Source organism: Pseudonocardia xishanensis (genome assembly GCF_039541715.1).
In the GTDB taxonomy this organism is placed as follows: domain Bacteria; phylum Actinomycetota; class Actinomycetes; order Mycobacteriales; family Pseudonocardiaceae; genus Pseudonocardia; species Pseudonocardia xishanensis.
Window position 1 is genome coordinate 1 of sequence record NZ_BAABGT010000094.1, and the last position, 57,213, is coordinate 57,213.

53 protein-coding genes (1 of these 53 only partly in view) are annotated in these 57,213 nt (G+C 73.9%); 30 read left to right on the plus strand and 23 right to left on the minus strand.

Features of this window, described 5'->3' with window-relative positions; genetic code table 11:
* Positions 1 to 57: 57 nt before the first annotated feature.
* From ABD993_RS28245 to ABD993_RS28255, 3 genes are read right to left on the minus strand one after another with little or no spacing between them, the layout of a single operon-like run.
* Positions 58 to 453 (minus strand): PaaI family thioesterase, encoded by a 396-nt coding sequence (locus ABD993_RS28245; protein ID WP_345425435.1) that lies wholly within the window; start codon positions 451 to 453, stop codon positions 58 to 60.
* 30 nt (positions 454 to 483) lie between these two features.
* Positions 484 to 723, minus strand: a complete 240-nt coding sequence (locus ABD993_RS28250) for a hypothetical protein (RefSeq protein WP_345425056.1) — start codon at positions 721 to 723, stop codon at positions 484 to 486.
* A gap of 25 nt (positions 724 to 748) precedes the next feature.
* Complete coding sequence (locus ABD993_RS28255) at positions 749 to 1,240, minus strand: DNA glycosylase AlkZ-like family protein (RefSeq protein WP_345425059.1); 492 nt, start codon at positions 1,238 to 1,240, stop codon at positions 749 to 751.
* A gap of 50 nt (positions 1,241 to 1,290) precedes the next feature.
* Between ABD993_RS28255 and ABD993_RS28260 the strand changes: the two genes are divergently transcribed.
* Complete coding sequence (locus ABD993_RS28260) at positions 1,291 to 1,980, plus strand: carbonic anhydrase (protein ID WP_345425062.1); 690 nt, start codon at positions 1,291 to 1,293, stop codon at positions 1,978 to 1,980.
* Here ABD993_RS28260 and ABD993_RS28265 read toward each other — a convergent pair.
* Positions 1,967 to 2,797, minus strand: coding sequence for a class I SAM-dependent methyltransferase (locus tag ABD993_RS28265; RefSeq protein ID WP_345425065.1), 831 nt, complete (start codon positions 2,795 to 2,797; stop codon positions 1,967 to 1,969). The genes ABD993_RS28260 and ABD993_RS28265 overlap by 14 nt on opposite strands.
* A 261-nt stretch (positions 2,798 to 3,058) precedes the next feature.
* On the opposite strand from ABD993_RS28265, the gene rpsA reads away from it, so the two are divergent.
* From rpsA to ABD993_RS28290, 5 genes are all read left to right on the plus strand, one after another.
* On the plus strand, positions 3,059 to 4,546 hold the full coding sequence (gene rpsA / locus ABD993_RS28270) for a 30S ribosomal protein S1 (protein WP_345425068.1): 1,488 nt from the start codon (positions 3,059 to 3,061) through the stop codon (positions 4,544 to 4,546).
* A 158-nt stretch (positions 4,547 to 4,704) separates the two neighbouring features.
* Entirely contained in the window at positions 4,705 to 5,394 is a 690-nt protein-coding gene (locus ABD993_RS28275; RefSeq protein ID WP_345425071.1) for a hypothetical protein, read from the plus strand.
* A gap of 167 nt (positions 5,395 to 5,561) precedes the next feature.
* Positions 5,562 to 6,758: a dephospho-CoA kinase gene (gene coaE, locus ABD993_RS28280; RefSeq protein ID WP_345425074.1), complete on the plus strand. Its 1,197-nt coding sequence runs from the start codon at positions 5,562 to 5,564 to the stop codon at positions 6,756 to 6,758.
* Positions 6,759 to 6,875: 117 nt separating this feature from the next.
* Entirely contained in the window at positions 6,876 to 7,532 is a 657-nt protein-coding gene (locus ABD993_RS28285) for an RNA polymerase sigma factor (protein WP_345425077.1), read from the plus strand.
* On the plus strand, positions 7,529 to 8,164 hold the full coding sequence (locus ABD993_RS28290; protein ID WP_345425080.1) for a hypothetical protein: 636 nt from the start codon (positions 7,529 to 7,531) through the stop codon (positions 8,162 to 8,164). Before ABD993_RS28285 ends, ABD993_RS28290 begins: the two co-directional genes overlap by 4 nt.
* A gap of 9 nt (positions 8,165 to 8,173) precedes the next feature.
* Here the strand turns inward: ABD993_RS28290 and ABD993_RS28295 are convergent, their stop codons facing one another.
* Positions 8,174 to 8,698, minus strand: a complete 525-nt coding sequence (locus tag ABD993_RS28295) for a ribonuclease FAU-1 family protein (protein ID WP_345425083.1) — start codon at positions 8,696 to 8,698, stop codon at positions 8,174 to 8,176.
* Positions 8,699 to 8,762: 64 nt separating this feature from the next.
* Between ABD993_RS28295 and uvrB the strand changes: the two genes are divergently transcribed.
* From uvrB to ABD993_RS28310, 3 genes are all read left to right on the plus strand, one after another.
* Complete coding sequence (gene uvrB / locus ABD993_RS28300; RefSeq protein ID WP_345425086.1) at positions 8,763 to 10,949, plus strand: excinuclease ABC subunit UvrB; 2,187 nt, start codon at positions 8,763 to 8,765, stop codon at positions 10,947 to 10,949.
* A 329-nt stretch (positions 10,950 to 11,278) separates the two neighbouring features.
* Positions 11,279 to 12,478: a glycosyltransferase 87 family protein gene (locus ABD993_RS28305; protein ID WP_345425089.1), complete on the plus strand. Its 1,200-nt coding sequence runs from the start codon at positions 11,279 to 11,281 to the stop codon at positions 12,476 to 12,478.
* A 10-nt stretch (positions 12,479 to 12,488) separates the two neighbouring features.
* Complete coding sequence (locus ABD993_RS28310; RefSeq protein WP_345425092.1) at positions 12,489 to 12,824, plus strand: MmcQ/YjbR family DNA-binding protein; 336 nt, start codon at positions 12,489 to 12,491, stop codon at positions 12,822 to 12,824.
* On the opposite strand, the gene ABD993_RS28315 is transcribed toward ABD993_RS28310, so the two are convergent.
* Complete coding sequence (locus tag ABD993_RS28315) at positions 12,821 to 13,723, minus strand: LysR family transcriptional regulator (protein ID WP_345425095.1); 903 nt, start codon at positions 13,721 to 13,723, stop codon at positions 12,821 to 12,823. The genes ABD993_RS28310 and ABD993_RS28315 overlap by 4 nt on opposite strands.
* A gap of 71 nt (positions 13,724 to 13,794) precedes the next feature.
* Between ABD993_RS28315 and ABD993_RS28320 the strand changes: the two genes are divergently transcribed.
* A complete protein-coding gene (locus tag ABD993_RS28320) occupies positions 13,795 to 14,712 on the plus strand; it encodes an EamA family transporter (RefSeq protein ID WP_345425098.1) in 918 nt (305 codons plus the stop codon).
* Here ABD993_RS28320 and ABD993_RS28325 read toward each other — a convergent pair.
* A complete protein-coding gene (locus ABD993_RS28325; protein WP_425569166.1) occupies positions 14,702 to 15,607 on the minus strand; it encodes an ABC transporter permease in 906 nt (301 codons plus the stop codon). The two genes, ABD993_RS28320 and ABD993_RS28325, sit on opposite strands and share 11 nt — an antisense overlap.
* Complete coding sequence (locus tag ABD993_RS28330) at positions 15,604 to 18,504, minus strand: alpha/beta fold hydrolase (RefSeq protein WP_345425101.1); 2,901 nt, start codon at positions 18,502 to 18,504, stop codon at positions 15,604 to 15,606. The genes ABD993_RS28325 and ABD993_RS28330 overlap by 4 nt, the downstream gene beginning before the upstream one ends.
* A 227-nt stretch (positions 18,505 to 18,731) precedes the next feature.
* Between ABD993_RS28330 and ABD993_RS28335 the strand changes: the two genes are divergently transcribed.
* Both ABD993_RS28335 and ABD993_RS28340 read left to right on the plus strand, forming a co-directional pair.
* Positions 18,732 to 20,309, plus strand: coding sequence for a purple acid phosphatase family protein (locus tag ABD993_RS28335; protein WP_345425104.1), 1,578 nt, complete (start codon positions 18,732 to 18,734; stop codon positions 20,307 to 20,309).
* 244 nt (positions 20,310 to 20,553) lie between these two features.
* Entirely contained in the window at positions 20,554 to 21,654 is a 1,101-nt protein-coding gene (locus ABD993_RS28340) for a TerC family protein (protein ID WP_345425107.1), read from the plus strand.
* A 134-nt stretch (positions 21,655 to 21,788) separates the two neighbouring features.
* Here the strand turns inward: ABD993_RS28340 and ABD993_RS28345 are convergent, their stop codons facing one another.
* Positions 21,789 to 22,286, minus strand: a complete 498-nt coding sequence (locus ABD993_RS28345) for a metallophosphoesterase family protein (protein ID WP_345425110.1) — start codon at positions 22,284 to 22,286, stop codon at positions 21,789 to 21,791.
* On the minus strand, positions 22,286 to 22,660 hold the full coding sequence (locus tag ABD993_RS28350; RefSeq protein WP_345425113.1) for an FKBP-type peptidyl-prolyl cis-trans isomerase: 375 nt from the start codon (positions 22,658 to 22,660) through the stop codon (positions 22,286 to 22,288). The genes ABD993_RS28345 and ABD993_RS28350 overlap by 1 nt, the downstream gene beginning before the upstream one ends.
* Before the next feature lie 92 nt (positions 22,661 to 22,752).
* Between ABD993_RS28350 and ABD993_RS28355 the strand changes: the two genes are divergently transcribed.
* Both ABD993_RS28355 and ABD993_RS28360 read left to right on the plus strand, forming a co-directional pair.
* Positions 22,753 to 23,637 (plus strand): MOSC domain-containing protein, encoded by an 885-nt coding sequence (locus tag ABD993_RS28355; RefSeq protein ID WP_345425116.1) that lies wholly within the window; start codon positions 22,753 to 22,755, stop codon positions 23,635 to 23,637.
* Between the two features lie 22 nt (positions 23,638 to 23,659).
* Positions 23,660 to 25,132: an MFS transporter gene (locus ABD993_RS28360; protein WP_345425119.1), complete on the plus strand. Its 1,473-nt coding sequence runs from the start codon at positions 23,660 to 23,662 to the stop codon at positions 25,130 to 25,132.
* A 23-nt stretch (positions 25,133 to 25,155) separates the two neighbouring features.
* Here ABD993_RS28360 and ABD993_RS28365 read toward each other — a convergent pair whose 3' ends face one another.
* Positions 25,156 to 27,249 (minus strand): S9 family peptidase, encoded by a 2,094-nt coding sequence (locus ABD993_RS28365; protein WP_345425122.1) that lies wholly within the window; start codon positions 27,247 to 27,249, stop codon positions 25,156 to 25,158.
* 248 nt (positions 27,250 to 27,497) lie between these two features.
* Here ABD993_RS28365 and ABD993_RS28370 point away from each other — a divergent pair, with 248 nt between their 5' ends.
* Positions 27,498 to 27,683: a hypothetical protein gene (locus tag ABD993_RS28370; RefSeq protein ID WP_345425124.1), complete on the plus strand. Its 186-nt coding sequence runs from the start codon at positions 27,498 to 27,500 to the stop codon at positions 27,681 to 27,683.
* Here ABD993_RS28370 and ABD993_RS28375 read toward each other — a convergent pair whose 3' ends face one another.
* On the minus strand, positions 27,684 to 28,934 hold the full coding sequence (locus ABD993_RS28375) for an LCP family protein (protein ID WP_345425127.1): 1,251 nt from the start codon (positions 28,932 to 28,934) through the stop codon (positions 27,684 to 27,686).
* A gap of 322 nt (positions 28,935 to 29,256) precedes the next feature.
* On the opposite strand from ABD993_RS28375, the gene ABD993_RS28380 reads away from it, so the two are divergent.
* Together ABD993_RS28380 and ABD993_RS28385 are read left to right on the plus strand one after the other, a co-directional pair.
* Complete coding sequence (locus tag ABD993_RS28380) at positions 29,257 to 29,589, plus strand: hypothetical protein (protein WP_345425130.1); 333 nt, start codon at positions 29,257 to 29,259, stop codon at positions 29,587 to 29,589.
* Positions 29,590 to 29,673: 84 nt separating this feature from the next.
* Positions 29,674 to 29,946, plus strand: coding sequence for a hypothetical protein (locus ABD993_RS28385; protein WP_345425133.1), 273 nt, complete (start codon positions 29,674 to 29,676; stop codon positions 29,944 to 29,946).
* A 4-nt stretch (positions 29,947 to 29,950) separates the two neighbouring features.
* On the opposite strand, the gene ABD993_RS28390 is transcribed toward ABD993_RS28385, so the two are convergent.
* Positions 29,951 to 30,625, minus strand: coding sequence for an MBL fold metallo-hydrolase (locus tag ABD993_RS28390; protein ID WP_345425136.1), 675 nt, complete (start codon positions 30,623 to 30,625; stop codon positions 29,951 to 29,953).
* A gap of 299 nt (positions 30,626 to 30,924) precedes the next feature.
* Between ABD993_RS28390 and uvrA the strand changes: the two genes are divergently transcribed.
* From uvrA to ABD993_RS28415, 5 genes are all read left to right on the plus strand, one after another.
* Positions 30,925 to 33,843, plus strand: a complete 2,919-nt coding sequence (uvrA, locus tag ABD993_RS28395) for an excinuclease ABC subunit UvrA (protein ID WP_345425139.1) — start codon at positions 30,925 to 30,927, stop codon at positions 33,841 to 33,843.
* A 248-nt stretch (positions 33,844 to 34,091) separates the two neighbouring features.
* Positions 34,092 to 35,210, plus strand: a complete 1,119-nt coding sequence (locus ABD993_RS28400; protein ID WP_345425142.1) for an ABC transporter substrate-binding protein — start codon at positions 34,092 to 34,094, stop codon at positions 35,208 to 35,210.
* 46 nt (positions 35,211 to 35,256) lie between these two features.
* Complete coding sequence (locus ABD993_RS28405) at positions 35,257 to 36,120, plus strand: ABC transporter ATP-binding protein (RefSeq protein ID WP_345425145.1); 864 nt, start codon at positions 35,257 to 35,259, stop codon at positions 36,118 to 36,120.
* Entirely contained in the window at positions 36,120 to 36,968 is an 849-nt protein-coding gene (locus tag ABD993_RS28410) for an ABC transporter permease (protein WP_345425147.1), read from the plus strand. The genes ABD993_RS28405 and ABD993_RS28410 overlap by 1 nt, the downstream gene beginning before the upstream one ends.
* Positions 36,969 to 36,984: 16 nt before the next feature.
* Positions 36,985 to 37,890, plus strand: coding sequence for an ABC transporter permease (locus ABD993_RS28415; RefSeq protein ID WP_345425150.1), 906 nt, complete (start codon positions 36,985 to 36,987; stop codon positions 37,888 to 37,890).
* 10 nt (positions 37,891 to 37,900) lie between these two features.
* Here ABD993_RS28415 and ABD993_RS28420 read toward each other — a convergent pair whose 3' ends face one another.
* The 4 genes from ABD993_RS28420 to ABD993_RS28435 all read right to left on the minus strand — a co-directional run bounded on the left by ABD993_RS28420 (position 37,901) and on the right by ABD993_RS28435 (position 43,197).
* The gene (locus tag ABD993_RS28420; RefSeq protein ID WP_345425153.1) at positions 37,901 to 38,728 is read right to left on the minus strand and encodes an SWIM zinc finger family protein; all 828 of its coding nucleotides are present in this window, start codon (positions 38,726 to 38,728) and stop codon (positions 37,901 to 37,903) included.
* Positions 38,729 to 38,733: 5 nt separating this feature from the next.
* Positions 38,734 to 41,814, minus strand: a complete 3,081-nt coding sequence (locus ABD993_RS28425; RefSeq protein ID WP_345425156.1) for an SNF2-related protein — start codon at positions 41,812 to 41,814, stop codon at positions 38,734 to 38,736.
* 91 nt (positions 41,815 to 41,905) lie between these two features.
* A complete protein-coding gene (locus tag ABD993_RS28430) occupies positions 41,906 to 42,214 on the minus strand; it encodes a GNAT family N-acetyltransferase (protein WP_345425159.1) in 309 nt (102 codons plus the stop codon).
* The gene (locus tag ABD993_RS28435; RefSeq protein WP_345425162.1) at positions 42,211 to 43,197 is read right to left on the minus strand and encodes a pirin family protein; all 987 of its coding nucleotides are present in this window, start codon (positions 43,195 to 43,197) and stop codon (positions 42,211 to 42,213) included. The genes ABD993_RS28430 and ABD993_RS28435 overlap by 4 nt, the downstream gene beginning before the upstream one ends.
* A gap of 210 nt (positions 43,198 to 43,407) precedes the next feature.
* On the opposite strand from ABD993_RS28435, the gene ABD993_RS28440 reads away from it, so the two are divergent.
* The gene (locus ABD993_RS28440; protein WP_345425165.1) at positions 43,408 to 44,283 is read left to right on the plus strand and encodes an SMP-30/gluconolactonase/LRE family protein; all 876 of its coding nucleotides are present in this window, start codon (positions 43,408 to 43,410) and stop codon (positions 44,281 to 44,283) included.
* A gap of 40 nt (positions 44,284 to 44,323) precedes the next feature.
* Complete coding sequence (locus tag ABD993_RS28445; protein WP_345425168.1) at positions 44,324 to 44,743, plus strand: TIGR03668 family PPOX class F420-dependent oxidoreductase; 420 nt, start codon at positions 44,324 to 44,326, stop codon at positions 44,741 to 44,743.
* Between the two features lie 79 nt (positions 44,744 to 44,822).
* Here the strand turns inward: ABD993_RS28445 and ABD993_RS28450 are convergent, their stop codons facing one another.
* The 4 genes from ABD993_RS28450 to ABD993_RS28465 are packed head-to-tail and all read right to left on the minus strand — an operon-like array spanning position 44,823 to position 47,087.
* The gene (locus ABD993_RS28450) at positions 44,823 to 45,560 is read right to left on the minus strand and encodes an alpha/beta fold hydrolase (protein ID WP_345425171.1); all 738 of its coding nucleotides are present in this window, start codon (positions 45,558 to 45,560) and stop codon (positions 44,823 to 44,825) included.
* Positions 45,557 to 45,901 (minus strand): MmcQ/YjbR family DNA-binding protein, encoded by a 345-nt coding sequence (locus tag ABD993_RS28455; protein ID WP_345425173.1) that lies wholly within the window; start codon positions 45,899 to 45,901, stop codon positions 45,557 to 45,559. Before ABD993_RS28455 ends, ABD993_RS28450 begins: the two co-directional genes overlap by 4 nt.
* Positions 45,898 to 46,287 (minus strand): VOC family protein, encoded by a 390-nt coding sequence (locus tag ABD993_RS28460; protein WP_345425176.1) that lies wholly within the window; start codon positions 46,285 to 46,287, stop codon positions 45,898 to 45,900. Before ABD993_RS28460 ends, ABD993_RS28455 begins: the two co-directional genes overlap by 4 nt.
* An 11-nt stretch (positions 46,288 to 46,298) precedes the next feature.
* Positions 46,299 to 47,087, minus strand: coding sequence for a helix-turn-helix transcriptional regulator (locus ABD993_RS28465; RefSeq protein ID WP_345425179.1), 789 nt, complete (start codon positions 47,085 to 47,087; stop codon positions 46,299 to 46,301).
* Positions 47,088 to 47,140: 53 nt separating this feature from the next.
* Here ABD993_RS28465 and ABD993_RS28470 point away from each other — a divergent pair, with 53 nt between their 5' ends.
* Positions 47,141 to 49,525, plus strand: coding sequence for a SpoIIE family protein phosphatase (locus ABD993_RS28470; RefSeq protein WP_345425182.1), 2,385 nt, complete (start codon positions 47,141 to 47,143; stop codon positions 49,523 to 49,525).
* On the plus strand, positions 49,522 to 50,109 hold the full coding sequence (locus tag ABD993_RS28475; protein WP_345425185.1) for a nucleoside/nucleotide kinase family protein: 588 nt from the start codon (positions 49,522 to 49,524) through the stop codon (positions 50,107 to 50,109). Before ABD993_RS28470 ends, ABD993_RS28475 begins: the two co-directional genes overlap by 4 nt.
* A gap of 4 nt (positions 50,110 to 50,113) precedes the next feature.
* On the opposite strand, the gene ABD993_RS28480 is transcribed toward ABD993_RS28475, so the two are convergent.
* The gene (locus ABD993_RS28480; RefSeq protein ID WP_345425188.1) at positions 50,114 to 52,909 is read right to left on the minus strand and encodes a transglycosylase domain-containing protein; all 2,796 of its coding nucleotides are present in this window, start codon (positions 52,907 to 52,909) and stop codon (positions 50,114 to 50,116) included.
* Positions 52,910 to 53,173: 264 nt separating this feature from the next.
* Positions 53,174 to 53,551: a nuclear transport factor 2 family protein gene (locus ABD993_RS28485; protein ID WP_345425191.1), complete on the minus strand. Its 378-nt coding sequence runs from the start codon at positions 53,549 to 53,551 to the stop codon at positions 53,174 to 53,176.
* Between the two features lie 323 nt (positions 53,552 to 53,874).
* Between ABD993_RS28485 and ABD993_RS28490 the strand changes: the two genes are divergently transcribed.
* The 4 genes from ABD993_RS28490 to thrS all read left to right on the plus strand — a co-directional run.
* A complete protein-coding gene (locus ABD993_RS28490) occupies positions 53,875 to 55,131 on the plus strand; it encodes a hypothetical protein (RefSeq protein WP_345425194.1) in 1,257 nt (418 codons plus the stop codon).
* 169 nt (positions 55,132 to 55,300) lie between these two features.
* Entirely contained in the window at positions 55,301 to 55,744 is a 444-nt protein-coding gene (locus ABD993_RS28495; RefSeq protein ID WP_425569172.1) for a hypothetical protein, read from the plus strand.
* Positions 55,745 to 55,764: 20 nt separating this feature from the next.
* Entirely contained in the window at positions 55,765 to 56,502 is a 738-nt protein-coding gene (locus ABD993_RS28500) for a hypothetical protein (RefSeq protein ID WP_345425200.1), read from the plus strand.
* Between the two features lie 71 nt (positions 56,503 to 56,573).
* Positions 56,574 to 57,213 carry the 5' portion of a threonine--tRNA ligase gene (thrS, locus tag ABD993_RS28505; protein ID WP_345425203.1) on the plus strand. Its footprint extends 1,412 nt past the window's final position, so 640 of the gene's 2,052 nt are visible here — the first part of the coding sequence; it begins with the start codon at positions 56,574 to 56,576; its stop codon lies beyond the right edge, outside the window.

The following is a 57,213-nucleotide window of genomic DNA, read 5'->3' on the forward strand; positions in this document are numbered from 1 at the left end:
CGACAACATCAAACCCGCCGGACCAAGATCAGCTCTTCGGCTACTCGCGGATTCGGGTCAGACCTGCGGCCGCGTGTCGCGGTGCAGGCAGGTCAGCTTCGCCGTGCAGGTGCGGCGGCCCTGCTCGTCGGTCAGCACGATCTCGTGGGTCGAGGTGCTGCGGCCGACGTGCAACGGGCGGGCCACCCCCGTCACCCAGCCCTCGGTGGCGGCGCGGTGGTGGGTGCAGGACAGCTCGAGGCCGACCGGGAACCGCTCGGGCAGCGCGTGCACGGCGGCGAGCACCGAGCCCAGGGTCTCGGCGAGCACGCCGCTGGCGCCGCCGTGGAGCAGGCCGTAGGGCTGGCGGTTGCCCTCGACGGGCATCCGGCCGCGGACCTCATCCGCCGTGACGGAGAGGAGCTCGATCCCCATCCGGTCGTTCAGCTGTCCGGGCGTGAAGGTCTGCTGCATCTCGGCGGCGTCGATCGGCACGCGAGGAGCCTAGGCCCACCTGATCTCGCCCAGCGCCTCGACGGCCCGGCGGGTGCCCGCCGGGAGCGGGGCGAAGGGGCGGACCTCGGCCACGTCGCCGTCGGGCTCCCGGACGCCCGCCCGGCCGTCGACGACGAGGACGGGGGAGATCCAGCCCGCCGTCCGGCTCACCTCGGCCGCGCGGCCCGCGGGGATCGCGCGGTCGCGGTGGCTGCGCGGCGCGATGACCCACGGATCGAAGCCGGGCAACAGGAACGGGCCGTCGGCGGGGTGCTCACCCGCGGCCGGGGTGGCCGCGAGCGTCGGTGTCCTCGGTGTCCTCGGCGGCGACCCAGGCGGACCATCCCTCGATGTCCACCGCCTCGACCGGGGCGGCCGTGAGCCGGCGCTTGGCCGGGGTGGCCCGCTCGCCCCACCACCTCCCGACGTCCTCGGCGTCCGCCGGGCCGTTGGCGCGCAGGAACCGCAGCAGGATCTCCCGGTTGGCCGCGTCGGTGTCCGGGCGCTCCAGCGGACCGGGGTGCACGAAGGTCCCGTCCGGCCCGGAGCGCAGGAATCCGTGTGCCGCAGCGGGTTCGAGCAGCATTCCCCAGCTCGTGGCCATCGGCTCGGCGAGCTCGGGGCGGCCGAGGTCCGCCACCACCCGCTCGACGAGCTCGGCACGGGTCAGCGGCTCCGGCCCCAGCACCCGGCCGATGGCGGCGGTGATCTCGCCGAGCGTCCTGGCGTCGTGTGATCCACATCGCTGAAGCGGGTGAGTCGGCACGACACCGCTATTTTCGGGACGAAACGTTGCGTGCTGCACAGGAGTGGGCGATGCGAGGGATCGGGCGGCGGGCCGCGGTGCGGGGTCGGGTGGGGGCGGGTCTGGGCGGCCTGCTGGCGACCGGCGCCGCGCCTGCCGTTGCGGAGCCGGGTGTCGTCCCGACCGCGGACGAGGGGCTGCGGCTGCTCCTGGAGGGCAACCGGCGCTGGCAGGCCGCCCGCCCCGACCACCCGCACGAGGGCGCGGGGATCCGGCGGTCCCTGGTCGCGGCCCAGCACCCGTTCGCCACGATCCTGTCCTGCGTCGACTCGCGGGTGCCGCCGGAGCTGGTGTTCGACCAGGGCCTCGGGGACCTCTTCACCGTCCGCACCGCGGGCGAGGTGCTGGACGACGCGGTGCTCGGCAGCATCGCGTTCGGTGCCGGTGAGCTGAGGATCCCGCTGGTCGTGGTGGTGGGGCACTCGTCGTGCGGGGCGGTCGGCGTCGCGCTCGACGCCGTCGACGCGGGGGAGGAGGGCGCCGGGCACCTGAGGTACCTGGTGGAGGCCATCCGCCCCGCCGTCCCGCCGCAGGGACCGGATCGGGCGGCCCGGGTCGCCGCGGCCGTGGACGACAACGTGCGCCGGGTGGTGCACATGCTGCGGTACGACTCCGATCTCCACGAGTCCGTCGAGCAGGGCGGCCTCACCGTCGTCGGCGCCCGCTACGACCTGGACTCGGGGGCCGTCACCCTGCTGTAGGGCGGTGGGTCACGAAGATCGCCGTGCCGGGGAAGAGCCTGCCGCGCAACGGGGACCACTGGCCCCAGATCCGCTCGCGACCCTCCGGCCACTCCGGCTCCACCACGTCGTCCAGGACCAGGCCCGCGGCCACCACGTCCCGGACCCGGTCGCCGAGGGTCCGGTGGTGCTCGACGTAGGTGGCCCGGCCCGCGTCGTCCACCTCCAGGTAGGGGGTCCGGTCGAAGTACGACTGGGTGACGGTCAGCCCGTCCGGCCCCGGGTCGTCGGAGAACATCCAGCGCATGGGGTGGTTCACGGCGAAGACCCAGCGGCCGCCGGGGCGCAGCACCCGGAACACCTCGCGCATCACCTGCACCGGCTCGGCGACGAAGGGCACCGCGCCGAAGGCGGAGCAGGCGAGGTCGAAGGTGGCGTCCGGGAAGGGGAGGTGCTCGGCGCCGGCCTGGACTAGCGGCACGGCGATCCCGGTCCGCCGGTTGAGGTCCGCGGCCGCCGCCAGCATCCCGCGGGAGAGGTCGAGGGCCACCGGGTGCGCGCCCCGGGCCGCCAACCAGCGCGAACAGGGCGCCGAGCCGCAGCCGACCTCGAGCACGCGGCGCCCGCGCACCTCGCCGAGCAGGCCCGCCTCGGCCTCGTGCAGGCCCTCCGGGCACCAGACGAACTCGGTGTCCCCGATGTCGCGGCCGTGCTCGGCGAGGTAGTCCGCGGCGTCCGCGTCCCACCAGGCGCGGCTGGCCCGCTCCGACTCCGCCGAACCGACCTCCCGACGGGCCACTCCGGCGGTCCCCAGGAGCTCCTCCGCGCTACCGTCCACGTGCGGAATCGTCCCAGTTCGCGCCGGGGGACCCGCATTGCCCCACTGATCGGGTGCCGCGTACCATCGCGTACACCCGTGGTCAACGTGTGCGAGGTCCGGCTCGGTGACACTCACGAGCAGGTCGTCGCCGCGGGAGGTTTCCTCGGGGAATCGACGATCGAAGGTGACTGGAAGATCGACTCAGTCACGGCTACACGCACCCGCCCGGCCGCCCGATGCGGTCACAACGACATCCATCCCACCGGAGCACCCCACTACATGTCCACCGACACCACCGCCGCCCCGACCCACACGACCCCGCAGGTCGCCGTCAACGACATCGGGTCGGAGGAGGACTTCCTCGCCGCCATCGACAAGACGATCAAGTACTTCAACGATGGCGACATCGTCGAGGGCACCATCGTCAAGGTCGACCGCGACGAGGTCCTGCTCGACATCGGTTACAAGACCGAAGGCGTCATCCCCTCGCGGGAGCTGTCGATCAAGCACGACGTCGACCCCGCAGAGGTCGTCGAGGTCGGCGAGTTCGTCGAGGCCCTCGTCCTCCAGAAGGAGGACAAGGAGGGTCGCCTGATCCTGTCCAAGAAGCGTGCGCAGTACGAGCGCGCCTGGGGCACGATCGAGGCTCTCAAGGAGGCGGACGAGCCCGTCGAGGGCACCGTCATCGAGGTCGTCAAGGGCGGCCTGATCCTGGACATCGGGCTCCGCGGCTTCCTCCCGGCCTCGCTGGTCGAGATGCGCCGCGTCCGCGATCTGCAGCCGTACGTCGGCCGCAAGATCGAGGCCAAGATCATCGAGCTGGACAAGAACCGCAACAACGTGGTGCTGTCCCGCCGCGCCTGGCTGGAGCAGACCCAGTCCGAGGTCCGCAGCGAGTTCCTCAACCAGCTGGCCCGCGGCCAGGTGCGCAAGGGCGTCGTCTCGTCGGTGGTCAACTTCGGTGCGTTCGTCGACCTCGGCGGGGTGGACGGCCTGGTGCACGTCTCCGAGCTGTCCTGGAAGCACATCGACCACCCGTCCGAGGTCGTCGAGGTGGGCCAGGAGGTCACCGTCGAGGTGCTCGACGTCGACCTGGACCGTGAGCGCGTCTCCCTGTCGCTGAAGGCGACGCAGGAGGACCCGTGGCGCCTGTACGCCCGGACCCACGCGATCGGCCAGATCGTCCCGGGCAAGGTCACCAAGCTCGTCCCGTTCGGCGCGTTCGTCCGCGTCGAGGAGGGCATCGAGGGACTGGTGCACATCTCCGAGCTGGCCGAGCGCCACGTCGAGATCCCGGAGCAGGTCGTCCAGGTGGGCGACGACTGCATGGTCAAGGTCATCGACATCGACCTGGACCGCCGCCGCATCTCGCTGTCGCTCAAGCAGGCCAACGAGGGCATGACGGTCGACACCGAGTTCGACCCGACGCGTTACGGCATGGCCGCCGAGTACGACGACCAGGGGAACTACATCTACCCCGAGGGCTTCGACGTCGAGACCGGCGACTGGCAAGAGGGCTTCGAGTCCCAGCGCGAGGCCTGGGAGAAGGAGTACGCCGAGGCGCACGAGCGCTACGAGCAGCACATGACGCAGATCCGCAAGGCCGCCGAGGCCGAGGCGGAGGCCACCACCGAGACCGGTGCGGCGAACTACTCCTCCGGGAGCGCCCCCGCCTCGACCGGTGGTGAGCCCGCCCAGAGCGGTGGGTCGCTGGCCAGCGACGAGCAGCTCGCGGCTCTGCGGGAGAAGCTCTCCGGCGGCGCCTGATCCGTTGGTCCGAACGGCCCCGGTCCTTCTGGACCGGGGCCGTTCGGCGTTCCCGGCTACTCCACCGAGTGTCGCCGCGATCACGATCGGGCTCCGTTCGGTGACAGTGTGGGCGCGCCGAGTGAGTCGATCACGGTCCGCCCCTTACCGTGGATCACATGCGGTGGGGGCGGCGGACGGCGGCGATGCTCGCGCTCGGGCTGGGTGTGCTCACCGCCTGTTCCGCCGGACCGGTGGGCGGAAGCACCGCAGTGCCCACGTTCGCGTCCTCCGACGTCAGGACGAGTGGCGCGGCCGCACCGCGGATCGGGCTGCCGGAGGACTGCGGCACCTTCCTGGCGCCGGACGACCTCGGCGCCCTCTTCGCGCGTCCGCTCGGGTCCACCGCCATGCGCACGATCAAGGGTGTGCCGGAGCCGACGGTGGGCCGGACCGAGCGGGTCGGCTGCCGCTACAGCGCGAGCGGCCCCGGCGGCGGGAACACGCTGCTGGACATCAACCTCGGCCGCTACGCCGACACCGCCGCGGCGACCCGGCAGTGGCAGCTCAACACCAACGCCGAGCGTTCGGACGGGCAGTCCCGCGACCTCGCGATCGGCACGGCGAAGGCCGTCGCGGTCGAGCGGCGCACCGAGACGCTCCTCGCCGTGGTCTACGGCGTCGACACCCTCACCTTCGTGCTCCCGGTCTCCGCGCGCGCTCCGGGCCCGCCGGTCGACCGGCTCGTCGACCTCGCCCTGCGGGTCCTGCCGCGGGACGGGGCGAGCCAGCCCTCGCCGCCGGACACCCCCGCCGCGCCGCCCGCGACCCCGACGACCACCGAGCCGAACGCCGTCGCCGCCGGGTGATCCCCGGTCGGGGAGGAGAGCGGTCGCTGGGCGACCGGTTGCCGCCCGAGCTGTGGATCATGGGATGGGGCGGCCCGTCGCCTCGCTGATCCATGGTCGGGGAGCGGGGCGGTCGTTTCCGGACCGCCCAGCGCCCGAGGTGTGGATCACCCCCTAGGGTGGGCGTCGTGCTGCAGATCGGGCTGACGGGCGGGATCGGCGCGGGCAAGTCCACGGCCTCGCGCAGGCTGGTGGAGCTCGGCGCCACCCTGATCGACGCGGACCTGATCGCCCGGGAGGTCGTCGCGAAGGGCACCCCCGGCCTGGCGCGGATCGCCGAGGCCTTCGGCCCCGAGGTGATCGGCGCGGACGGCGAGATGGACCGGGCCAGGGTCGCCTCGATCGTCTTCAGCGACGACGCGAAGCTCGCGCAGCTCAACGGCATCACCCACCCGCTGATCGGGCGACGGACCGCCGAGCTGGTCGCCGAGGCGGGCCCCGAGGCCGTCCTCGTCTACGACGCCGCGCTGATGGTCGAGCAGGGCTCCCAGGCACGGTTCGCGCTGGTCGCGGTGGTGGACACCGCCGAGGACGTCCGGGTCCGGCGGCTCGTGGAGTCCCGCGGGCTCACCGAGGCGGACGCGCGGGCGCGGATCACCAAGCAGGCCACGGACGCGCAGCGCCGGGCCGCTGCGGACGTGCTGCTGCCCAACGACGGCACCCCCGAGGAGCTCGTCGCGCGGGTGGACCGGCTGTGGGCCGAGCGGCTGGTGCCGTTCGAGGAGAACGTGCGGTTGCGGCGGGCCGTCCGCGGCGGGGCGCCGGTGGTGGTGGACCCGGATCCGGGCTGGGCCGCGCGCGGGGAGCGCCTCGCGGCGAGGGTCGCGTACGCGGCCGGGTCGGTGGGGCGCGGGGTGGCCCACATCGGCTCGACCGCGGTCCCGGGCCTACCCGCCAAGGACGTCACCGACCTGCAGCTGGCCGTCCGCTCGCTGGACGAGGTGGACGCGCTCGTCGAGCCGCTGGCGGCCGTCGGCATGATCGAGATCCCGGAGATCGTGCAGGACGACCCCCAAGCCGCCGATCCCGATCCCGCGCGGTGGCGCAAGCGCTACTTCGGCGGCGCGGACCCGGGTCAGCGGGTCCACCTGCACATCCGCGTGCACGGGGCGCCGGGCTGGCGCTACGCGCTGCTGGTCCGGGACTGGCTGCGGGCGGACAGTGCGGCGTGCGCGGAGTATCTCCAGGTCAAGCGGGCCGCGGCGGAGGAAAGCGGTGGGGACCCGGACGCTGCGCGGTACGTCGGGCGCAAGGAGCCCTGGTTCGACGCCGCCCTCCCGCGCGCCGAAGCCTGGGCCGCATCCACCGGATGGCGGCCGGAGTAATACGCTGAACGGGCTCTCGGGCCCCGGCGTCGCTGTAACGGGGGACGACGCGGGCACGATAGCCGGGCAGGACCGTCACGACGGGTGATCCCGATGCGGGGTCGGTAAGGGGTCGGGGTGAGCGCGCAGGTCTCGGAGGACTCCGAGGTGTCGGAGATCGACGAGCCGACCGTTTTCGCCCCGGAACCGGACGACTCGGTCGTCGAACGGGATGTCCCGGAGGCGCCGCGTGGCGGCCTCCGTGCGGACTTCGGCGCCCACTTCGAGGCGCACTATCCCCGGCTCGTCGGTCAGCTCTTCGCGATCACCCTGGACTCGGGCGCGGCGCACGATCTCGTGCAGGACGCCTACTCCCGGGCCTGGCGCCGCTGGTCGGAGGTCCGCGAGGGGGACGCCGAGGCCTGGGTACGCCGGGTCGCGGTGCGCGCCTCCCGCAACCCCTTGCGGCGGCTCGCCGCCAAGCTGGGGCTGCGGACCGGGCGGGTACCGGAGCAGGAGGGGCTCGACCCCCGCACGGCCTCGGTCCTCGCGGCGCTGGCCGAGCTCCCGCTGGAGGAGCGCCGGGCCGCGGTGCTGGTGTACATGGCGGGGATGACCACGGGCGAGGTCGCGGTGCTGGAGGGCGTGTCGGTCGGCACGGTCCAGGCGCGCCTCAACCGGGTCGGGACCCGGATCGAGCATGCTGTGGCGGGGCTGGCGTTCGTCGCGCCCGCGGGCGCCGCGGACCACGAGGACACGGCGGGGGAGACCCCGGCCGAGGAGGAGGACCGGTGACGAACCCGCTGTCGGGCGGACGCGGCGCCGAGGAGCTGCGCAGGCTGGACGACGAGCTGGCCGCGGGCGTGACGCTGCCCGCGGTGGACGACGTGCTGCGTCGGGCCGGCGCGGTCAGCCGCGCGAGCGGCGCCGCCGCGGCCGCCGTGCTGACCGTCGGCGCGCTGGGTGGGGTCACCGCGATCGGCACCGCGGCGGCCCAGAGCGCGCCGCCGGTGGCCGCGCCCGTCGCCGAGGTCGTGCCGCAGACCACCACGCCGGAGACCCCCGCGCCGGTGGCGCCCCCCGTCGAGCAGGCGCCGGTCGTGGCGCCGCCGCCCGCCGCGGTGGTGGAGCAGGATCCCGCGCCCTCGACCACGAAGCGCCGGGTCGTCCCGCGGACCACCACGGTGAAGCCCAAGCCCCCGGCACAGCAGCCGGTCGCGCCGCCGCCCGTGGTGGCCCCGCCGCCGGTCGTGGTGCCGCCGCCGGTGGTCACGACGACGCCCCCGATCCCCGAGGGCGGGCCGGACCCCACCACGCCGACGACGGCGCCGACCACCACGACCACGTCGACCACGGCGTCCGGGCCCACCAGCAGCACGCCGGAGAAGCCCGGCGAGAGCGCCGCGCTGACCGCGGGCCGGGTCTGACCCCGCGGTTCAGCACGCCCGCGCCGCGCCGTCCTCCCGCCAGGTCAGCGTGATGCCCCGGGTGGCCAGCCAGGCGTCCAGGTCGTGGCCGTGCACGGCGAGGGCCGCGGTGACCTCGGTGAGCCGGTGCAGCGCCCATTCGGCGGTGGGCGGGTCCACCAGGCCGGTGGCGACCGCCTCGACGAACTCGTCGACGTCCAGCACCTCGGTCCACTCGCCGGTCTTGACGATCACGTCCAGGTAGAGGTCGGTCGTGCGCCAGACCTGCTCGCCCGGCTCGACGCGGGCGATGTCCAGGTAGAAGTCCTGGTGCCGCTCGTGGCCGGGGTTCCAGGTCCAGTCGCTGACGATGATCCCGAGCTCGGGCAGCAGCCACGACTCGATCCAGCTGGCCGACTCCCGCCCGACGATCGCCCGGCTCATGTAGAGGCCGAAGGGCGCGCGGCGGTACTCGGTCACCTCGCGGCGGAAGCCCTTGTTGTCCACGTTGACGCCGGATCCGACGTCGTAGGTCTGGATCTTCGGCGGGTGCACGGGTCCAGCGTGCCCGAAGAGACGGCGACGGGAAACTGTCGGTGCCTGCTCGTACCCTGGGGTCATGGCATTCGCGACGGAGGTACCCGGCAGTGCGCGCGAGGGTGGAGAGGCCGACGTGCCGCTCGCGCACTCCGAGCACCGCCCCGCCGGTGACATCGAGCGGACCGGCGGGCGGTTCGAGGTCGTCAGCGAGTACGAGCCCGCCGGGGACCAGCCCGCGGCGATCAAGGAGCTGACCGAGCGGATCAACCGCGGCGAGCAGGACGTGGTGCTGCTCGGCGCCACCGGCACCGGCAAGTCGGCGACCACGGCGTGGCTGATCGAGCAGGTGCAGCGGCCCACGCTGGTGATGGCGCCCAACAAGACCCTCGCCGCGCAGCTGGCCAACGAGCTGAAGGACATGCTGCCGAACAACGCGGTGGAGTACTTCGTCTCGTACTACGACTACTACCAGCCCGAGGCGTACATCGCGCAGACGGACACGTACATCGAGAAGGACTCCTCGATCAACGACGACGTGGAGCGCCTGCGGCACTCCGCCACGCAGAACCTGCTGTCGCGCAGGGACGTCGTGGTCGTCGCGTCGGTGTCGTGCATCTACGGTCTCGGCACCCCGCAGTCGTACCTGGACCGCTCGGTCAAGCTGGAGACGGGTCTCGAGCTGGACCGGGACGCGTTCCTGCGGCTGCTGGTGGACGTGCAGTACACCCGGAACGACGTGGCGTTCGCCCGCGGCACCTTCCGGGTGCGCGGGGACACCGTGGAGATCATCCCGGCGTACGAGGAGCTGGCGATCCGGATCGAGTTCTTCGGGGACGAGATCGAGTCGCTCTACTACCTGCACCCGCTGACGGGGGACGTCGTGCGGCAGGTGGACGAGGTGCGCATCTTCCCGGCCACGCACTACGTCGCGGGGCCGGAGCGGATGGAACGCGCGGTGCGGGACATCGAGAAGGAGCTGGAGGAGCGGCTCGCGCAGCTGGAGAACCAGGGCAAGCTGCTCGAGGCGCAGCGGCTGCGCATGCGCACCCAGTACGACCTGGAGATGATCCGGCAGGTCGGGTTCTGCTCCGGCATCGAGAACTACTCGCGCCACATCGACGGGCGCGGCCCGGGCACGGCACCCGCCACCCTGATCGACTACTTCCCGGAGGACTTCCTCCTGGTGATCGACGAGTCGCACGTGACCGTGCCGCAGATCGGCGGCATGTACGAGGGCGACATGTCCCGCAAGCGGAACCTGGTGGAGTTCGGGTTCCGGCTCCCGTCGGCCACCGACAACCGGCCGCTGACCTGGGAGGAGTTCGCCGACCGGATCGGGCAGACGGTGTACCTGTCGGCCACGCCCGGGCCGTACGAGCTGTCCCGCACCGGCGGCGAGTTCGTCGAGCAGGTCATCCGGCCGACCGGACTGGTGGACCCGGAGATCGTCGTGAAGCCCACGAAGGGCCAGATCGACGACCTGGTGGGGGAGATCCGCGAGCGCGCCGAGCGGGACGAGCGGGTGCTGGTCACCACGCTGACCAAGAAGATGGCCGAGGACCTCACCGACTACCTGCTGGAGCTGGGCATCCGGGTGCGGTACCTGCACTCCGAGGTGGACACCCTGCGGCGGGTGGAGCTGCTGCGCCAGCTGCGGCTCGGCGAGTACGACGTGCTGGTCGGCATCAACCTGCTCCGCGAGGGCCTCGACCTGCCCGAGGTGTCGCTCGTCGCGATCCTCGATGCGGACAAGGAGGGCTTCCTGCGCTCCGGCACCTCGCTGATCCAGACCATCGGGCGCGCGGCGCGGAACGTGTCCGGCCAGGTGCACATGTACGCGGACAAGATCACCGACTCCATGCAGCACGCGATCGACGAGACGGACCGGCGCCGGGCCAAGCAGATCGCCTACAACACGGAGCGGGGCCTCGACCCGAAGCCGCTGCGGAAGAAGATCGCGGACATCCTGGACCAGGTGTACCGGGAGGCGGAGGACACCGAGGTCCCCGTCGGCGGTTCCGGCCGCAACCAGTCCCGCGGCAAGCGGGCGGCGGGGGAGCCGGGGCGTGCCAGCTCGGGCGTCGTGGCCGGGCGGGACACCAAGTCGATGCCCCGCGCCGAGCTGGCCGACCTCATTCAGCAGATGAGCGACCAGATGCTCGCCGCGGCCCGCGACCTGCAGTTCGAGCTCGCCGCCCGGCTGCGGGACGAGATCCAGGACCTGAAGAAGGAGCTGCGCGGGATGGACGCGGCGGGGATCAGGTAGCGCCACGCCGCTCGTCCTGCACCACCTGGTCGCCCGCCGCGCCCGCCCGGCCCTGGCCATGATCCATGTCTGGGGAGGGGGACGGTCGGATCTCGACCGCCCGGCTCCTCGGGTACGGATCCTGCTCTGGTGGGGGCAGCCGGCTCCGGTCGTGATCCGCACTCGGGGAGCGGGACGGTCGGGGTTCGACCGTTCTCCTCCCCGTCGGTGGATCACGTGCGCGGTGGGAGGGGTGTGGGCGAGGCGGGCGCCGGGGCCGCTCGGTACCGTGTGCGTCGCCGACGCACGCTCCGTGCCGGCGAGACCGCAGTCCAGGAGGGCGGCCCCGCGTGACCGTGTCCAGCAGCCGATCGGGTGCCGACGCAGCTCAGCGGGTGCGGGCGTGGGTGTTGGCTCCGCGGACGCCGCTGCTGGTCGGGCTGCCCCTGCTGGCGGTGTCGGTCACGCTGATGCTGCTGCACACGCACGGCTACCACATCGATCTCGAGGTCTACCGGATCGGCGTGCAGACCTGGCTCGCGGGCGGGGACCCCTACGGCCCGCTGCCGCCCACGATCTCCGGGTTGGCGCTGCCGTTCATCTACCCTGTCTTCGCGGCGATGGTCCTCACCCCGTTCGCGCTGGTGCCGTGGACCGTCGCGTGGGTGTCGCTGTTCCTGCTGTCGCTGGCGAGCCTGGCGGTGACCCTGTACGTCACGGCGCTGCGGGCCTGGCCCGCGGGTGGCCGGTCCGGCGCGCTGTCGGTCGCCTCGCTGGCGCTGCCGTTGCTGCTGTGGATCGAGCCGGTGCTCGAGACGGTCGAGTTCGGGCAGGTCAACCTGATCCTGATGGCCCTCGTGGCGGTGGACTGCCTGGCGCCGCGGACGTGGTGGCCGCGCGGCACGCTCGTCGGGATCGCGGCGGCCATCAAGCTCACCCCGGCCGCGTTCGTCCTGTTCTTCCTGCTGCGCAAGGACGTCCGGGCCGCGGTCGTGGCCGCGGCGACCGCGATCCTGGCCACCGCGCTCGGGTTCCTGGTGGACGCGCAGGCCTCGGCCACCTACTGGTTCGGCGGGCCGGCCTCCGGGGTGAGCGGGTCGGTGTTCTACACCAACGAGACGGTGCAGGCCGTCGTCGCGCGGTGGGGGGTGCACGGGCCGCTGCTCACCGGGATCTGGCTGGTCGCGGCGGTCGTGCTGCTGGTGCTCGTGGTGCCGATCGTGCGCCGTGCCGACCCGGCCGTCGCGCTGTCCGCCACCGCGGCCTTCACCCTGCTCGTCTCGCCGACGTCCTGGTCGCACCACTGGGTGTGGATCGCGCCCGCGGTGATCGCGGTCGGGGCCCACGCCCTGCGCACGGGCGAGCGGGGCTGGATCGCGCTCACGGCGGTGCTCGCCGTGGCGTTCTCGGTGGCGCCGTTCCGGTGGCTGCCGGGCAACAACGAGGTCGAGCTGACCTGGAACCCGCTGCAGCAGGTCGCAGGCGCCACGTACGTGATCATCGCTGTGGTGCTGCTCGCCGTCGGGTGGCGGAGGTACCAGCGGACATGACCCACCGCGCATGACGCACGAGGAGCTCGTCGCCTACGCGCTGGCCAAGCCCGGCGCGCAGCCGGACGAGCCGTGGGAGGGAGACCTCGTCGCCAAGGTCGGCGGGAAGATCTTCGCGTTCCTCGGCGGCGAGGGCGTCGGCCTCAAGTGCGGGCCCGACGCGGACGCCGCGGCCGAGCTGCGGGACCGCTACCCGGGCGCCGTCACGGTCTCGGCGTACATCGGCCGGTACGGCTGGAACGTCGTCAGCCTGGACGGCACCGTGCCGGACGACGAGCTGCGCGAGCTGGTGGACGAGTCCTACGCCGCGATCGTGGCCAAGCTGCCCAGGTCCAAGCGGCCTTAGCGGGTCACCTCGGCGACCGCGGCCCCCAGCGCCGCCACCACGGCGCGGACCGCGGGCCGTTCGGCCACGCTCTCCCGCATCACCACCTCCACCATCCGCGCCGCGCGGACCCCCGCGAGCGTCCGGCGGGTGAAGCGGCGCCCGCCGCGGTCGTCGGTGGACCAGCGGGGGAGCAGGGCCACCCCGACGCCCGCCGCGACGAGCTCCTCGGTCACCGAGAAGTCGTTGATCCGCTGCACGACCCGCGGCCGCGCGCCGGTCAGCGTGGTGAGCGAGCGGAGCACGTCGTCCACCGGCCAGCCGACGTTCACGCTGATCCACGGCTCGTCGGCGAGGTCGGCGAGGGCGATCCGGCGGCGCCGGGCGAGCGGGTGCCCGGGTGGGAGCACGACGTCCAGCGGCTCCCTGACCAGCGGGACCACCCGGTGCCGAGGACTGTCCAGCGGGGCGGCGTTCTCGTCCCGGTGCGTGACGACGAGGTCGTAGTCCGCCGCCAGGACCGGCACCTCGGCGGGGGTCATGTCGACGTCTCGCACCTGCAGGTCCACACCCGATCCGGCGATCCGACGCAGCAGCCCGGCCATCATCATCCGGGCACCCGAGGGGAACAACGCCATCCGGACCACGCCGTGCGGGGTCGTGCGCAGGGCCTCGACGGCCGCGTCCGCCCGGGCCAGCGCGGCCAGGACGTGCTCGGCCTCGGCCACCAGCGCCTGCCCCGCCCCGGTGAGCCGCAGCCCCCGCCCGGCGGGCTCGGTGAGCGGCATCCCGACCTCCTCGGCGAGCGCCTTGAGCTGCTGCGAGATGGCCGACGGGGTGAAGGACAGCGCCGCCGCCACCGCCGTGACCGACCCCCGGTCGGCGAGCTCGCGGAGCACCCGCAGCCGCTGCACGTCCATGAAGCCACGCTACAACGTCTGTGCAGAAGATATCGCTGGTCTTCCGAGTCGTCGGGACGCACGGTGGGGAGGTGACCGTGCGACACCGGCTCCTGGCCGTCCTCGTCGCCGCCCTCTGGGGCGGCAACTTCCTGGCCATCCACGTGGGCCTGGAGCACTTCCCGCCGCTGTTCCTGGCGGGCCTGCGCATGCTGGTGCTCGCGGTCCCCACGCTGCTGTTCGTGCCCCGCCCGCAGGTGCCGTTGAAGTGGCTGGTCGGCTACGGGATCGGCTTCGGCACCATCCAGTTCGTCTTCCTGTTCGTGGCGATGGACGTGGGGATGCCGACGGGCCTCGCCTCGCTCGTCCTGCAGGCGTCCGCCCCGTTCACGGTCCTGCTCGGCGCGCTGTTCCTGCGGGAGCGGCTGTCCCCGCGGCAGGCGGTCGGGATCGCGCTGGCGATGCTCGGGCTGGCGGCGATCGCGGTCTCCCGGGCCCAGGCGGCCGCGGTCCTGCCGGTGCTGCTGACCCTCTGCGGCGCGCTGGGGTGGGCTTTCGGCAACCTCTGCAGCAGGCTCGCCGCCCCGCCCAAGCCGATGCAGCTGACCCTGTGGATGTGCGTGGTCCCGCCGATCCCGCTGTTCGCGGCATCGCTGTTCAGCGAGGGGCCGACTGCGGGCCTGACCTCGCTGCGGGCCGCCTTCTCCGTCGACGGGCTGCCCGGGTTCGCCGCTTTGCTCTACCTGTCGGTGTTCGCCACGGTCATCGGGTCGGGCATCTGGACCTGGCTGATGCGGCGCTACCCCGCCGGGGTCGTGGCGCCGTACTCGCTGCTGGTGCCGGTGGTCGGGATCGCGTTGGCCGCCGTGGTCCTGGGCGAGCGTCCGACGGTCACCGAGCTGGTGTCCGCGGTGGTGATCGTCGGGGGAGTCCTGCTGGGCACCCCGCGGCCCGCCCGGACCGCGCCCACCGAGGTCGTGGGAACGGAACGGGCCGCGCTCAGCTCGTGATGTCCTTGCGGTGGAAGCGCCAGGCCGCCGCGGCGAAGAAGACCGTGGCGTACACGACGCTGCCGAACAGCCCGCGGGTCATGTCCCCCCAGTCCGGCGCCGAGCCGAGCAGCCCGGACCACGCGTTGGCGTAGTGGGTCGGCAGGTAGTCCCGCAGGTCCTCCAGCGCGGTGATCTGGTCGAGGATCTGCGACACGATGGACGCCATCACCGCCCCGCCGACCGCGCCGAGCGGGGCGTCCGTGCTGACCGACAGCAGGGTGGCGAGCCCCGCCACCCACAGCAGGTTCAGCGCGACGTACAGCCCGCCGAGCAGCACGCGGGCCACCGCGGGCCCGTAGCCGAGCGACTCGCCGGTGGGGCTGACGAGGTCCCCGGTGCCGTAGGCGATCGTCCCCACGACGAGCGAGACGACCGGGAGCAGTAGCACCCCCACCAGCGACAGCAGGCCCGCGACCAGCGCCTTCTGTCGCAGCAGCCGGGCCCGTGGGACGGGCGCGGCCAGCAGGTACCGCAGCGACGACCAGCTGGCCTCGGAGGCGATCGTGTCCCCGAAGAACAATGCCACCACCACGACCAGCAGGAACCCCGCGGACGCGAAGAGGGCGAAGATCGCGAAGTTGGTCCCGCTGCCCTGGGCGAGGTCGACGAGGTTGACCGAGGAGCCGGGGGCCGCGGTCGAGCTGAGCGAGAACGCGATCCACAGGATGACCGGCAGCAGCGCGACCAGCCCGAACGTCACCTGTGTGCGGCGACGGCGCAGCTGGCGCACCAGCTCCACGCGCAGCGGCAGCGTCCGCCCCGGCACGTACGAGGTGTGCGGGGAGCCCTCCGCGGACAGCAGGCCGACGTGGCCCTTGCGCGTGGAGACGTCCGAGTACTTCTTGTCGCTCACGGCGCGGTGTCCTCTCCGACCAGCTGCAGGAAGGCGTCCTCGAGACGACGGCGTGGACCGGCCGACTCGACCGACACCCCCGCCTCGACCAGCGCCTGGACGGCCGAGGCCCGCGGGGTGCCGTTGAGCTCGGCGTGCACCGTCGACCCCTCGGCGGCGACGTCCCGGACGCCGGCGAGGGCGCCGAGGACCTCGACGGCCTTGTCCGGCGCGTCCACGGCGAAGCTCGCGGCACCGCCGCCGGCGATGATCTCGTCCACGGTGCCGGTGGCCACGACCTTCCCGTGGTGCATGACGACCACGTGCGAGCAGGTCTGCTCCACCTCGGCCAGCAGGTGGCTGGAGACCAGCACCGTGCGGCCGCCCTCGGCGTAGCGCCGCAGCAGCTCGCGCATGGCGTGGATCTGGGGCGGGTCGAGCCCGTTGGTCGGTTCGTCCAGCACCAGCAGCTCGGGCAGGCCCAGCATGGCCTGGGCGATGGCCAGCCGCTGCCGCATGCCCTGGGAGTAGGTGCCGACGCGGCGGTGCACGGACTCGCCGAGCCCGGCGATCTCCAGCGCCTCCTCGAGGTGCGCCTCCGCCGTGGGTCGTCCCGTGGCCGCCCAGTACAGCCGCAGGTTGTCGGCGCCGGAGAGGTGCGGGAGGAACCCGGGCCCCTCGACGAACGCCCCGATCCGGGCCAGCACCGGCGCCCCCGGCCCGACGGGCTCGCCGAACGCCCGGATCGTGCCCGCCGTCGGCGCGATCAGGCCCATGAGCATGCGCAGCACGGTGGTCTTGCCCGCGCCGTTCGGTCCGAGCAGGCCGAGCACCATGCCCCGCTGCACGGTGAACGAGACCTCCTTGACCGCGCTGAACCCGCCCTTGTAGGTCTTGGCCAGCCCGGTGATCTCCAACGGCGGCGCGTCAGCGACCCCGGCGGGCGTGACCTCGCGGCGGCGCCGGAGCACCCGCGCGACGAGCCATGCCGCGAGCGCCGCGGCCAGCACGATCGCGATCCCCACCAGCGGCCAGACCGGCACGGTGTTCGGGGTGCTCGCGCGGCCGGGGACCACGGGCACCGCGAGATCGGTCCCCTGCGCGAGACCGACCCGCCACACGGCGGGTTCGGTGGTGGCCGCGTACGCCTGGTCGGTGGTCCCGAACGCGACCTCGAGGTGGTTGCCCGCCTCGATCGGCGCCACCACGCCGGGCAGCGTCACGGTGACCCGCGCGGGCGAGCCGTCCGACGGCACGGCGACCCGAACCGGCGCGACCGCGCTGCCCAGCAGGGTGCGGTTGCCGGTGGGGTCGACCTCGAAGGTCTTCCCGAACAGCACGGCCTCGGCGGGCGCGGGCTGGCCGGGGACCCGGGCGATCTCCAGCGTGACCCGCGGCGCCCCGGCGACGTCCACCTGCGCGCCCGCGGGCTCGGCGGCGAACGACGCCGACTGCCCCGGGAGCACGGCGGTGAACGCCGACAGCCGCCCGCCGAGGCCCCCGAGCGCGCCACCCAGGCCGGGCAGCGAGGTGATCGCCGCCGGGTTCCCGCCGGGCGGGTTCGTGACGACCTGGGGCTCGCCCGCCAGCGGCAGCTGCTGCGTGGTGACGGCCGGGCCGCCGAGACCGGGGTAGGCCTCGGCCGCGACGGAGCGGGTGGTGGCGGTGGTCCGGCCGGCGCGGATGCCGCTCTCCACCTCGTAGACGAACCCGTCCCGCGCCTCGGCCGCGGTGGCCCCGCCGCCGCGCAGGTGGGTGTCGAACCAGTCGCCGACCCGGTCCCGGACGGTCTGGCCGGGGGCCCCGCCGTCGTGTCCGCCCGCGTACCAGGCGACCTCGACCGCGGTGCCGTTCGCGGCGATCTGGCGCGCGTTGGCATCCGCCTGGTCGAGGCCGAACAGCGTGTCCTGCTCGCCCTGGACCAGCAGGGTCGGCGCGGTGATCCGGTCGGTGACCGAGACCGGGGACGACCGCCGCAGCAGGGCCTCGGTGGCGGGGGAGAGGGTGCCGGTGGTGGCGGCGTCGGTGTACGCCGCGCAGACCTCGGCGGTGAAGCGGCCACAGGTCAGCGGGAGACGGGTCGCGGGCAGCGCACCCGACGGGGTCGCCGTGCCGTCCGAGGCCGCGGCGCCCGCGGATCCGCCCGCACCCACCGTGCCGTCCGAGCCCGCCGTGCCGTCCGAGCCCGCCGCGCCGTCCGAGCCCGCGGCGCCGTCCGGTCCCGCGGAACCGACCGAGAACAACGTGCCCGCCCAGGCCCGCTTGAAGACCCCGTCCCCCGCGAAGGCGCCCCGCGCGGGGGTGTCCTCCGGCAGCGGGCCGGTGGCGGCGGCGTTGGGGAACAGCGCCTGGGTGAGGTCGTTCCAGGTGATCACGGGCGCGGTCGCGTCGATCCGCGGGTCGTAGCCCGCCAGCAGCAGCGAGAGCCCACCGCCGTACGACGCGCCCGTCACCCCCACCCGCGGGTCGCCCGGGCCGTCCTGCTGCACCTCGGGACGCTGCGCCAGCCAGTCGACCAGCTGCTGCGCGTCCGCCACCTCGTAGTCCGGCGAGTCCAACGCGATCTGCCCGCCGCTGGCACCGAACCCCCGGGCCGACCACGCCAGCGCGACGTACCCGCGGGCCGCCAGCTCGCGCGCGTCCGCGTCCACCGACCGCTTGCTGCCCCCGAACCCGTGCGCGACGAGCACGGCGGGCGCCGGTGTGGTCGCCGGCAGGTAGAGCGTGGTGTCCAGGGAGATCGTGTCGGTGTGCCCGGGCCCGCTGCGCACGTCGATCCGCTGCTCGCTGGTCGAGACCGCGGTGGCGCCCGTGGAGCCGGGCGCGGGCGTGGGCGTGGCGGCGGCGGCCACCCCGGGGGTGAGCAGCAGCGCGCCCACGACGACGAGCGCGCCGGTGGCGCGCAGGAGACGGGACACGAACGCACGGTATCCGGGCACACCGACACCGCGCGCGTTCCACCTCAGGCGGCTCTCAGCGCGGCGACGGACCTCACGTTCCGGACGAACGGCGCGTCGGACACGGGCGCCGAGTGGTCGGACTCGGGGGCTGTGGTGTCGGAGTCGCGGTGGGGTGGCGGTGGGTCCCCCGGACGCGCCGCGCCGGGTGCGGCGCTCCACCGCCCGCCGCGGGGGAGGGTCGGGCGGTGGCGACCATCCCGGAGGACCAGGAGCGGCTGCGGGACCTGTGGCGCCGCCATCCCGTCAGCCGCCGGGCGGTGCTGCGCGGGGCGACCGGCACCGCGGCGGCCCTGGCGCTGACCACCGGGCCGTGGGCCGGGCCGGCGCGCGCGCAGGCCGACGGGGGACGCGCCGTCGTCGGGCGGCACCTCTCGTTCGGCGACGACCCCCGCACGGCCATGGCGATCGCCGGTGAGATCACCGCGAGGCCCGAGGGCGCGGTGCTGGTCGACCTCGGCCTGGACACGGCCTACGGCGCGACCCTGCCGGTGGAGGTCCGGAACCTGGTCACGCCCGGTGCCGCCGAGCAGTACTTCGCCCACGCCGCCGCGACCGGCCTGCGCGCCGGAACCGAGTACCACTACCGCTTCCGGCTCGCCGACGGCCGCCTCACCCCGGACGCCGTCTTCCGCACCGCCCCCGCGCCGGGCGACCGGGCGCCGTTCGTGTTCACCGCGTTCGCCGACCAGGGCGTCAACACCGGCGGCGGCGACTTCGCGAACCGCTACAGGACCGACGAGGGCCGCACCGAGAAGCCCGCCGACAGCCTCACCGCGCTGGTCGCCGCCGACCGTCCCGCGTTCCACCTGCTCGCGGGCGACATCTGCTACGCCGACCGGCCCGGCGCGGGCAAGTCGGACGACGAGTTCGACCCCGGCCTCTGGACGGCCTACCTGACCGCGATCGAGCGCAGCGCCGCCACGACCCCGTGGATGTTCGCCACCGGCAACCACGACATGGAGGCGATGTACGACGACGGCGGCGCGGGTCACGGCTACGGCGGCCACGCCGCCCGGCTGGACCTCCCGCGCACCGGCCCGGCCGGGTGCCCGTCGGTCTACGTCTTCACCCATGGCTGCGTCGGGGTGGTCAGCGTGGACGCCAACGACCTCTCCACCGAGATCCGCGCCACCACCGGCTACAGCGAGGGCGCGCAGACCCGCTGGCTCGACCGGACCCTCGCCCGGCTGCGCACCGATCCCGCGATCACCTTCGTCGTCGTGTTCTTCCACCACTGCGCCTACTCGACGAGCGACTCGCACGCCTCCGACGCCGGCGTGCGCGAGGCCCTGACCCCGCTGTTCGACCGCCATTCCGTCGATCTCGCGGTCCAGGGCCACAACCACCAGTACGAGCGCACCGACCCGATCCGCGGCGGCCGGCCGACCCGCGTGGCCCCGGACCACGCGACCGTGCGCTCGGACACCGACGGCACCACCTACGTCTGCGTGGGCTCCGGCGGCCGAGCGAGCAACGGCTGGCTCGACGGCGGCGGCGACCGCCACCGCGGCGCCCCCGGCGAGGACCGGGAGATCCGCAGCAGGGTGACGGGCGAGGGCGGGGAGGACGACGAGACCGTCGCCTGGTCCCGCGTGCGCTACCGGGGCTATGCGTACCTGCGGGCCGAGGTCGACCCGGGCCTGCCGGGCGGGACGGCGAGCCTGCGCCTGCACGCGATCACCGACGGCGGCGAGGAGATCGACCGCGTGGATCTCACGCGGCCCGTCCCGAGGCTCGCCGTGGCGGCCCGGCGGCCCATCTGACCTGGTCACCGGGTGCGTTCGGTCACCCCGGCTGGCGGGGTCGGCGGCGCGGGGTACAAACTGGACGGGCACCGCAGGGGAGTATCCCGTTCGCGGTGGCGTCGTCAGCACGTGGAAGGGCCCGCCGCCCCGGAAGAGACAATCAGGCGGACCCGGAAGCCGGCGCCACCGATCCGCCCACCGGCGGAGGGGAGAGACCTCGGGGCAGTTCGCTGCTGCCCTCGAGACCCTGGAGATCGACCCTGTGAACGTGCCCGTCTGGCTCTGGTTCGCCACCATCGGCGGCCTCCTGGCCATCATCCTCGCGGACCTCCTCCTGGTCGACCACAAGCCGCACGCGGTGACGATCAAGGAAGCCACCCGGTGGGTGCTCTTCTACGTGGCGCTGGCGGTGCTGTTCGGCCTCGGCCTCTGGTTCTTCGCGGGCGGCCAGTATGCGGGGGAGTTCTTCGCCGGGTACATCACCGAGTACTCGCTCTCGGTGGACAACCTGTTCGTCTTCGTCATCATCATGTCGAGCTTCAAGGTGCCCGCGATCCACCAGCACCGGGTGCTGCTCGTCGGCATCGTGATCGCGCTGGTCATGCGCGGCGCGTTCATCGCCGTCGGCGCAGCCGCGATCAACGCGCTGAGCTGGGTCTTCTACGTCTTCGCCGCGTTCTTGATCTACACCGCCGTGAACATGGTGCGGCAGGGCATGGGCGGCGGGGACGAGGACTGGCAGGAGCCCCGGGTCGTCGGCTGGGTGCGCAGGCTGTTCCCGGTGACCGAGGACTACCACGGCTCGAAGACCACCGTGAAGCTCGACGGCAGGCGCTGGGTCACCCCGATGCTCATCGTGATGATCGCGATCGGGCTCACCGACCTGCTCTTCGCGCTCGACTCGATCCCCGCCATCTTCGGCCTCACCCAGGAGCCCTTCCTGGTCTTCACGGCCAACGCCTTCGCCCTGATGGGCCTGCGCCAGCTGTACTTCCTGCTCGGCGGGCTGCTGAGGAAGCTGGTCTACCTGTCCTACGGGCTCGCGGTGATCCTCGCGTTCATCGGCGTCAAGCTGGTGCTGCACGCGCTGCACGAGAACGAGCTGCCCTTCCTCAACGGCGGCGAGCCGATCCCGGTCCCCGAGGTCAGCATCGCGGTGTCGCTGCTGGTCATCGTGGGTGTCCTGGCGATCACCACGGTGCTCAGCCTGGTCGCGGTCCGCCGGAACCCGGCGCTGGCCGAGGGCCACGGGGCCGTGACCGTCCCCGTCGCGCACGACGCCGCCGAAGCCGCCGAGATGGACGCCCACGACCGCGAGGTCGACCAGCGCCAGGCCGCCGCGGACGCCACCCACCAACGCTGACCGTGAGTGGCGCTCGGGGTCCCCGAGCGCCACTCAGCGACGCTCGGGGTCCCCGAGCATCGGGACCGACCGGAGCTGGGGGTCCCCAAGCGTCGCTCTCCGGTGCTCGGGGTCCCCAAGCAGCCGAGCGAGCGTCAGGGTTCGAGGTGGTGCAGGTCCACCCAGCGCAGCTCGCCGTCCGCCGCGGAGGCCGTCATCCACGTGTGTGTGGGTTGGCGGCGGCGGTCGGTGGGGGAGCCGGGGTTGAGCAGCCGCAGGCCCGTCGGTGCCACGGAGTCCCACGGGATGTGGGAGTGGCCGAAGATCAGCACGTCCGTGTCCGGGAACCGCGTCGCCATCCGATGCTCCCGGCCCTGTGCGGCCCCGGTCTCGTGCGTGACGGCGAACCGGAGGCCGCCCGCCTCGAACCGGGCCACCTCGGGGAGCCGCTCGCGCAGCTCGGGGCCGTCGTTATTGCCCCGGACCCCGACGACCCGGGGCGCCCGCTCGAGCAGCGCGTCGAGCAACCCCGGGTCCATCCAGTCGCCCGCGTGCACCACGAGGTCGCACGCCGCGACCGCCTCCCACAGCCGGGCGGGCAGGTCCTTCGCCCGCACCGGCAGGTGGGTGTCGGACATGATCAGCAAGCGCACTAGCGCACGGCGACCAGGTCCACCACGAAGATCAGCGTCTCGCCGCCCTTGATGACACCGCCCGCGCCGCGGTCGCCGTAGCCCAGGTGCGGCGGGATCACGATGCGACGGCGGCCGCCGACCTTCATGCCCTGCACACCCTGGTCCCAGCCCTGGATGACCTGGCCCGCGCCGAGCCCGAAGTTCAGCGTCTGGCCGCGGTTGTAGGAGGCGTCGAACTCCTCGCCGGTGGAGTGGGCGACCCCGACGTAGTGCACGGCGATCTGGTTCCCGGCCTTCGCCTCGGGGCCGTCGCCGACGGTGATGTCGATGATCTCGAGCTCGGTGGGGGCGGGGCCGTCGATCGGGTCGACGTCCGGCTTCTGCGGGGCCACTGTCGTGTCCTCCCTGTTGGCGTGCGAGTCGGTCGCCGAGCCTGCCAGATCGGCGGTGGTGTGACCCCGTGGGCCCCGGGTAGGCAGGACACATGACCCCCCAGTCGACAGTGCCGTCGGTCCGCTCGCTGCACCGCTTCCCCGTCAAGTCCATGCAGGGTGAGCAGGTGGAGACCCTCACCCTGCTGCCGGGCGGCGCGCTGGGGGACCGGGCGTACGCCGTCGTCGACGCCGCGGACGGGACGGTGGCCAGCGCGAAGTACCCGCGGAAGTGGGGTGCGCTGCTGGGCTGCTCGGCCCGGTTCCTCGGCGAGCCGACGCCGGACACCGCACCCCCGCCCGTCGCCGTCACCTTCGCCGACGGTCGGACGCTGGAGTCCGGCCGCGAGCTGGACACCGCGCTCTCCGAGCTGCTCGGCCGGGCCGTGACGCTCTCCGCGGACCCCGTCGCCGGGGCGCAGTTCGAGGAGCAGTGGCCGGTCATCGAGGGCCTCGCGCCGCAGGGGTTCATCGACGGCACGACCGTCGAGCACAGCGACGGCGAGGCGGTGAGCCGGATCGCGACCGCGGGCCTGACGCCCACGGACTCCTTCCTCGACCTCGGTGTGCTGCACCTGATGACCACCTCGACCCTGGCCGCGCTCGCGGCCGCCGCGCCGGAGTCCGTGTTCGACGTCCGCCGGTACCGGCCGAACCTGGTGCTGGACACCGGCGCGGCCCCGGAGTTCCTCGAGGACGACTGGGTCGGCCGCACCTTCGCCGCGGGCGCGGCCCGGTTCACCGTGACCATGCCCACCATGCGCTGCGTGATGACCACGCTCGCGCAGGAGGGCATCCCCGAGGACCGCGACACGCTGCGGACCATCGCGAAGGTCAACCGCCGCAGCATCCCCGGCATGGGGACCTGGGCGTGCGCGGGGGCGTACGCGGACGTGGACGCCGCCGGGACCGTCCGCGTCGGGGAGCGGCTTGGCTGAGCTGGAGGTACGTTCGCAGGCGATGACCAGCGAGGCCTACACCCCCGACCCCCGCCGCTGGCGGGCACTGACCGTCACCCTCGCGGCAGGGTTCATGACCCTGCTCGACGTCAGCATCGTCTCCGTGGCGCTCCCGTCGATCCAGCAGGGCCTCGCCACGAACCCGGCGGGCGCCCAGTGGGTCGTCTCGGGCTACGCGCTGACCTTCGGCCTGGCCCTCGTCCCCGCGGGCAGGCTCGGGGACGCCTACGGCAGGCGTCGGTTGTTCCTCATCGCGCTGGTCGCGTTCGTGGTCTGCAGCGCGGCCTGCGGGATCGCGCCGTCGATCGAGCTGTTGATCGTGGCCCGGCTGCTGCAGGGCCTCGCGGCGGGCACCCTGGCCCCGCAGAACTCCGGGCTCATCCAGAACCTGTTCCGCGGCGCCGAGCGCGGCCGGGCGTTCGGCTTCTTCGGCGCCACCGTGGGGATCTCCACGGCGGCGGGCCCGATCGTCGGCGGGCTGCTGCTGGCGGCCTTCGGCGAGCCGGACGGCTGGCGGTGGATCTTCTACGTCAACGTGCCCATCGGGGTGCTCGCGGTCGTGCTGGCCGCGCGGCTGGTCCCGAAGGTGGGCACCGGCGGGGACCGCAAGCCCATCGACTGGACCGGCGCCGCGCTGCTCGGGCTCGCGGTCCTCGCGTTGCTGTTCCCGCTGGTCCAGGCCGAGTCCGGGGGTGTGGCCCGGTTCTGGTGGCTGTTCCCGCTCGGCGCCGTGCTCGCCGTGCTGTTCGTGCTCTGGGAGCGGCGGGAGCTGCGCCGCGCACGCGAGCCGCTGCTCGACCTCCGGCTGCTCACCGAGACCTCCGGGTACGCACCCGGTGCGCTGGTCGGGCTGGTCTACTTCACCGGCTTCTCGGGCGTGTGGATCGTGTTCGCCCAGTTCTTCCAGAACGGGCTCGGCTACACGCCGCTGCAGTCCGGGCTCTCGGTCACGGCGTTCGCCGTCGGGTCGGCGGTCTCGGCCGTCGTGGCCGGGCGCCTGGTGGAGCGGTTGGGCCGGAAGCTCACCGTCGTGGGGCTGAGCCTGGTCACGGCGGGGATCACGGCATCCGCGCTGGTCCTGCTGCTCGCGCCGGGTGACCTCGCCGGGTTCTGGATCGCCCCGGCGCTGCTGGTCGGCGGCATCGGCGGCGGGTTCACGATCTCGCCCAACATCACCATGACCCTGCGCAACGTCCCGGTCCGGATGGCGGGATCGGCGGGCGGTGCGCTGCAGACCGGGCAGCGGGTCGGTGCCGCGGTCGGGACGGCCCTGGTGGCGGGTGTGTTCTACGCCGTGCTGGCCGCTGCGGGGAACTCCTATCCCGTGGCGATCGCCGGTGCGCTGGCGGTGGCCGTGCTGACCACGCTGGTGGCGCTGGGCGTGGCGATCGTGGACCTCCGCCACGAGCGGCGGGCGATCCACGACGCCGACCTGGCCGAGGCCGCCGCCCCCCACCACGTCTCCCACGACTGAGGGGGCAGCCGAGGGACTCCGGTCTACTCGGCAGCCGTCCCCACCCCGAGCGCCTCCTTGAGGAACTCCACCTGCAGCAGCAGGAGGTTCTCCGCCACGATCTCCTGCGGCGTCATGTGCGTGACGCCGGAGAGCGGCAGCACCTGGTGCGGGCGGCCCGCGGCCAGTAGCGCCGACGAGAGCTGCAGGGTGTGCGCGGCGACCACGTTGTCGTCCGCCAGGCCGTGGACCAGCAGCAACGGCCGGTGCGTGCCGGGCTTCGCGGCGTCCGGGAACAGCGACGAGCGCTCGTAGGCCTCGGTCCCGGGCAGGCCCAGGTACCGCTCGGTGTAGTGGGTGTCGTAGAGGGCCCAGTCGGTCACCGGGGCGCCCGCGACGGCCGCGTGGAACACGTCCGGCCTGCGCAGCACGGCCAGCGCGGCGAGGTACCCGCCGAAGGACCAGCCCCGGATCCCGACCCGCGTGAGGTCGAGGTCCGGGTGCTCGACGGCGAGCGCGTGGAGGGCGTCGACCTGGTCGTCCAGCACGGGCTGGGCGAGGTCGAGGTGCACCGCCCGCTCGAACTCCGGCCCGCGGCCCGGCGTGCCCCGCCCGTCGACCACGACGACCGCGAAGCCCTGCTCCGCGAACCACTGGCTGGTCAGGTGCGCGTTCCGGTCGGCGACGACGCGCTGCGCGTGCGGGCCGCCGTAGGGGTCCATGAGGACCGGCAGCGGCGTCCCCGGCTCCCACCAGCTCGGCAGCAGCAGCGCGGTGGCCAGCTCGCGCTCACCCGCCCGCAGCAGCCGCACCCGCGGCTCCAGCTCCGGCACGACGGCGTGCGACTGGAGCCGGTGCTCGGCGCCGAAGGCGTGCACGACGGTCCGCGGCGGCGCGTCCAGGTCCCGCGAGGCGAGCACCAGCGTGCCCCCGGACAATCGTCCACCGTGGACGCCGACGGCGGGGGAGACCCGCTCCAGCCCGGCGGGCGACCAGGTCCACAGGCTCGTCGACGTCGGGTCCGCCTCCGACGCGGAGAACAGCACCGTCTCGCCGTCGACGTCCTGCACCCCCCGCACCTGCAGCGACGGCGGTGTGACGGGCTCGCCGGCGACGACCAGCCTGCGGGCGCCGTGGGCGTCGTCGACCTGCACGAGGGCGCCCGCGGTGGTCCGGCAGGGGACCCCGGGGACGATCTCGACCCAGATCGGGTCCGTGCGCTCGTCGAGCAGGGTGGTGGCGCCGCTCGCGGGGTCCACCGCGAAGGTGCGCAGCGCCCGCTGGTCCCGGGGCTGGGTCTGGATCAGCAGGCCGTGGGCGTCCCACACGACGTCCACCAGGTACTCGTCGGCGAACGGGACGGGGACGCGGGCGCCGTCCAGCCCGACGACCTCCAGCGCGACCGCGGCGTTCGGGGTGCCCGCCGCGGGGTAGGCGACCCGGGTGGGCTCCCGGCCGGGGTGCGCGGGATCGGCGATCCACCAGGTCTGCACCGGCGACTCGTCCACCCGCGCGACGGCGAGGTGCTCCCCCTCCGGCGACCACCAGAACCCGCGCAGGCGGTTCATCTCCTCGGCCGCGGCGAAGTCCGCGAGACCGTAGGTGACCTGCGGGGAGTCGGGGGCGACCAGCGTCGTGGTGTGGCCGGAGCCGAGCAGGTGCAGGTGCAGGGCGCCACCCGAGACGTACGCGACCCGCTCGCCGCTCGGGTCCAGCCGCGGGTCGACGACGGCGCCGCCGGTCTCGATCCGGCGCGCCCCGATCCCGCCGACGAAGTCGGTGACGAACAGCTTCCCCGACAGCGGGAACACCGCCCGGGTCAGCGCGCGGTCGGTCGCGAAGGCGACGATCCCGCCCGCCTGCTCGCGGGCGCGCTCGCGGCGGGCGCGCTCCTCGGCGGGCAGGTCCTCGACCGCGGTGTCGTCGAGCGTGCGGGGATCGACGACGAGCCGCTCCTCGCCGGTCTCGACCTCGTAGGACCACAGGCAGGTGACCGGGTCGGTGCCGGAGCCGGAGCGCAGGAAGGCGACCCGGCCGCCGTCGGGGGAGACCGTGGCGCCGCGCGGGGCACCGAGGGTGAAGCGTCGGGTGCGGGCGTGCAGGCGCGGGAAGGACTCGCCGTCGGTCGAGGAGCTCACGGGCGCAGTCTGCCGGCCGCGGTGATCGTCGGGCCGCCCGCCGCGGGCCCGGGCGTCCTGCGGCGCGCCGGACCCGATCGCAGGACGGCGGCCGGTGACACCTGTCCGCGCCGTGCGGCGGCGGGGTCACCCACGCGGTGGACCCGCCCGCCCGCTCGCCCCACCGGCGTGGCCATCGGGCCCACGACCCGTCGCGCGGGGCCTCCTGGCGCGTTTCCCGCACGTCCCCACCAACGGAGGTGAGACGGATGATCAACGTGTCGTTGTCCGCGCGCGCACTCGCCGCGGCACGCTCGGTCGATCCACAGGTGACCCCGGCCGCCGTGCACGCGGCCGTCGAGATCGCGGTGGCCGAACAGCTGCGCGAGGTGGCGGGGTGGCCGCCGGACCGGATCCGCGCCCGGGCGCGGGCGATCGCCGACGCCGCCGACTAGTCAGTTCACACAGGGGACGGCGGCGGCGTCGATCACCGGGCGGTCCGTCCAGGGGTTTTCCGGGGCGGGGACGGGGGTGGTCGTGAGGGTGTCCGTGGGGCCGCTGGCGCGGATGCGGGTGGCCTCCGGCACGGGGGTCTCGGTCGGCTGCTCCCGGCCCGCCCGCGCGTCGGCGAACAGCACGGTGTGGACGAAGTCCCGCACGGCCGCCTCGTCCACCTCGACCGCCACGCCGTCGTACGGGGTGCGCAGGTCCGGCCGGATCGTGGGGATGGTGCGGAACACGACGTCCGCCCCGGCCAGGGTGCCGAGCTGGCCGAGCAGCTGCTCGAGGTTCCAGCCGGAGTCGAGCACGACGTAGTCGGTCACGACGTCGATCAGGTCCGCGACGCGCGTCGGGTCGGTCAGCGTGCCGGTGGCCAGGACCTGGTGGGTCAGGCCTGCCATGAAGGCCTGCTGGCGGGTGATCCGGTCGAGGTCGCCGCCGTCGAGGCCGTGCCGCTGGCGGACGAAGGCGAGCGCGTTCCCGCCGGTGACCGTCTGCGGGCCCGCGGGGAGGTCCACCCCGGAGTAGGCGCGGTCGTCCACGGCGGCGTTGAGACAGACCGGGACGCCGCCGAGGGTGTCGGTCAGCTCCACGAACCCGGCGAGGTTGATCTCCGCGTAGTGGTCGACCGTGACGCCGGAGAACTGCTCGACCGTCTGCACCAGCGCGGCCCGCCCGGCCTCGCGGCTGCGCCGGTCCAGGTCCGCGCCGGACACGCCCTGGCCCGCCAGTCGCTCCTGTTCCGCGCGGTAGGCCCGACCGTACGCCGAATTGATCTTGTGGCGGCCGCTGCCGTCCGCCAGGTCGACGTAGGAGTCCCGCGGGAACGACACGGTGACGACGGGCGCGCCCGCGTCCGCCGGGACCCGGACCAGCATCATCGTGTCCGTGTGCAGCTCGCCCTCGTCCGCCCCGGCGTGGATCTCCGCCAACAGCGCGGGGGAGAGCGGCTCGCCGCGGGCGTCCGTCCGGCTGTCCATGCCGACCAGCAGGGCCGTGTAGCTGCGCCGCGGGCTCGCCGTGGCGGGCTCGGGATCGACGGGCCGGTCGGCGAGGACCCGGCTCGTGGTGAGGTCGGCGCTCAGCGACCGGTACAGCGTCCAGACGTAGCCGGTGCCCGCGAGGACGGCGAGCGCGAGGGCGGCGGCGAGGGTGCGTCCGAGCCCGGTCAGGACGCGTCGGGTCGTGCGGGCGGGTCGGTCCATCGGTCCTCTCAGGGGCGGGGGCACCGCAGATCCCGGAGATGCGATCCCGACGGCGCGACCGTGGCCCTGGAGCCGGTGTGGCGTGACCTTACGGCCGCGCGGGGGATCCTGGCGCGTCCGAGTGGCGGTGACCACTCGTCCGGCCCAGTGCCGCGATCGCCCGTCGGTGCGCCGCGGTGTGCCGCTGCGTGAGGGGACGACGGTCGTCAGTGCCGCTCACATCGCACGAATGGGTGAAGGGGTGCCCGCGGAGTGACCAAGTGGTCCTGCGCCTACCAGACTGTCCGCGGCAGGTCCGACCGGGGTAAGGAGACTGACCGACGTGAGCACCCACAGGGCGTCGACGACCAACAGCGGGGGCTTCCGGGCCGTCGGACCGCGGCCGCCGGTGCCTCCCCAACGCACCGGCGCGACGGTGGGGGACGAGGCGGCCCGGGCGGGCTGGACGCCTGCGCCGCGGCAGGGTCCGGCCCACACGCCGCCCCGCGGTCAGCGCCCGGTGCGGGTCGGCGACGGCCCCGCCCTCACCGCCCTGCGGACCGTGACCTACGTGCTCGCCTCGCTGGCGAGCCTGCTGTTCATCGCGCTCGTGGTCTACGGCGTCGTGGCGTGGTACCAGCTCAGCGCGGCGTTCCCGCGGCTCGTCGGAGGCTGAGCAGGGGCCCGGGGGCTGCGGAAGGGGGATGACAGCGGCTCCCCGCAGGGGGATGCTGAAGTCCCGAGCCGGAGGAGGTGGGCGATGCGACCCGGCGGTGTCCTGCTCCCGGCGAAGCGCTCCACGCGCCGCGCCGTGCCGCGCCCGGCCCGCGGCGAACCGGTGCAGCCGCGGCTGTCCTCGCTGCCCGCGGTGAACGCCGCGATCCCGCGGACCGCCGAGCCGGAGCGCCCCAGCGAGCGCCAGCGCAGGCGGACCGAGGCCCAGGCCGCGGTCGGCGAGGGCTGGGCGCCCCCGACCGACCTCGAGCCCCGCCCCGCCGCGGACCCGGTCGACCTGGAGGACCCCGGCCGCTGAGCCGCTACCAGCCGCGCTCGCGCCACTCCTGCAGGTGCGGGCGCTGCTCGCCCAGCGTCGAGTCGTCCCCGTGGCCCGGGTAGAACCAGGTGTCGTCCGGCAGCGGGCCGAAGACGCGCTCCTCCAGGTCGTCCATCAGCTGGACGTGGTCCTCGACGGTCAGGGTGCGGCCGTGGCCGCCGGGGAACAGCGAGTCGCCGGTGAACAGGTGCGGGCGGTCCGGGCCGCGGTAGAGCAGCGCGATCGAGCCCGGGGTGTGCCCGCGCAGGTGGACGACCTCGAGCTCGATCTCGCCGAACGCGACCGTGTCCCCCTGCGAGACCAGCTCGTCCGTCGGGATCGGGAGCTCGGGCGCGTCCTCCGGGTGGGCGATCCGGCGGGTCTGGAACATGCCCGCGACCGCACCCAGCGCCTGCCAGTGGTCCTGGTGGCGGTGGGTGGTGACGACGGTCTTGAGCTCGGGCCGCCCGTCCCCCGAGCCGACCAGGTCCGCGATCCGCTCCGGCTCGGCCGCCGCGTCGACCAGCAGCGCCTCGTGGGTGGCCGTGCACACCAACAGGTAGGCGTTGTTGTCCATCGGGCCGACCGAGACCTTGTTCACGGTGAGCGGGCCGATCCGGCGCCGGATCGCCGCGCCGCCGGGGTCGGTGTGCCCGCTGTACTCCTCGAGGACGTCCACCCCGGTCACCCTAGTCGTGCACCCCGCCCGCGCTCTCATCGAACATGCGTGCGAGAGTGTTCGGCGGGAACGACGGGACGGGAAGCCTGCGGGCGGCCGCGGCGTTGAGCCGGGTGGCAGGCGGGCACTGTCCGCCGCATGCTCTCCGGTGAGCACCCCGCGCGCCCGGCGCGCCGGGGCGTGCACCCACCGACCCGCAGGCCGGGCCGGGCGGCGGAGTCCCGTTTCTGTCGGACCCCCCGCCTAGCATCGGCTGCGGTCGCGGACCGTCGGTCGACAACCCCCGAGGAGGCGCCCCCGTGGCACCGGCCCCCACCCCGTACGACGCTCCCCGCCTCGTCGTGCGCGGCGCGCGTGAGCACAACCTGCGCGGGGTGGACCTCGACCTGCCGCGGGACAGCATGGTCGTGTTCACCGGCCTCTCCGGCTCCGGCAAGTCGAGCCTCGCGTTCGACACGATCTTCGCCGAGGGCCAGCGCCGGTACGTCGAGTCGCTCTCGGCCTACGCGCGGCAGTTCCTCGGTCAGATGGACAAGCCGGACGTGGACTTCATCGAGGGTCTCTCCCCGGCCGTCTCGATCGACCAGAAGTCCACCAACCGCAACCCGCGCTCCACGGTCGGCACGATCACCGAGGTCTACGACTACCTGCGGCTGCTCTACGCCAGGGCGGGCGTCCCGCACTGCCCCACGTGCGGCGAGATCATCCAGAAGCAGACCCCGCAGCAGATCGTCGACCAGGTGCTCGAGATGGAGCAGGGCAGCCGCTTCCAGGTGCTGGCTCCCGTGGTCCGCACCCGCAAGGGCGAGTTCGTCGACCTCTTCGCGACCCTGCAGTCCCAGGGTTACTCCCGCGTGCTGGTGGACGGGACCGTGCACCCGCTGTCGGACCCGCCGAAGCTGAAGAAGCAGGAGAAGCACGACATCGCCGTGGTCGTCGACCGCCTGTCGGTCAAGGCGAGCGCCAAGCAGCGGCTGACCGACTCGGTGGAGACCGCGCTGCGCCTGGCGGACGGGCTGGTCGTGCTGGACTTCGTCGACCTCGACGAGTCGGACCCGCACCGCGAGCGCCGCTTCTCCGAGCGTCTGGCCTGCCCGAACGGGCACCCGCTCACGCTGGACGACCTGGAGCCGCGGACCTTCTCCTTCAACTCCCCGTACGGCGCGTGCCCGGCCTGCTCCGGTATCGGCATCAAGAAGGAGGTCGACCCGGAGCTCGTCATCCCCGACCAGGAGATGTCGCTGGGGGACGGTGCGGTGGCCCCGTGGAACAACGGGCACACCGCCGAGTACTTCGGCAGGCTGCTCACAGGGCTGTCCAAGGCGCTCGGCTTCCGGATGGACACCCCCTGGCGCACGCTCTCGGCCGAGGCGCAGAAGGCGGTGCTGCACGGCTCCGAGGAGCAGGTGCACGTCCGCTACCGGAACCGGTACGGCCGCGAGCGGGCGTACTACGCGAACTTCGAGGGCGTCATCCCGTTCCTCGAGCGGCGGTTGGACCAGACCGAGTCGGACTCGCAGCGCGAGCGGTACGAGGGCTACATGCGGGACGTGCCGTGCCCGGTCTGCAAGGGCGCGCGGCTCAAGCCCGAGGTCCTGGCCGTCACGCTGGGGGAGCGCTCGATCGCCGAGGTCTCGGCTATGTCGGTCAGCGAGTGCTCGGTGTTCCTCAACGGCATGGAGCTCAACGAGCGCCAGGCCATGATCGCGGGCCGGGTGCTCAAGGAGGTCCAGGCCCGGCTCGGCTTCCTGTTGGACGTCGGGCTGGACTACCTCTCGCTGGACCGCGCGGCGGGCACCCTGTCCGGCGGTGAGGCCCAGCGCATCCGGCTGGCCACCCAGATCGGGTCCGGCCTGGTCGGCGTCCTGTACGTGCTGGACGAGCCGTCCATCGGCCTGCACCAGCGGGACAACCGCAGGCTGATCGACACACTGACCCGGCTCAAGGAGCTGGGCAACACGCTCATCGTCGTGGAGCACGACGAGGACACCATCCGGGCGTCGGACTGGGCGGTGGACATCGGCCCGGGCGCAGGCGAGCACGGCGGGATGGTCGTGCACTCCGGCACGGTCGCGGACCTGGAGGCGCACGACACCTCGCTGACCGGGGCGTACCTGTCGGGCCGGCGCAGCATCCCGCTGCCCGAGGTGCGGCGCACCCTGGACCCGGAGCGCAAGCTCACGATCGTGGGGGCGCGGGAGCACAACCTGCGCGGGATCGACGTGGACATCCCCCTCGGCGGGCTGGTGAGCATCACCGGCGTGTCCGGGTCGGGCAAGTCCACGCTGATCAACGACATCCTGGCCACGGTGCTGGCGAACAAGCTCAACGGCGCCCGCCAGGTCCCGGGCAGGCACACCCGGATCACCGGCGTCGAGCAGCTGGACAAGCTCGTCCGCGTCGACCAGTCGCCGATCGGCCGCACCCCGCGGTCGAACCCGGCCACCTACACCGGCGTGTGGGACAAGATCCGCACGCTGTTCGCCGCCACCACCGAGGCGAAGGTGCGCGGGTACCAGCAGGGCCGCTTCTCGTTCAACGTCAAGGGCGGGCGCTGCGAGGCGTGCTCGGGAGACGGCACGATCAAGATCGAGATGAACTTCCTGCCGGACGTCTACGTCCCCTGCGAGGTCTGCAAGGGCGCCCGCTACAACCGGGAGACCCTGGAGGTCCACTACAAGGGCAAGACCGTGGCGGACGTGCTGGACATGCCGATCGAGGAGGCCGCGGAGTTCTTCGCGCCGATCACCTCGATCAGCCGGTACCTCACCACGCTGGTGGACGTCGGGCTCGGGTACGTGCGGCTCGGCCAGCCCGCGCCCACGCTCTCCGGCGGCGAGGCGCAGCGCGTCAAGCTGGCCAGCGAGCTGCAGAAGCGCTCCAACGGCCGGACCGTCTACATCCTGGACGAGCCGACCACGGGCCTGCACTTCGAGGACATCCGCAAGCTGCTGCTGGTGATCAACGGGTTGGTGGACAAGGGGAACTCGGTCATCGTGATCGAGCACAACCTGGACGTCATCAAGACCTCGGACTGGGTGGTCGACATGGGCCCCGAGGGCGGTTCGGGCGGTGGCACTGTCGTCGCGCAGGGGACTCCGGAGCAGGTGGCGGCGGTCGAGGCCAGCTACACCGGCCGGTTCCTCGCCGACCTGGTCACCCCGACGGTCACCACGCCGCGGGCGACCCGCCGCCGCAAGGCGGTCGCGGCGAGCTAGGAAGGGGCCGTGACGGCGTTTCGGCACGGTGTGTTCGTGCCGGTCAGCGCTGGGTGATCGAGTCGGGCCAGGTTACGGAAGCGCGATCGGACGGCATCACCGCCGTAACAATCCGGAAACGCCGTTGATGCTCCTGCTTCCTAGATTCTGCGGGTCGGCGCGTCGGGGGACATCATGCCGAACCACGCCCGATCGTCCGGCCGTCCGTGACCCGGACGCCACTCGCACGCCGTAGGAGACATGCACTCATGACGCTGCTCGTCCCGCCGCCGAACCAGCGACCCGCCGGTCCGAACCACAACAGGCGCCAGTTCCTGCGCCTCGCCGGCCTCGGCGTCGGGGTCGGCGCGGCCGGTGTCGCGCTCGCCGCCTGCGGCGGCGGCTCCGCGAGCGCCCCGGCCTCGGGTGCCGCGTCCGCCGCGCCCGGTCAGTTCGGCACGCTCGCCCTCCAGCTGTCCTGGATCAAGAACATCGAGTTCGCGGGCGAGTTCTTCGCCGACTCGAAGGGCTACTACACCCAGGCGGGCTTCGAGAAGGTCGACCTGGTCACCGGTCCGGTGGACAGCGCGGACGCGCTCGTCCTCGCCAAGAACGTGGACGTCGGCCTCTCGGCGCCGGACGCCACCGCGCGGTTCATCACCGAGCAGGGCGCCCCGCTGAAGATCATCGGCAGCACGTTCCAGAAGAACCCGTTCTGCATCCTGTCGATGGAGCAGGGCACCCCGATCCGCACGCCGCAGGACCTCGTCGGCAAGCGCCTCGGCATCCAGGCCGGGACCAACCAGCAGATCTTCGCGGGCTTCCTGAAGGCCAACAACATCGACCCGGCCTCGGTGACCCAGGTCGTCGTCCAGTACGAGCCCACGCCGCTGACCGAGAAGCAGGTCGACGGGTTCATGGCCTACACGACCAACGAGCCGTTCCTCATCAAGGCGAAGGGCTTCACGCCCGTCACGCTGCCGTTCGCGACCAACGGCCTGCCGCTCACCGCGGAGACCTTCACGGTGCTGCAGGAGACCATCGAGAGCGACCGGGACAAGCTCAAGGCGTTCCTCACCGCCGAGATCAAGGGCTGGAACGACGCGGTGGCGGACCCGGCGGGCTCGGCCGCGCTGGCCGTGAACACCTACGGCAAGGACCTGGGCCTCGACATCCCCGGCCAGACCGAGCAGGCTCAGGCGCAGAACGAGCTCGTCGTCAGCGCCGACACCAAGGCCAACGGTCTGTTCACCCTCACCCCCGCGCTGCAGGACGAGATCATCAAGGCGCTGGGGGAGATCGGCATCACCATCAAGGCGGAGGAGCTGTTCGACCTCTCGCTCCTGGACGAGATCTACGCGGCGGACCCCAGCCTGATCAAGGCCTGATCCGGACGGGGACCAGGGCGACGACCAGCGAGAGGACTCGACAGGCGTGACGGAGACGACCGAGCAGACCAGCCGGGTGGGCAGGTTCTCCACCAGCGACCCCGCCGCCCGGCCGGGCGCGGCCACGGGCATCAACATCCAGGGCCTGCAGAAGGTCTTCACCATGGGACGGCGGTCCGTGCAGGCGCTGGCCAGCACGGACCTCGGCACCACGCAGAACTCGTTCCTCTCGCTGCTCGGCCCCTCGGGCTGCGGCAAGTCGACGATCCTGCGCATCCTGGCGGGGCTGGAGACCCCGACGGAGGGCACGGCGCTGATCAACGGCCGGTCCACCCGGGAGATCCAGCGGGACCACGAGCTGGGGATCGCCTTCCAGGAGGCCGCACTGCTGCCCTGGCGCAGCGTGGCCAGCAACATCCGGCTGCCGCTGGAGGTCGCCGGGATCGACGCGGAGTCCGGCCTGGTGGACGACCTGATCGAGCTGGTCGGGCTCAAGGGCTTCGAGAAGGCCAAGCCCGCCCAGCTGTCCGGCGGGATGAAGCAGCGCGTGGCGATCGCGCGCTGCCTGGTCGTGCAGCCGACCGTCATGCTGCTGGACGAGCCGTTCGGCGCGCTGGACGACATGACCCGCCAGCGGCTGAACGTCGAGCTGCTGCGGATCTGGACCGAGCGCCCGGCCACCACGCTCATGGTCACCCACGGCATCTCGGAGGCGGTGTTCCTCTCGGACGTCGTCGCCGTGATGAGCCCGCGGCCCGGCCGCATCGCGGAGGTCGTGGAGATCGACCTGCCGCGCCCGCGGCTGCCGGAGCTGCAGCGCACGCCGGAGTTCCACGCCTACGTGGACCGGCTCTCGGAGATCCTCTTCGGGCGGGGCGGGGCGCAGGCCGAGACCGGAGCGGAGCACTGATGGCGACACTCGCCCCCACCGCGGCACCCGCCGAGGAGGGCGGGCGGTTCGCCGCGCTGCGCGGGGTGCCGCCCTGGGCCGGTGGGGTGCTCGGGGTCCTCGTCATCGTGGTGGTGTGGTGGGTCGCGTCGCTCACGCTCTACCAGGGCAGCGGCGCGATCCCCACACCCCCGTCGGTCGTCGCCAAGTTCTTCGACGGGGCCCAGTGGGGTGCCACCCTGCGCAACGCCTCGGGCACGGTCGGCTCGGCCGCGCTCGGGTACCTGTGGGGCAACCTGGCGGCCATCGCGCTGGCGATCGTCGTGCTGCTGGTGCCCGCGCTGGAGGCACTGGCCAACCAGATCGCCGTCGTCACCTACTGCATCCCGCTGGTCGCCGTCGGACCGGTGATCGTGATCGTGGCCGGTCGGGACGCACCGTCCGGCGCGTCGGTGGTGCTGGCCGCCCTGAGCTGCTTCTTCACCACGGCGGTGGGCGCGCTGCTGGGGCTGCGCGCCGCGCCGCGCACCAGCATCGACCTGGTCAAGGCCTACGGGGGCGGCACCTGGACCTCGCTGCGCAAGGTGCAGCTGATCTCCGCGCTGCCCGCGCTGTTCGCCGCGCTCAAGATCGCCGCTCCGGCGGCGTTCCTCGGCGCGATCCTCGCCGAGTACCTCGGCAGCGGCGGGGACTCCACGCTCGGCCGCGCCATCATCGCCGCGCAGACCAACTCGGACGCCCCGCAGCTGTGGTACCTGGCGCTGGTCAGCGGGATCATCTCCGGCCTCGCCTTCGTGGTGATCGGGCTGATCGCGCGGCTGGTCACGCCGTGGACCGCGGGCTCGGACGTCCCGGCGGGCGCCAAGTGAAGGGGCGGGTGACCGCATGACCGCGGTGCAGGACGCTCCCGCCGCCCCGTCCGGGCAGGCGGCCTCGACGGTCAGCAACGCGCAGGCCTCCCGGGCCCTGCTGCGCAAGGTCGGCCGGGCGGTCGTCACGATCGTCGTCGCGCTGATCGTGCTCGGTCTGCTCTGGCAGGCCCTGCTGCTGGTGTTCGACGTGTCGGAGTTCGTCGGCAAGTCGCCGATCGACGTGTTCCAGTACCTGTTCTCGGCCGACCCCCCGCGCGGGGTGCGGCCCGCGTCGATGAGCGCGGAGCAGGCTCGGGCGGAGTCCTTCGGCGCGCTGGGCAACACGCTGCTCAACGCCCTGATCGGCTTCGTGTCCGGCATGGTGATCGCCACCGCGGTGGCCGTCGCGTTCGTGCTGTGGAAGCCGGTGGAGTTCGCGTTCATGCCGATCGCGATGCTGCTGCGCTCGGTGCCGCTGGTCGCGATGGCGCCGCTGCTGCTGCTGATCTTCGGGCAGGGCAAGGTCGGGATCGCGGTGATCGCCGCCATCGTGGTGCTGTTCCCGGTGCTGGTGAACGTCGTGGTGGGGCTCAACTCGGCCTCGCCGCAGTCGCTGGACCTGATCAAGGTCAACGGTGGCACGTCGGTCACCGCGCTGCTGAAGGTGCGCATCCCGGCCGCGCTGCCGGAGTTCCTCGCCTCGGTGCGGATCTCGGTGCCCGGGGCCTTCGTCGGCGCGATGCTGGCGGAATGGCTCGTGGGCTTCAGCGGGATGGGTGGCGTGCTGTCCGGCTACCGCGGCGCGGGCAACTACGGCGGCGTGTGGACGATCGTGACGCTCTCGGTGGTCGCGTCCATCGTGATCTACGAGATCGCCACCATCGTGGAGGCCTGGGCGCTGAGCCACTGGGGCCCGAACGCCGGGGTCTCCGCGGGCTGAGCCGCGGTGGTCAGTCCGCGGCGAGGTGGGTGTAGGCGGGGCGCAGCAGGTCGCGGACCCTACGCCCGCGCACCGCGATCGGGAGCTCGGACACCTGGTCCAGCAGGGCCCCGGGGGCGGGCCGGGCGGGGGCGAACCTCGTCAGGTCGGCCGCCGGGGCCTCGTAGAAGGAGTCCAGCAGCTCGCCGAGGGGCGTGACGGGCCGGTCCGCCTCGGGCTCCGGGGCCGCGCCGGACCCACGCCTGCGCCGCAGGTTGGCCAGCAGGGTGTCCTTGTCCCGACCCCGCAGCGCGAGGACCTCGAACGGGTCGGCGTCGAACCGTTCGGCGAGCAGGTAGAAGACCGCGGCGAGGTGTTTGCAGGGGACCGTCGCGTCCGGGCAGGTGCAGTCCATGGTGAGGTCCCGCTGCGAGGTCGGGAACAGCGCGAGCCCCAGCCCCGCGAACAGCTCCTCGATCTCCGTGGGCATGCCGCCGGCGAGCAGGGTGGCGGCGTACCAGGCGTCCGCCGCGAGGGCCTGCTCCGCCCGGCCCCACTCCTCCTTGCCCCACGCCGGGATCCCGATCCGGACCTTGTACGGGGTGGGCCGGGTGCCCTGCACCAGCGCGACGACGGAGCCCGCGTCGATCTCGCAGGACACGATCTGCCCGGAGCGGGCGTAGCTCCGCCCCCGCGCCAGCCGCCCGCCGACGCCGAGCTCCTCGAGCACCGCGAGGAACCGCCTCGACCACCAGGTGCGCGCGACGGTGCCGCGGCTGGAGTGGATCTGCACCCCGTTCTCGACGCGCAGCGGGCGCTTCGGGTGGTCCTCCGCGGCCCAGAAGGGCTGGTCACTCATCGGCTCTACTCATCTCCGACCGCGTCCGCTCCCAGGGCGAACACCGAGCGGAGCTCGCCGGTGGACAGCTCGGTGAGCCAGCCCTCGCCGTCGCTGATCACCATCTCCGACAATGCCTTCTTCGACTCGATCAGGGCGTCGATGCGCTCCTCGACGGTGCCCGGGCACACGAACTTGCGCACCTGGACGTTCCGCTGCTGGCCGATCCGGAAGGCCCGGTCCGTGGCCTGGTCCTCCACCGCGGGGTTCCACCAGCGGTCCAGGTGGATCACGTGGTTGGCGGCGGTCAGGGTGAGCCCGGTGCCGCCCGCCTTGAGCGACAACAGGAAGACCGACGGGCCGTCCGCGGACTGGAAGCGCTCCACCATGGCGTCCCGCTGCTTCTTCGGGGTGCCGCCGTGCAGGTGCAGGATCTCCTGGTCGAAGCGGGCGGACAGGTGCGGGACCAGCATCGACGCGAACTCTGTGAACTGGGAGAACAGCAGCACCTTGTCGCCCTCGGCCAGGATCTCGCCCAGCAGCTCCTCGAGCCGCGCGACCTTGCCGGAGCGCCTGCCGAGCGGTGAGCCGTCGTGCAGGAGCTGCGCGGGGTGGTTGCAGACCTGCTTCAGCTTCGCCATGGCCGCGAGCACGTTGCCGCGGCGCTGGATGCCCTGGCTGTCCTCGATCCTCTCCATCATGTCGTCGACGATCGTGCGGTAGAGCGAGGCCTGCTCCCGGGTGAGCCGGTACTCCTGCCGGATCTCGATCTTCTCGGGCAGGTCGTCGATGACGGTGGGGTCGGTCTTGAGCCTGCGCAGCAGGTAGGGCCGGGTGAGCGCGCGCAGCGTCTCCGCGGCCTCGGGGCTGCCGTGCCGCTCGATGGGCACCGCGAACCGCTGCCGGAAGCGTTCGGGCGTGCCGAGGATGCCCGGGTTGAGGAAGTCCATCACCGACCACAGCTCGGCGAGCCGGTTCTCCATCGGCGTGCCGGTGAGCGCGATCCGGTGCCCGGCGGTGAGCCTGCGGGCCGCCTTCGACGGCGCGGCGTTCGCGTTCTTGATCGCCTGCGCCTCGTCCAGCACCAGGCGGTGCCAGGCGTGGGACTCCAGGTCCTCGATGTCCCGGGCTGCGGTGCCGTAGGTCGTCACCACGATGTCGGTGTGCGCCAAACGCTCCCGCAGGTGCGCACCGCGCTCGCGGGTGGGGCCGTGGTGGGCGTGCACGCGCAGGTGCGGGGCGAACCTCGCGGCCTCGCGTTGCCAGGTCCCGACGAGCGACATCGGGCAGAGGATGAGGGTGGGACCGACCGTCGAGTCCGCGGGCTCCCGCTCCGTGGCCTCGAGGGCCAGGAGCTGGATGGTCTTGCCCAACCCCATGTCGTCCGCCAGGCAGGCGCCCAGGCCGAGGTTCGCGAGGAAGCTCAGCCAGGACAGCCCGCGCTTCTGGTACGGCCGCAGCGTGGCGCGGAAGGACTCGGGCGGGTCGAGGGGTTCGAGTGTGCGGTCCGCGGTGCCGCGCAGCAGGTCCCCGACCCACCCCTCCGCCGCGACGGCGGTGACCGGCAGCGGGGTGTCCAGCGCGCCCTGGGCCACGGCCAGGGTCTCGGCGACGGTGGGGGCGCGGCGGGCGTTCTGCCGCCGGAGGAACTCCAGCCCGCGGGCCAGCGCCGTCTGGTCCACGGAGACCCACTGCCCGCGGATGCGCACCAGCCTGGCCTTGGCGGCGACCAGCGCGGCGATCTCCTCCTCGTCCAGCTCGTCCTCGCCCGCGGCCATGGTCCAGCGGAACCGGGCCAGCTCCTCGCGACCCAGCCCGCCGCGGGTGACGACGCCGGGAGCCCCGGGAGAGGACACGGACAGCTTGAGCCCCAACGGCTTCCGTCCGTTCCACCCGGCGGGCAGCTGCACCCCGAACCCGGCGGCGAGCAGCCGGGCGGCGTCCTCGGTGAGGAAATGGTGCGTGTCCTCGACCTCGAGGTCCAGCTCCTCGGGCCGCGCCTGGCGCAGCGCGGCCGTGAGGCCCGGATAGACCAGGGCGGCCCGGCCCAGCTCGGCGAGCAGCAGCTCCTGCGCGGAGGCGATGAGCCGGTCGGCGCGGCCGGACCACACGTCGTCGGCCGGGACGATCAGGCTGGGGTCCTCCGTGGACTGGAGCTGGAACTCCAGGACCCACCGGGTGCCGTCGCCGGTCTGGTCCAGCGGGTCGTCCCCGGGGTCGGCGGGATCGTGCAGGGTGTCGATCTCCCGGAGGCGGAAGGTGGCGCGGGCCGGGCCGGTCTCCTCGGTGGTGATCGCGTCCCACGGTTCGAGGGTGTCGGCCAGCGCGGCGAGCTCGCGATCGGCCGCCTCGAAGCGCGGGTCCGGGCTGTTCAGGGCCGCGAGCCAGGCCTCGGTGGCGGGCAGTGACCTCGGCGCGCGCCCGGCCCGGGGCGGGACCAGCGCGACGGGCTCGTCCGCTCGGCCCAGCCGCTCGCGGACCGCGGCGTCGACCAGGGAGTCCAGCGCGGCGTCCACCAGGGGCTCCGGCCCGTGGCCCAGCACGTCCCCCGCGCGGCGCTGCTCGGCGCGGCCGATCGGGGGCAGCGCGTCCACGAGGGCGCGGCGGGCCACCGCGTCCAGGCCCTGGACGACGGGCCGCCACCGCGCCTCCGGACCGGGGCGCACGGTGGGCAGGACGCGCCCGCGCGCCGCCAGGTCGTCCGCGAACTCCAGCAGCGTGCGCAGGTGCGCCACGGACCGGCCGTACCGCACGTCCTCGGCGGGGTCGCCCAGCTCCGCGGGATCGACGACGACCGCGGGCACCGTCCAGGGCTGCAGGCTCACCTGCCCGCTGCGCCGCCCCGACGGCGAGGCCCGCACCAGCTCCGGGGACTCGACCGGCCCGCTCGCCCGCGACGGGAGCAGGAGCGTGACCGAGGTCTGCTTGCCCGGGTGGATCCCGGCCAGCTGCGAGGCGGGCACCGCGTACGGATGGGGGCGGGCCGAGCGCAGCGACCGCCGCGAGGTGGTGGCGGGCCGCTCCCCGTCCTCGGCCCACAACACGGGACCCCGGCCGGGGCTCCAGAAGGCGTGGACGACGAGCACGAGCCCGAGCCTACGAGCCACCCCCGACAAGTCCTGCCCCCGGTGACGCTCGGGGTCCCCAAGCGCCACGCGGCGACGCTTGGGGTCCCCGAGTGGTGGTGGGGGGTGCGGGTCAGAGGTCGTACTGTGGGCGGGCCTCCCCGGGGACCAGGTCCTTGTACTCCTCGTGCTTCGCGATCCAGCCCCGGATGAACGGGCAGTCCGGGTAGACCGCCAGGCCCCGCGTGCGGGCCGCGTCGAGGGCGAAGCGGGCGAGCGTGCCGCCGAGCCCGAGCCCCTCGTACATCGAGTCGATCTCGGTGTGGATGAAGGTGATCCGGCCCGGCTCGGCGCGGTACTGCGCGAAGCCGGCCAGCCTGCCGTCCACGTGGATCTCGAAGCGCGACCACTCGGGCACGTCGAGGATCATGGGTTTCGTCACGACGTCGATCCTCCCAGGCCTCCATGGGGGATGTACGTCGCGGGGACCACGCCCAGCTTGCCCTTCTGGTAGTCCTCGAACGCCTGCATGACCTCGGCCTCGGTGTTCATCACGAACGGGCCGCCCCACGCGACCGGCTCGCGGATCGGCCGCCCGCCCAGCACCACGACGTCGAGCGCGGGGGTCCGCGACTCCTGGGATACGTTGCCCGCCACCGTGACCACGTCGCCGGGGCCGAACAGGGCCAGCTGCCCGGCACGGATCGGCCGGTCGTCCTTCCCGACGGTCCCGGCGCCCGAGAGCACGTAGACCAGCGCGTTGAAGTCCCGCCGCCACGGCAGCCGCATCCGGGCGCCGGGGGAGATCGTGGCGTGCATCATCGCCATCGGCGTGTAGGTCGACCCCGGACCCTCCCGGCCCGCGAGCGAGCCCGCGATCACTCGGATGAGGGCGCCGCCGTCCGGCGTGGTGAGCAGCGCGGCCTCGCGGGCGCGCAGGTCCTGGTACCTGGGCTCCAGCCATTTGTCCGCCTTGGGCAGGTTCACCCACAGCTGCAGGCCGTGGAACAGCCCGCCGCTCGCGACCAGCGCCTCCGGCGGCCGCTCGATGTGCAGCAGCCCGCCACCCGCCGTCATCCACTGGGTGTCGCCGTTCGTGATGGTCCCGCCGCCGCCGTGGCTGTCCTGGTGCTCGAACTCGCCGTCGATGATGTAGGTGACGGTCTCGAAGCCGCGGTGCGGGTGCCAGGCGGTGCCCTTCGGCTCGCCCGGCGCGTACTCGACCTCGCCCATCTGGTCCATGTGCAGGAAGGGGTCCAGGTCGCGCAGGTCCACGCCCTGGAACGCGCGGCGGACGGGGAAGCCCTCGCCCTCGAACCCGCGCGGCGCGGTGGTGACCGAGCGGACGCCGCGGTCCAGCTCGGTCGGGGCGGGCTCGGGGACGCGCGGCAGCGTGGTGACGTCCGAGACGGTGACGGCGGGCATCGGGGCCTCCTGGCGGTCGGGCAATTGCTTGCGCTCGCAACAACACCGCGACCGCGGGCGCTGTTCCCCGACGGTCCCACGCCGGACGGGTGGGGGATCGACCGGCCGGCGTGGGACCGTCGGGGCGCTGCGCCGGATCGTCGGGATCACACCCACCGGGACGGCAGCGGCGGCGGTAGCGTCGCGCTGAACCGAGGCAAGGGAGCCCGCATGGACGTCGTCCTGGAGAAGCTGTCGTTCCTGGAGGGGCCGCGCTGGCGGTCCGGTCGGGTCTGGGTCAGCGACTTCTACACCCATCGCGTGCTGAGCGCGGCCGAGGACGGCTCCGACCTACGGGTCGAGGCGGCGGTGCCGGCCCAGCCGTCGGGCACCGGGGTTCTGCCGGACGGGCGGATGCTGATCGTGTCCATGCGGGACCACAAGATCCTACGCCGGGAGGACGACGGCACCCTGGTCACCCATGCCGACCTGTCCGGCCTGGCCCGGGGCGTGCTCAACGACATGGCGGTCGACCCGCAGGGCCGCTGCTGGGTGGGGTGCTTCGGGTTCGACCTGATGGGCGGCGCGCCCCTCGCAACGGCACCCCTGATCCGGGTCGACCCGGACGGGTCCGCCGAGGTCGTGGCGAACGACCTGCACTTCCCCAACGGCGCGGTCTGCGACGGCCACACACTCGTCGTCGCCGAGAGCTTCGGCGACCGGATGAGCGCGTTCACCGTGCAGCCGGACGGGAGCCTGTCCGCGCGCCGGGACTGGGCCCGCTTCGGCGACCCGCCCACCTCCACCGACCTCGCCGAGGTGCTGCCCACGCTGAGCGTGGTGCCGGACGGCATCGCCGAACCCGACGCCGAGGGCGCCATCTGGGTAGCCGACGCCGACCACCACCGGGCGGTGCGCGTCCGCGAGGGCGGGGAGATCCTCGACGAGGTCGCCGTCCCCGAGGGGCAGACCTACGCGGTGGCGCTCGGCGGTGCGGACGGGCGCACCCTGTTCCTGGCCGTGGCGCCGAGCTTCCTGGAGCACGAGCGCGCCCACACCCGGGACGCGGTGCTGCTCTCGACGCGCGTCGAGGTGCCGCTGCGGTGAGGGACGCTGCGGTGAGGGTCGCTGCACTGAGGGACGCCGCGTGACCGACTGGCTCGCCCGGGCCGCCGCACATCCCGTCGGGCGGCTCGCCACGATCCGTCCCGACGGCACGCCCCGGCTCGTCCCGATCACCTTCGCGGTGGTCGACGGGCTGGTGTGCTCGGTAGTCGACGAGGTGAAGCCCAAGCGGCACACCAGGTTGGCCCGCCTCTCCGACCTGGCGCGGGATCCGCGGGCGGCCCTGCTGGTGGACCACTACGCGGCGGACTGGGCGCAGCTGTGGTGGGTACGCGTCGACGGGACCGCGCACGTCGAGGAGTCCGGGGACCTGTGGACCCGCGCGCTGGACGCCCTGTGCGCCAAGTACCCGCCCTACGCGCAGGCGCGGCCCACGGGCCGGGTCCTCGTCCTCACGCCGGGGGAGGTCCGGGGCTGGTCCGCAGCGGGCCCGATCGGGTAGCGCTCTACGCGGTGGGCGACCGGGTCCGCCCGTCGGGGGTGCGCCCGTGGACCTGCGGTGCCGCCGGGCTCACGCGGGCTCAGCGCTCGCCGACCCACGCGGCGACGACGGCGTCCACCACCGCGGGGCGCTCCAGGTGGGGTGCGTGGCCGCCGTGCAGGTGCAGCAGGTCCACCGGACCCCGCGCCGCGTCCCGCACGGCCTCGACGTGGACGGCGGTGCCGTAGGGGTCGGCGTCCCCCTGGATCCCGAGCACCGGACAGGTGATGCCGGTCAGCTCCGGGCGCAGGTCCCAGGTGCGGAACGCCGGGTCGAGCCAGACGTCGTTCCAGTTCCGGAAGGTCACCTCGGCGTCCCGGTGGTGGCGGGCCATCCGGCGGGCGAGGTCGCCGGTGTCGAAGGCCTCGCGCGCCGCCCGGATCGCCTGCAGCGCAGCCGGTTCGACGAGAACGTGGGGGGCCAGCACCACCAACCCGGACACCGGCAGCGCGGCGGCGGCGAGCAGCGCGATCGACCCGCCGTCGCTGTGCCCCACCAGGATCGGATCGCCGAGGTCGAGCGCCGCGATCAGCGCCGGGACGACCGTGGCCGCCTCGGTGTGCATGAAGGTCGGCGTGCGCTTCTCGGGCGGGAGGTCGGAGAACCCGTGCCCCAGCCGCGAGTAGGCGACGGTGCGCCGCCCCGTGGCCTCGGCGATCCGCTGCGGGAAGCCCCTCCACAGCCCGACCGAGCCGAGGCCCTCGTGCAGGAACAGCAGGGCGGGCCCCGCGCCGGGGACGTCCTCGTACTCGTACCCCAGCCCGTCGACAGTGATCATGGCACCAGTGCTACCAGCTTCTTCGGTGCCACGCAGCGGTAGGCGTCGGCGACGATCTCGACGATCTCGGTCCAGTCGACCTCGACGTCCAGGTAGACGCCGAGCCAGCCGCGCCCGCCGACGTACGGCGGGCGGAAGAACCGCTCGGGCTCGGCCGCGACCAGCTCCTCCTGAACCCCGGGCGGGGCGGCGCACCAGAAGGCGAGCCGGTCGTCGTGGTGGTGGTCGGCGAGGCTCACGAAGGTCCTGCGGACGAACCAGGTCGGCTCGCCGTGGCTGACCTTCTCGGTCACCTCGGGCAGCGCGAGGCAGACGGCTCGCAGCCGGTCCACCTCGGTCACGGCGCCGTGTCCGCCGCGGGCGCCGTGGGCACGTACGTCCCGAAGCACCACACGTTGCCCTCGGGGTCGGCGACGGCGAACTCGCGGGAGCCGTAGTCCTGGTCGGTCAGCTCCTGGACGAGCTCCGCGCCCGCGCCGACGGCTTTGTCGCACAACGCGTCCGGGGTGTCGGTGGTGAGGTAGAGGACGGCGCGGCCGGTGTCGAAGCGCGGGTCGCCCGCCCGCGCGCCGATCATCACGGCGGTGTCGCCCCAGAACAGCTCGGCGTGCGCCACCGCGCCGTCGTCGCCGGTGGCGACCATGCCCGCCGTGAGGCCGAGGGTGCCGGTCAGGAAGTCGAGCGCGGCGCGGGGATCGTCGTACCGGAGGGTCACGTGGATGCTCATGAGGAGGGAACCTAGGGGGCTGCGGCCGACGCGTCTTGAACGAATGCGCGCGGCGCGACCCCGGCCAGTGACCGGAAGTCCCGGCTCAGGTGGGCCTGGTCCGCGTACCCGCAGAGGGCGGCGACCTCGGCGAGCGGGGTGCCGGCCAGCGCCGCCCGGCTCGCCCGCTCGAACCGCAGCACCCGCGCGGCGGTCTTGGGGGACAGGCCGATCTGGTCGCCGAACCGGGTGAGCAGGTGCCGCCTGCTCCAGCCGGTCTGTGCGGCCAGGTCGGCGACGGCGATCGTCCCCGCGCTGCGCCGCAGCAGGCGCCAGGCGTGCACGACCTCCGGATCGGGCAGCCTGCGTGCGGGATCGAGCAGCCGGTCGGCGAGGAAGGCCTCGACGCGAGCGAAGCGGGCGGGCCAGTCCGGGTCCGCGGCCAGCCGGTCGGGGAGGGCGGCGAGCGCGGGATCGGCCAGCGCGTCGAGGGTCGGGACCTCGTTGGCGAGGTCCGCGCCCGGCCGCCGGAGCAGCGTGAACGCGCCGATCGGGGTGAGGTCGACCTGCATGCCGTGCTGGTCGCCGCGGAACTCGGTGACCACCGCCGCATCGTGCAGCCCGGCCAGGAACGAGCGGGGCACGGACGGGCCCGCCGGGCCGAACAGCCGCAGCGGCGGGCCGAACCCGAGGATCAGCGTGCAGGAGCCCACCGGCGCCTGGCGCCTGCGCAGCGGCCCCGCGCTGTGCTCGCGGTAGCCCTGCAGCCGGCGCACGAAGGGGCGCAACCGGGGATGCGGGTCCTGGAGGACGTACTCCACCGGGGCAGTGTGCCCCGTATCGCCCGGGTGCGGGGAGCCGACATAATTCGCGCATGACCGGGCCGACAGCGGACGCCGTAGTCGACCTCGCGCCGGTCGGGCTGTTCGCGCTCGACGTGGCGGGCCGGGTGCTGGTGTGGAGCGCCGAGGCCGCCCGGCTGACCGGCTGGCCGTCGGCGGAGGTGGTGGGGCAGAACCCGTTCGACGGCGAGCGCGCACCCATCGACACCCCCCGGGCCAAGGCCCTGGTCGACGCGGCGAGCCGGGAGCGGGTCTCCGGTCCGCTGCCCGCCACCGTCGCGTCGGGGCGCACGCTCTACGTGTACGCCGGCCCGGGGACGGGCGACGTCGCCGTCGTCGGGGCGCTGCAGGACGCCTCGGACGCCCGGGCCGGGGCGGAGGCCTTCTCGCTGCTGGACGCGTTGTGGCAGAACGCCCCCGTCGCGCTGGCGTACTTCGACACGGACCTGCGCTACCGCCGGGTGAACGCCGCGGTCGCCGCGATGGACGGCGGTACGGCGGACGACCGCGAGGGCCGCACCCTCGGCGAGTTGCACGGCGAGACGGGGGAGCGCATCGCCGCGCTGCTGCGCGAGGTGCTCGACACCGGACGGGCCCTCACGAACTTCCCGCTGAGCGGCAGGCTCTGGCACGGGACGGGACCGGAACAGTCCTGGATGCTCAACTGCTACCCGGTGCACGACCGCGACGGGGAGGTCCTCGGCGTCGGGCTGGTGGTCTCGGACGTCACCGAGGCGGAGCGGGCCAGGCTGACCCTGGCGGAGCTGGCCGCGGCCCGGGAGGAGGCGCTGCGCCGCTATCGCAGCCTGGTGGACGCCACCGCCGCGGCGGTGTGGATCCGCCGCCCGGACGGCAGCGCGGCCGAGGACTCCCCGAGCTACCGCGCGGTGACCGGGCAGACACCGGAGGAGTACCTGGGCTGGGGGTTCCTCACGGGCGTGCACCCCGCCGACCGGGACGCCAAGCGCCGCGCCTGGTCGGCGGCGGTCGCCCGGGGCGAGGGTTTCGAACACGTGCACCGGCTGCGCGCGGGCAGCGGCTGGCGCTGGTACCGCTCGCGCGCCGTGCCCGTGACCGAGGCCGGGACGGTGGTCGAGTGGGTCGGCACCGAGACCGACATCGACGACGAGGTGCGGTCCCGACACCGCCTGGACGTCCTCGCGGGGGCCACGCTCGCGGTGAACACCGCGCTGGACCCGGAGACCGAGCTGCTGGCGCTGGCGGACGCCGTCGTCCCCGAGTTCGCCGACCTCTGCCGGGTCTACCTGGTGGACGAGGCGGCGCCGCTGCTGCCGGGCCGCCCCGTCCACGGCCGCCGGTCGGTCACCCGGGCCGCCCCGGGGCTGCCCCCGGTGCCGGGCGAGGTCGGCGCGGACGGCGCCGCGCGGTTCGCGTTCGGCGCCGACCACCCGCTGGCCCGGTCGGTCCGCACGCGCCTGCCGGAGCTGGAGATCGACCCGCTCGGGGCGGACCACTGGGCGGGCACCCCGGAGATGCACGCCTGGGCCCTCGAGGTCGGGATGAACTCCCGGCTGGTCGCCCCGGTCCTCTCCGGCGGCCGGGTCATCGCGGGGCTGCTGTTCGCCAGCTGCGGCGACCGCCCGGCCTACACCACGGACGACCTCGCCCTGGTGACCGAGTTGGCCGCGCGCGCGTCCGCCGCGGTGGAGCACGGCCGCCGGTTCCAGCAGACCCGCGAGGTCGCGCTGGCGCTGCAGGAGTCCATGCTGACCCCGCCGCCGATGATAGCGGACGTCGGGATCGGCGGGATCGAGGTGGCCTGCCGGTACCGGCCCGCCGCGGCCGAGCTGGAGGTCGGCGGCGACTGGTACGACGTGTTCCGGCTCCCGTTCGGCGACATCGCGCTGGCCGTGGGGGACGTCGCGGGCCACGACCTCGCCGCGGCCGCGACGATGGGCCAGCTGCGCAGCATGCTCCGCGCGCTCGCCTTCGACACCGACGGCGCCCCCTCGGACGTGCTGCGGCGCCTCGACCGGGTCGCCTCCCGGCTGGAGGTCACCCGCTTCACCACGCTGTTGCACGGCCGGATCCTGGTGCGCGGCAACGGGTTGGTCTTCCGCTGGTCCAACGCCGGGCATCCCGTGCCGCTGCTGGTCGAGGCGGACGGGACGGTCACGCACGTCGGCGGCGCCGTGGACGTCGTGCTCGGGGTCGACCCGGACCGGCTCCGACACGACCAGGAGATCGTCCTGCCCCCCGGGTCCACGCTCGTGCTCTACACCGACGGGCTCGCCGAGCGCCGGGACGACCCGGACGACGTCGCGGGCCGGGCGCTGCTCGACCTGGCCGCCGCGGGCGCGGACATGCCGCTCGAGGCCTTCTGCGACCACCTGGTGGCCGGGACCACGGCCGACACCGGGGACGACATCGTCGTGCTGGCGGTGCGGTGCGGGTGACCGACCCGGTCCAGCGCGCCCGGGCCCTGCCCGCGGGTTCCATCCTGGGCATCACGGGGGCGCCCGGGGCGGGGAAGACCACCCTCGCCCGGCGGATCGTGGCGGCGGTGCCGGGTGCGGTGCACGTGCCGATGGACGGGTTCCACCTCGCGGACACCGCGTTGGAGGCGCTCGGGCTGCGGGACCGCAAGGGGGCCCCGGAGACGTTCGACGCGGACGGCTACCTGGCGATGCTGCGGCGGATCCGCGCGGGCGAGCAGGTGTGGGCGCCGATGTTCGAGCGGGACCTGGAACAGCCGCTGGCAGGCGCGATCGCCGTCCCGCCGGGGACGCCGCTGGTGGTGACCGAGGGCAACTACCTGCTGGTGGAGACCGAGCCGTGGCCCGCGGTGGCGGCCGAGCTCACCGAGGTCTGGTTCTGCGACCCGCCCGCCGAGGTGCGGCGGGCCCGGCTGCTGGCGCGGCACGTCGAGTTCGGCAAGGGCGAGGCGCAGGCTCGGGCGTGGGTCGAGCGCGTCGACGAGCCCAACGCGCTGCTGGTGGAGGCCACTCGCGGCCGGGCCACCCTCGTGGTGTCCGGCTGACCGGTCAGCCGCAGGGGGTGACCGAGCAGTCCGGGGCCGGAGCGGTGCCCGCGGGCGGGGCCTGCTCGGCGGCGGGACCGTTCGGGGTGCCCGCCGTGCCGGGTGCCCGGGCGGTGCCGGGGGCGTTCGCGGTGCCCGGGGCGTCCTCGGGCGCGAGGAGGCTGCGCTGGTCCGGCGCCCCGGACTGCTGTTGCGGCACGGGGTTCGCGGCGGGCGGCTCCGCGGCGGGCGGGGGCGGGAGCTCGGCCGAGGGCGTCGGTTCCGGGGTCGTGGTGGGGGTCGGCGTCGGCGTCTCGTTCGGCGGCAGGTCCGACGCAGGCGTGCCGATCGGGGTGTACCCGCCGAAGCCCTCGGTCGCGGGCTCCTCGGCCACGGCCTCGCGCATGAACGTCTGCCAGACCTCGCCGGGCAGCGACGCCCCCTCGATCGGGGTGCCGGACGCCGTGCGGATGGGGGAGTTCATGTCGGTGCCGATCCACACCGTCGTCGCCAGCTCGGGGGTGAAGCCGGAGAACCACGCGTCGTTGTTCTCGCCCTCGAACCGGGACTGCACGGTGCCGGTCTTCGCGGCGACCGGGCGGCCGATCCCGCGCTCGTCCGCCGACGCGACGCCGAGCATCGCCTCGACGGTGTTGCGCGCGACCCGGGGGCTGAACCGACGCTCCCCCTGGGAGTCCGGGGACTCGTAGAGCACCCGGCCGTCCGCGGTGACGACCTTGGAGATGAAGTGCGGCGCGTGCCAGACCCCGCCCGCCGCGATCGTCGCGTACGCGGACGCGAGCTCGACCGGGGTGACCTCCTTGTTGCCGAGCGCGAGCCGCGCGTCGGGGTTGTCGAGCGGGGAGGTGATGCCCGCCGCCCGGGCCGCGGCGGCGACGTTCTCCGGGCCCACCTCGGCGGCAAGCTTCGTGAACACCACGTTGTTGGACAGCGTCATCGCCTGCTTGATGTCGCACCGGGGGCAGTCCGCGCCCTCGGCGTTGCGCAGGCCCGTCTGCTCCCGGCCGTCGAACACGGTGCCGAGGCCGATGGGTGGGTCGTGCATCAGCGCGGCGAGCACCACGAACGGCTTGAACGTCGAGCCGGGCTGCTTGCTCACCCGTGCGTAGTCGAGCCCGACGCCGTTGTCCCCGCCGTAGTAGGCGGCCACCCCGCCGGTGCGCGGGTCGATCGCGACGAGGGCGCTGCGCAGGTTGTCCGGCTGCCCGTCGAGCGACTCCTGCGCGGCCTCGACCGCCCGCTTCTGCTGGTCGGCGTCGATGGTGGTGGTGATCGTCAGGCCCGCCTGGGACATCTCCTGGTCGGAGATGCCGAGCGAGTCCAGCTCCGCCTTGACGGCGTTGACCACGTGGCCTCGGCTGTCCGCCAGCGAGCCGGTGCCGCCGACCCGGCGCTGCTGGGTGGGCGGGAAGGTCGCGGCGGCGCGGTCGGCGGGGGAGAGCCAGCCCTGGCTCTCCATCCCGTCCATCACGAAGCCCCACCGCTGCACGGCCTTCTGCGGGTCGATCGCCGGGTCCCAGCGCGACGGCGACTGGATCACCCCGGCGAGCAGCGCGCCCTCGGCCGGGGTGAGCTGCCCGACGTCCTTGGCGAAGTAGGCCTGCGCCGCGGACTGGATGCCGTAGGCGCCGCGGCCGAAGTAGATCGTGTTCAGGTAGTCGGTGAGGATCTCGTCCTTCGACTTCTCCTGGCTGACCTTGAGGCTGACGATCAGCTCCTTGTACTTGCGCCACAGGGAGACCTGGTCCCCGACCAGGGCGTTCTTGACGTACTGCTGGGTGATCGTCGAACCGCCGCCCGCGCCGCCCTGCAGCTGGTTCCACGCCGCCCGGGCGATGCCGGAGACGTCGAACCCGGGGTTGGTGTAGAAGGTGCGGTCCTCGGCGGCGAGCACGGCCTCGCGCACGTGCGGCGGGATCTGCTCGAAGCCGACCTTGGTGCGGTTGCCCGCCTCGGGGACGAGCCGGGTGAGGTCGGTGCCGTCGGCGAACGAGATCGTGGCGACCTGGTTGTTCACGGCCTCGTCCGCGGTGGGCACGCCGAAGATCAGGTAGCCGAGCCCGAGGGCCAGCAGCGGCAGCCCGACGACCATCCCGAGGACGCCGCCGACCCAGCACAGGACCGTCCGGCGCCGTCGGGCGGCGCGCTGGGCCGGGGTGAGCAGGGCGCGGGCGCGGCGCCCGGCGCCGAGCCTGCGCTGGAGCAGGTCGAGCGGACCGAGTGGACCCGTGCGGACCGGGCGGACCGGCTCCTGGACGCCGGTGGCCGTGGGCGCCCCGGTGCTCAGCCCCCCGCCGCCGGTGCGGCGGCGGCTGTCCGGGGTCTGCCACCAGGCCACGCCGGAGCGCTTGTCGGCGCGGCGGCGCCGGGTGGGGCGGACGGGCGTGGCGCTGCGGCGTTCGGGAGCCGGGGTGGGGCGTTCCCGCGCCTGCCGTGTGGTGGCGGAGTGGTCGCGCGCCCGCCGGGTGGGGGCGGACCGGTCGCGCGCGGACGTGGTGGGCGACGAGTGGTCTTGCGCGGTGTGGTCTCGGGCGGTGTGGTCTCGCGCGGTGTGGTCTCGGGCGGTGTGGTCTCGCGCGGTGTGGTCACGGCCCGCGGGGGCTGCGGGGGGTTCCGGACGGGTGCGGGACCGGTCGGGGCGCGGGCTGCGGGGATGCTCCGCGGGGACCGGGTCCGGCCCGCGCTGCTGCGGGGGGCGGGGCGGGGCGGGCCGCGCGGGTGGGACCGAGCGCGACCGGGTCGAGGACGCGGCGGGGCCGTGCGGGCCCTGCCTGCTCGGTCCGTGGCCCCCTGCCGGCACGCTCGTCCTCCCTCGCCCCTTGGCTCGCACCCCGCCCGGCGTGGCTGTCGCCGGCGCGGAGGACGCCGTACGGACGCGCCGATCACTCCGTTCGGCCCCGCACGACTCTCAGAGGGCTCAACGGGTGATCCCGTGGACGCGGTGCGGCCCACGATCGAACTCACCCGAATGACGGCACCGGCTGCCGGTATCGCCCGGGCCGCCGGACACCCTCCGTGACCTCGGGGATCCGGCGTTGAGCCGGACGGATGTGAGCGGAGCCGGTCAGCCGCCCTGCAGGAGCGCGGCCATCCGGGCGCGCAGCTCTGTGGCGGCCGAGTACGGGCGCACCATCACGGTCAGCTCGACGAGGCCGTCGGGGCCGTCCCGGAGGATGTCGACGCCGTCGAGCTCGCGCTCGCCCACGCGGGTGTGGAACCACAGGACGTGCCCCGCGTCCCCGGCGAACTCGGCGGTGTAGCGGAAGTCCTCGAAGACCTGAACGACGGCGCGCAGGATCGTCCGGATCGCCTCGCGGCCCTCGTAGGGCCGGTGCACGACGGGGGAGTGGAAGACGGCGTCGGCGGCGAAGAGGTCCGCGGCGGCGTCGGCGTCCCCGCGCTCGACGGCGGCTCGGAACGCGGCGGGGCGGTCGGTGCTCATGGCGCCATCCGACCACGGCGCGGGTGCGCGGCACGAGACCGCCGCACCGGGTGCGGCGGCCGAGCCGGATGGCCGCAGGTCGTAGGGCCGGATGCGCGGCATCGACGGGTTTCCGATCTCTCAGCGGGCGAGAGAGCTGCGGAAACACTCCCGTCCGCCGGCAGCAGGGTCGTCGGGTCCCACCTCTGGTGCCGAACCGCGGCGCGTTCGGCGGTGGGTGGAATAGGCCGGCCGGCCGTACCGCGGCGTTTCTCCGGCCCTGTCGAATCTGCGCCGAAAAGGCCGACAAACTGCGTCGGCGACGGTGTGTGAGAAGGTTTCTCGTGACCGCTCGGAAATCGCTCGCCGACGCCCTCGGAAAACTGCCCGGGGTGTCGTGGGCGTGCGTTCTGGAACGGGCGGACGAGCGGATCCTGGAGAGCCTCGGCGGCCCGGAGCCGCCTCTGCCGGTGGCCGAGATCCTGGCGGCCCTCGTGGGCGTGGAGTCGCTCGCGGACGGCCGCAGCGGGGCGCTGCGCAGCGTGGTCGTGACGGGCCGCCGGACGGTGCAGATGCTCGCGCCCGCCACGGACGAACGGGCCCTCTACGTGAGGCTGGACCGCGGCCGCGCCAACCTCGCGAGCGCGCTGCGGGAGGTCGAGGCGCTGGGCGACCCGCCGCGCCGGGCGATGCCCGCCGAGACGCCGCCGGGCCCGCGGGCCGCGGCGGTGCCGGTGGCGCTGCCCGCTCCCCGTGCGGCCGCGCCCGCCTCGTCGCGCCGGTCGGGCTCCACGGTCACCGAGGTGGCCCCCGCGCCCGCGGCGGGGCGCAGTGCCCCGGCCGGATCGGCGGCGCCGACCGGGGCCTCGACAGGGGCCTCGACGGTGTCCGCGGCGGGGTCGACACCGGCCTCGACACCCCCCTCGCCGGTGGTCTCGGCCACGCCCGCGACTGCGCCCGCGACCCCGACGGTGGCGCCGGGGACACCGGCGGCTGGGGCGGCCGAACCGCCTCCCACCAGGGAGGATCGGTCGACTCGCGAGGGCTCGCCGCGGCGGGTCACGCCGGTGTCGGAGTTCTTCGCCGCCGCCCACCGCGCCCGCCCACCCCTGCCGGACCGTCCCACCCCGTTCCCGCCTGCCGGTCCCGCAGGCTCCACCCTCCCGGCTCCGCGCCCCGCGGCCGAGCCGGAGGGAGGGCGGACGGAGGCCCGCGGGACGCGGCCTTCGGGCGGCGCCGCGCGGCCCGCAGCGCGGCTCCGGGTCCCCGCCGACCCGACCCCCGCTCCGGCCGAGACGGTCCCGCCCGTGGGTGCCGCCGCCGATCCCGCCACAGCTCCCGCCGGCGACCCCGTCACCGACCCCGCCGTCACCGACCCCGCCGCCGCCGACCCTGCCGCCGCCGGGGCCGCCGGCCGCGGGGCCGACTCCTCCGTCACACCTCCTGTGCCGCCCGCCGACGGGGTGCTCCCGCGGCGGTCCGGGCGCACCGCGATCCCTCCGCCCCGTCCCCCGGCGCAGGACGCCGACGACACCCGCTGGGCCACCGACATGTCGACGCTGCGCAGGCTCGCCGACGGCCTGCGGCGGCGGCTGCGATGACCGGGCCGCGGCGCCGCCGACAACGGTCCGGTGAAGGTGTGGCTGCCCTTCACGGGGGAGAGGAATGGCACCCGGCACCGCTGTTCCGATGATTCTGCGCTACCGTTTCCGAACCCCCGTTCCCCGATGGATGATCGTCCCCGTGAAGGATGATCGAAAGGCGCAGAAGATGAGCTCGATCGAGCATTCCCTGGACATGGCGGCCAACATCAAGGGCGCGTTCGCCGTGGCCCTGGTGGACTACGAGAGCGGCATGACCCTGGGCTCCCGCGGCGGGTCCGCCGAGTTCGACCTGGAGGTCGCGGCGCCCGGCAACAGCGACGTGGTGCGCACCAAGATCGAGGTCACCCAGAAGCTCGGCCTGCGCGAGGGCATCGAGGACATCCTCATCACCCTCGACAACCAGTACCACCTGATCCGGCTGATCCGCGGCCTGCCGGACGAGAAGCTGTTCCTCTACCTCGTGCTCAACCGCGCCCAGGCCAACCTGGCCATGGCCCGGCGCGACCTGAAGATCATCGAGCAGGAGTTCTACATGTCCCACCCCAACGCGGGCGCCCGTGCGCCGCAGGGTGGCGACAGCCAGTACTTCCAGGCGCCCGCCCCGCGCTGAGCCCCGCCCGCGAGACGCCCGTGCCGACGATCCCGGGAAGCCCCGGCCTGCTCCGCACGGCGGCCGCCGACGTGCTGCGCAGACCGGAGGTCCTCGCGGCGGCGCTGGTGGACGTCGCCAGCGGGCTCACGCTCGACGCCGTGACGGCCGACCGCGCCCGGTTGGACGTCGAGGCGGTGGCCGCGGCGCAGGTCGAGGCGATGCGCGGCGCCGCTGAGCTGAGCAGGGTGCTGCGGGGCGACCCGACCGAGCTCGTGGTGCGGCAGGGCAACGCCGTCCTGCACGTGCTGCGCCCGCTCCCGGATCCCGGCTCGGCCGCGGGGTTGCTGCTGTCGGTGCTGGTCGCGGCCCCGGAGCGGAACCTGCGCCGGGTCCGCAAGGCGCTGGACCGCGTGGACCCGCGCGCGCTGGTGCCCGCGGCGCCCCCCGTCGCGCCGCGCCCACGGCAGTCGACGCCCGCCCGTCGAGAGGGTGGGCCCGCGGTCGACCCGCGGCTCGCCGAGCTGGCGCGCTTCGAGTCGCCTGCCGCCGCACCGCCCGCCGTCCCCGCGGCCCGCTCCGGGGAGCGGGGTGACACGGCGCCGCCGCCGTCGGGCGTCGAGGTCACCCGTCCGCTGCCGGTCCTGCTGTCGGTGGGGTCCGCGGAGTCCCAGGTGAACTGGTTCGACCCGGTCGTGCCGGGGAGCCCGCCGCCGCCCCGCCGCAGCGTCGTCCCGCCCCCGGAGGCCGATCGTCCGGTCCCGCGCCTGCGGCCCTGACCCGCGGCAACCGGGTGGCGGCGGACAACTAGCATCGTGGGGTCAGATGTCCTGCCCGTGAAGGAGACCCCGTGTCCGCAGCACCCGCCCCGCCCGCGTCCGCGCCGATCACGGTGCCCGCCGGGACGACCGCGGGGGCCCGGGTCCGGGAGGCGGGCCTGCCGACCACCGGACCGCAGGCGATCGTCGTCGTCAAGGACGCCGAGGGGGCGCTGAAGGATCTGGCGTGGGCGCCGGAGAGCGACACCGAGGTCGTCGCGGTCACCGCGGACTCGCCGGAGGGCCGCAGCGTCATCCGTCACTCCGCCGCGCACGTGCTCGCACAGGCCGTGCAGCAGCTCTACCCGGAGGCCAAGCTCGGGATCGGCCCGCCCATCACGGACGGCTTCTACTACGACTTCGACGTGGAGAAGCCCTTCACACCGGAGGACCTGAAGAAGCTCGAGTCGGCGATGAAGAAGATCATCAAGTCCGGCCAGCGCTTCTCCCGCCGCCTCTTCGAGTCGAAGGACGAGGCCCGCGCGGAGCTGAAGGACGAGCCGTACAAGCTCGAGCTGATCGACCTGAAGGGGCCGGAGGAGGACGTCGGCGACGCCCCGGAGATCGACCCGACAGGGGAGCTCACGATCTACGACAACGTGCACGCCCACACCGGTGCCACCGTCTGGTCGGACCTCTGCCGCGGGCCGCACCTGCCCACCACCAAGTACA

Bases quoted from the DNA above. Each gene is read 5' to 3' on its own strand.
- ABD993_RS28245 (WP_345425435.1), bottom strand. From the start codon at position 453: ATGCAGCAGACCTTCACGCCCGGACAGCTGAACGACCGGATGGGGATC.
- ABD993_RS28260 (WP_345425062.1), top strand. From the start codon at position 1,291: ATGCGAGGGATCGGGCGGCGGGCCGCGGTGCGGGGTCGGGTGGGGGCG.
- rpsA (WP_345425068.1), top strand. From the start codon at position 3,059: ATGTCCACCGACACCACCGCCGCCCCGACCCACACGACCCCGCAGGTC.
- ABD993_RS28275 (WP_345425071.1), top strand. From the start codon at position 4,705: ATGCGGTGGGGGCGGCGGACGGCGGCGATGCTCGCGCTCGGGCTGGGT.
- uvrB (WP_345425086.1), top strand. From the start codon at position 8,763: ATGGCATTCGCGACGGAGGTACCCGGCAGTGCGCGCGAGGGTGGAGAG.
- ABD993_RS28310 (WP_345425092.1), top strand. From the start codon at position 12,489: ATGACGCACGAGGAGCTCGTCGCCTACGCGCTGGCCAAGCCCGGCGCG.
- ABD993_RS28315 (WP_345425095.1), bottom strand. From the start codon at position 13,723: ATGGACGTGCAGCGGCTGCGGGTGCTCCGCGAGCTCGCCGACCGGGGG.
- ABD993_RS28355 (WP_345425116.1), top strand. From the start codon at position 22,753: ATGACCCCCCAGTCGACAGTGCCGTCGGTCCGCTCGCTGCACCGCTTC.
- ABD993_RS28360 (WP_345425119.1), top strand. From the start codon at position 23,660: ATGACCAGCGAGGCCTACACCCCCGACCCCCGCCGCTGGCGGGCACTG.
- ABD993_RS28370 (WP_345425124.1), top strand. From the start codon at position 27,498: ATGATCAACGTGTCGTTGTCCGCGCGCGCACTCGCCGCGGCACGCTCG.
- ABD993_RS28375 (WP_345425127.1), bottom strand. From the start codon at position 28,934: ATGGACCGACCCGCCCGCACGACCCGACGCGTCCTGACCGGGCTCGGA.
- ABD993_RS28385 (WP_345425133.1), top strand. From the start codon at position 29,674: ATGCGACCCGGCGGTGTCCTGCTCCCGGCGAAGCGCTCCACGCGCCGC.
- ABD993_RS28400 (WP_345425142.1), top strand. From the start codon at position 34,092: ATGACGCTGCTCGTCCCGCCGCCGAACCAGCGACCCGCCGGTCCGAAC.
- ABD993_RS28410 (WP_345425147.1), top strand. From the start codon at position 36,120: ATGGCGACACTCGCCCCCACCGCGGCACCCGCCGAGGAGGGCGGGCGG.
- ABD993_RS28415 (WP_345425150.1), top strand. From the start codon at position 36,985: ATGACCGCGGTGCAGGACGCTCCCGCCGCCCCGTCCGGGCAGGCGGCC.
- ABD993_RS28420 (WP_345425153.1), bottom strand. From the start codon at position 38,728: ATGAGTGACCAGCCCTTCTGGGCCGCGGAGGACCACCCGAAGCGCCCG.
- ABD993_RS28435 (WP_345425162.1), bottom strand. From the start codon at position 43,197: ATGCCCGCCGTCACCGTCTCGGACGTCACCACGCTGCCGCGCGTCCCC.
- ABD993_RS28440 (WP_345425165.1), top strand. From the start codon at position 43,408: ATGGACGTCGTCCTGGAGAAGCTGTCGTTCCTGGAGGGGCCGCGCTGG.
- ABD993_RS28450 (WP_345425171.1), bottom strand. From the start codon at position 45,560: ATGATCACTGTCGACGGGCTGGGGTACGAGTACGAGGACGTCCCCGGC.
- ABD993_RS28460 (WP_345425176.1), bottom strand. From the start codon at position 46,287: ATGAGCATCCACGTGACCCTCCGGTACGACGATCCCCGCGCCGCGCTC.
- ABD993_RS28470 (WP_345425182.1), top strand. From the start codon at position 47,141: ATGACCGGGCCGACAGCGGACGCCGTAGTCGACCTCGCGCCGGTCGGG.
- ABD993_RS28485 (WP_345425191.1), bottom strand. From the start codon at position 53,551: ATGAGCACCGACCGCCCCGCCGCGTTCCGAGCCGCCGTCGAGCGCGGG.
- ABD993_RS28495 (WP_425569172.1), top strand. From the start codon at position 55,301: ATGAGCTCGATCGAGCATTCCCTGGACATGGCGGCCAACATCAAGGGC.